General features: G+C 28.9%; 40 protein-coding genes and 1 pseudogene (1 of these 41 running past the window's edge). 36 read left to right on the top strand and 5 right to left on the bottom strand.

What is annotated here, in order from left to right; genetic code table 11:
- The 13 genes and pseudogenes from N4A48_RS02665 to N4A48_RS02725 all read left to right on the top strand — a co-directional run.
- Positions 1-434 (top strand): hypothetical protein (locus tag N4A48_RS02665; protein WP_293664130.1); only part of this gene is annotated, 434 nt, incomplete at its 5' end.
- A 520-nt stretch (positions 435-954) separates the two neighbouring features.
- Entirely contained in the window at positions 955-3,930 is a 2,976-nt protein-coding gene (locus N4A48_RS02670) for an S-layer homology domain-containing protein (protein ID WP_293664131.1), read from the top strand.
- Between the two features lie 283 nt (positions 3,931-4,213).
- On the top strand, positions 4,214-7,495 hold the full coding sequence (gene secA / locus N4A48_RS02675; protein WP_293664132.1) for a preprotein translocase subunit SecA: 3,282 nt from the start codon (positions 4,214-4,216) through the stop codon (positions 7,493-7,495).
- Between the two features lie 26 nt (positions 7,496-7,521).
- On the top strand, positions 7,522-8,196 hold the full coding sequence (locus N4A48_RS02680; protein ID WP_293664133.1) for a DUF6042 family protein: 675 nt from the start codon (positions 7,522-7,524) through the stop codon (positions 8,194-8,196).
- A 717-nt stretch (positions 8,197-8,913) separates the two neighbouring features.
- Positions 8,914-11,379 (top strand): Ig-like domain-containing protein, encoded by a 2,466-nt coding sequence (locus N4A48_RS02685; protein ID WP_293664134.1) that lies wholly within the window; start codon positions 8,914-8,916, stop codon positions 11,377-11,379.
- A gap of 10 nt (positions 11,380-11,389) precedes the next feature.
- A complete protein-coding gene (locus N4A48_RS02690; RefSeq protein WP_293664135.1) occupies positions 11,390-17,698 on the top strand; it encodes an IPT/TIG domain-containing protein in 6,309 nt (2,102 codons plus the stop codon).
- Between the two features lie 3 nt (positions 17,699-17,701).
- Positions 17,702-19,318 carry a hypothetical protein gene (locus N4A48_RS02695; protein ID WP_293664136.1) on the top strand — a complete coding sequence of 539 codons (1,617 nt, stop codon included), beginning with the start codon at positions 17,702-17,704 and terminating at the stop codon, positions 19,316-19,318.
- 440 nt (positions 19,319-19,758) lie between these two features.
- Complete coding sequence (locus N4A48_RS02700; RefSeq protein ID WP_293664137.1) at positions 19,759-21,222, top strand: S-layer homology domain-containing protein; 1,464 nt, start codon at positions 19,759-19,761, stop codon at positions 21,220-21,222.
- Positions 21,223-21,924: 702 nt separating this feature from the next.
- A pseudogene (locus N4A48_RS02705) lies at positions 21,925-22,731 on the top strand (tyrosine-protein phosphatase).
- Positions 22,732-22,741: 10 nt separating this feature from the next.
- Entirely contained in the window at positions 22,742-23,137 is a 396-nt protein-coding gene (locus tag N4A48_RS02710; protein WP_293664138.1) for a YveK family protein, read from the top strand.
- Positions 23,138-23,152: 15 nt separating this feature from the next.
- Positions 23,153-23,401, top strand: coding sequence for a type II toxin-antitoxin system antitoxin SocA domain-containing protein (locus N4A48_RS02715; protein WP_293664139.1), 249 nt, complete (start codon positions 23,153-23,155; stop codon positions 23,399-23,401).
- Positions 23,402-23,518: 117 nt separating this feature from the next.
- Entirely contained in the window at positions 23,519-23,737 is a 219-nt protein-coding gene (locus N4A48_RS02720) for a hypothetical protein (protein WP_293664140.1), read from the top strand.
- A 414-nt stretch (positions 23,738-24,151) separates the two neighbouring features.
- Entirely contained in the window at positions 24,152-24,343 is a 192-nt protein-coding gene (locus N4A48_RS02725) for a hypothetical protein (RefSeq protein WP_293664141.1), read from the top strand.
- A 121-nt stretch (positions 24,344-24,464) separates the two neighbouring features.
- Here the strand turns inward: N4A48_RS02725 and N4A48_RS02730 are convergent, their stop codons facing one another.
- Positions 24,465-25,001 (bottom strand): sigma-70 family RNA polymerase sigma factor, encoded by a 537-nt coding sequence (locus N4A48_RS02730; protein ID WP_293664142.1) that lies wholly within the window; start codon positions 24,999-25,001, stop codon positions 24,465-24,467.
- 256 nt (positions 25,002-25,257) lie between these two features.
- Here N4A48_RS02730 and N4A48_RS02735 point away from each other — a divergent pair, with 256 nt between their 5' ends.
- Both N4A48_RS02735 and N4A48_RS02740 read left to right on the top strand, forming a co-directional pair.
- Complete coding sequence (locus N4A48_RS02735) at positions 25,258-26,439, top strand: M20 metallopeptidase family protein (protein ID WP_293664143.1); 1,182 nt, start codon at positions 25,258-25,260, stop codon at positions 26,437-26,439.
- A gap of 13 nt (positions 26,440-26,452) precedes the next feature.
- Complete coding sequence (locus N4A48_RS02740) at positions 26,453-27,985, top strand: AbgT family transporter (protein WP_293664144.1); 1,533 nt, start codon at positions 26,453-26,455, stop codon at positions 27,983-27,985.
- A gap of 82 nt (positions 27,986-28,067) precedes the next feature.
- Here the strand turns inward: N4A48_RS02740 and N4A48_RS02745 are convergent, their stop codons facing one another.
- From N4A48_RS02745 to N4A48_RS02755, 3 genes are all read right to left on the bottom strand, one after another.
- Positions 28,068-28,229, bottom strand: a complete 162-nt coding sequence (locus tag N4A48_RS02745; RefSeq protein WP_293664145.1) for a YvrJ family protein — start codon at positions 28,227-28,229, stop codon at positions 28,068-28,070.
- Positions 28,230-28,277: 48 nt separating this feature from the next.
- Positions 28,278-28,496, bottom strand: coding sequence for a DUF2922 domain-containing protein (locus N4A48_RS02750; RefSeq protein ID WP_293664146.1), 219 nt, complete (start codon positions 28,494-28,496; stop codon positions 28,278-28,280).
- Positions 28,497-28,752: 256 nt separating this feature from the next.
- Positions 28,753-28,974, bottom strand: a complete 222-nt coding sequence (locus N4A48_RS02755; protein WP_293664147.1) for a DUF1659 domain-containing protein — start codon at positions 28,972-28,974, stop codon at positions 28,753-28,755.
- A gap of 126 nt (positions 28,975-29,100) precedes the next feature.
- Between N4A48_RS02755 and N4A48_RS02760 the strand changes: the two genes are divergently transcribed.
- The 10 genes from N4A48_RS02760 (at position 29,101) to N4A48_RS02805 (ending at position 43,795) form a co-directional block, all read left to right on the top strand.
- Positions 29,101-31,293, top strand: coding sequence for an S-layer homology domain-containing protein (locus N4A48_RS02760; protein WP_293664148.1), 2,193 nt, complete (start codon positions 29,101-29,103; stop codon positions 31,291-31,293).
- Positions 31,294-31,622: 329 nt separating this feature from the next.
- Entirely contained in the window at positions 31,623-33,173 is a 1,551-nt protein-coding gene (locus tag N4A48_RS02765) for a YcdB/YcdC domain-containing protein (protein ID WP_293664149.1), read from the top strand.
- 94 nt (positions 33,174-33,267) lie between these two features.
- Positions 33,268-35,109 (top strand): oligoendopeptidase F, encoded by a 1,842-nt coding sequence (gene pepF, locus N4A48_RS02770; RefSeq protein WP_293664150.1) that lies wholly within the window; start codon positions 33,268-33,270, stop codon positions 35,107-35,109.
- A gap of 87 nt (positions 35,110-35,196) precedes the next feature.
- The gene (locus N4A48_RS02775) at positions 35,197-36,111 is read left to right on the top strand and encodes a DUF4430 domain-containing protein (RefSeq protein WP_293664151.1); all 915 of its coding nucleotides are present in this window, start codon (positions 35,197-35,199) and stop codon (positions 36,109-36,111) included.
- Between the two features lie 68 nt (positions 36,112-36,179).
- Positions 36,180-37,067, top strand: a complete 888-nt coding sequence (galU, locus tag N4A48_RS02780) for a UTP--glucose-1-phosphate uridylyltransferase GalU (protein ID WP_293664152.1) — start codon at positions 36,180-36,182, stop codon at positions 37,065-37,067.
- Positions 37,068-37,352, top strand: coding sequence for a Dabb family protein (locus N4A48_RS02785; protein ID WP_293664153.1), 285 nt, complete (start codon positions 37,068-37,070; stop codon positions 37,350-37,352). It begins immediately after the preceding gene.
- Between the two features lie 470 nt (positions 37,353-37,822).
- Positions 37,823-38,443, top strand: coding sequence for a TetR/AcrR family transcriptional regulator (locus N4A48_RS02790; RefSeq protein WP_293664154.1), 621 nt, complete (start codon positions 37,823-37,825; stop codon positions 38,441-38,443).
- Positions 38,444-38,457: 14 nt separating this feature from the next.
- The gene (locus N4A48_RS02795; RefSeq protein WP_293664155.1) at positions 38,458-39,573 is read left to right on the top strand and encodes an efflux RND transporter periplasmic adaptor subunit; all 1,116 of its coding nucleotides are present in this window, start codon (positions 38,458-38,460) and stop codon (positions 39,571-39,573) included.
- Positions 39,574-39,585: 12 nt separating this feature from the next.
- A complete protein-coding gene (locus N4A48_RS02800) occupies positions 39,586-42,702 on the top strand; it encodes an efflux RND transporter permease subunit (RefSeq protein ID WP_293664156.1) in 3,117 nt (1,038 codons plus the stop codon).
- Positions 42,683-43,795, top strand: coding sequence for a TolC family protein (locus tag N4A48_RS02805; RefSeq protein ID WP_293664157.1), 1,113 nt, complete (start codon positions 42,683-42,685; stop codon positions 43,793-43,795). Before N4A48_RS02800 ends, N4A48_RS02805 begins: the two co-directional genes overlap by 20 nt.
- Positions 43,796-43,836: 41 nt before the next feature.
- On the opposite strand, the gene N4A48_RS02810 is transcribed toward N4A48_RS02805, so the two are convergent.
- The gene (locus N4A48_RS02810) at positions 43,837-46,392 is read right to left on the bottom strand and encodes a bifunctional diguanylate cyclase/phosphodiesterase (RefSeq protein WP_293664158.1); all 2,556 of its coding nucleotides are present in this window, start codon (positions 46,390-46,392) and stop codon (positions 43,837-43,839) included.
- 282 nt (positions 46,393-46,674) lie between these two features.
- On the opposite strand from N4A48_RS02810, the gene N4A48_RS02815 reads away from it, so the two are divergent.
- The 11 genes from N4A48_RS02815 to N4A48_RS02865 all read left to right on the top strand — a co-directional run.
- The gene (locus N4A48_RS02815; RefSeq protein ID WP_293664159.1) at positions 46,675-48,591 is read left to right on the top strand and encodes an S-layer homology domain-containing protein; all 1,917 of its coding nucleotides are present in this window, start codon (positions 46,675-46,677) and stop codon (positions 48,589-48,591) included.
- Between the two features lie 17 nt (positions 48,592-48,608).
- Positions 48,609-48,962, top strand: a complete 354-nt coding sequence (locus N4A48_RS02820; RefSeq protein WP_293664160.1) for a response regulator — start codon at positions 48,609-48,611, stop codon at positions 48,960-48,962.
- Between the two features lie 123 nt (positions 48,963-49,085).
- Positions 49,086-50,108, top strand: a complete 1,023-nt coding sequence (locus N4A48_RS02825; protein WP_293664161.1) for an HlyD family secretion protein — start codon at positions 49,086-49,088, stop codon at positions 50,106-50,108.
- Positions 50,109-50,117: 9 nt separating this feature from the next.
- On the top strand, positions 50,118-51,245 hold the full coding sequence (locus N4A48_RS02830) for an ABC transporter permease (protein ID WP_293664162.1): 1,128 nt from the start codon (positions 50,118-50,120) through the stop codon (positions 51,243-51,245).
- Entirely contained in the window at positions 51,232-52,353 is a 1,122-nt protein-coding gene (locus tag N4A48_RS02835; RefSeq protein ID WP_293664163.1) for an ABC transporter permease, read from the top strand. Before N4A48_RS02830 ends, N4A48_RS02835 begins: the two co-directional genes overlap by 14 nt.
- Positions 52,331-52,822, top strand: coding sequence for a MarR family winged helix-turn-helix transcriptional regulator (locus tag N4A48_RS02840; protein ID WP_293664164.1), 492 nt, complete (start codon positions 52,331-52,333; stop codon positions 52,820-52,822). Before N4A48_RS02835 ends, N4A48_RS02840 begins: the two co-directional genes overlap by 23 nt.
- 2 nt (positions 52,823-52,824) lie before the next feature.
- Positions 52,825-54,318, top strand: coding sequence for a TolC family protein (locus tag N4A48_RS02845; RefSeq protein WP_293664165.1), 1,494 nt, complete (start codon positions 52,825-52,827; stop codon positions 54,316-54,318).
- Positions 54,319-54,590: 272 nt separating this feature from the next.
- Positions 54,591-55,277, top strand: coding sequence for a hypothetical protein (locus N4A48_RS02850; RefSeq protein WP_293664166.1), 687 nt, complete (start codon positions 54,591-54,593; stop codon positions 55,275-55,277).
- A 160-nt stretch (positions 55,278-55,437) separates the two neighbouring features.
- Complete coding sequence (locus N4A48_RS02855; RefSeq protein ID WP_293664167.1) at positions 55,438-57,252, top strand: sigma-54-dependent Fis family transcriptional regulator; 1,815 nt, start codon at positions 55,438-55,440, stop codon at positions 57,250-57,252.
- Complete coding sequence (locus N4A48_RS02860) at positions 57,249-57,401, top strand: helix-turn-helix domain-containing protein (RefSeq protein WP_330665036.1); 153 nt, start codon at positions 57,249-57,251, stop codon at positions 57,399-57,401. The genes N4A48_RS02855 and N4A48_RS02860 overlap by 4 nt, the downstream gene beginning before the upstream one ends.
- Positions 57,402-57,648: 247 nt before the next feature.
- A protein-coding gene (locus tag N4A48_RS02865) for an oxidoreductase (RefSeq protein WP_293664168.1) crosses the window boundary here: on the top strand, positions 57,649-57,671 show its start. 1,900 nt of this gene lie beyond the right edge of the window; the window shows 23 of its 1,923 coding nt (coding positions 1-23); it begins with the start codon at positions 57,649-57,651; the stop codon falls past the right edge of the window.

Consider the following 57,671-nt stretch of genomic DNA (forward strand, 5'->3'; position numbering starts at 1 on the left):
CAGAAATATCATTAAGTGACTTAGAAGAAGCTAAGGATAAAGTAACGTTAGTTAAGGATGAGGGAACAAACTTCATTAAGTATGTATTATTAACAGAGGATGCAAGTGAAAAGGCTACAGCTCCTGTAGTTGACTTAGTACCAGCAACTACATTCACATCAGTTGCTTCTGCAGATAATGCAAATGGAACAGCAACATTAACAGCAACTTATGATGTAAATAAAGATGATGAAGTTACATTTAAGGTTTATGATAATGCTAATAAGGTAGTAGCATTCAAGGATGTAGCGGCAGCTGCTAATGATGCGAAAGCTACAACAACAACTATAGCAGTTGATGATGTAGATGGAACTAGAGTATACACTGTTAAGATACTTGTAAACGGTAAAGAAATTTCAGAAAAACTTGTATCAGTAACAATTTCAGGTAACTAAAATTAGTACTCGCTAACACGGTGACTCACGTCCCCAACAAGTCTTATGACTCGGTTGATTAAAAATAGTTCCAAGCGTAGCTTTCTTAATAGGTAATGAAATATTTGAACCCCTAAATCATATGATTTAGGGGTTTGTTTATCTGTTAAAATATTATAAAGATTATAATTAAATGTAATTATAATAAATATATAGAAATAGTGTAAAAAATAACATTGGAAAACGAGGGAATATTTAGAAAAATGAAAGTAATAAAATGTAAATTTCATAAAGGTTATTTAAAAAAATAATTTGTAACATAATTGTAATTGAAATTAATACCATGTAAGTGTATAATGGTTTTGTAGTTTACATACAAATAAAGGTTTTTGAAGACGTTTAAAGAAATTCGACAATTTAGATCAAGAGCACAAGCCAAAATAAGACAACATGAGGAAAATGACAACTATAATGTTAAGAATTGCAAAAAAAATCCTCGAATGACAAAATGAAAAGACAACTAAATTAGGGAGGAAATAAAATGAAAAACACTAAAAAAGTACTTTCAGTTGCATTAGCTGGTGCTTTAGCATTCGGAACAATGGGTGCAGCATTTGCAGCAGCTCCAACAGATGTTAAAGGAACTGACTACGAGAGCGCAGTAGAAAGATTATCAGCACTTGATATATTAAAAGGTTATGAAGATGGAACATTCAAACCAGGAAAAACAATAACAAGAGCTGAATTTGCAGCGGTAATAGTAAGAGCATTAGGACTTGATGCTTCAGCTAAAGCATCAATGGGAAATACTTCTTTTAATGATGTTCCTGCTAGTCACTGGGCATCAGGATACATAAACATAGCATCAGGACTTAAAGTTATAAATGGAAAAGCTGAAGGAGTATTCGATCCAGAAGCACCAGTTAAGTATGAAGAAGCTGTAACTATGATAGTAAGATCATTAGGATACGAGCCAGCGGCAAAAGCTAAGGGTGGATACCCAAATGGATACTTAGTAGTAGCTGGACAAGAAGATATATCTGATGATGTTAAAGGAACAATAGGTTCATCTGCTCCAAGAGGAATAGTATCCCAATTAATGGACAACTCATTAGAAGTACCTATGATGGTTCAAGTAGGATACGGAGATGATGTAAAATACGTAAAATCTGGAACTGATGGTACTACTAAAGAAACATTATTAACTGATAAATTAGACACTGAAAAAGTTGAAGAAAAAGTTATAGATATACCAAGAACTGATTCTAGCTTAGATGATAATGAAATAAGACTTGAGAAAACAGGTGTTATCGAAGTTCCTGAAGGATTCAACTTCGAAGGAGTATATAATGCTAAAATCAAAGTATTTGTAAATGATGATGATGAGTTAGTATCATATGAAATGGATAGTGATACTGATGTATACTATGATGCTGTAGAATACACTTCATCTGACTCAGATCCAGTAAAATTAGTTGCTAAGGATAAGGAATATGACTTTGCTAAAGGTGCAACTATATATGAAAATGGTAAAAAAGTTAAAGAATCAGATTTAAATGCCAAATATTCATATGCTAAGGTTGTAATTGAAGATAACGAGATATCTTCTTTAGAGGTATATGATTTAGATAATATGATTGTAGTCGATAAAGTAGAAAAAACTCATGTTCTTGGATATGAGGATGATGTTAATTTCAAGGATTATGATTTAATTAAAGAAGGTAAGAACATAGAGCTTTCAGGTTTAGAAAAAGGAGATGTAGTATTCTATAATTCTTCTGCTGAGTATGCTGAGGTATTCAACAAAACTGTAAAAGGTAAATTAGATAAGGTATTTGGAGATGGATTCAGATTAGATGATGAAGATTATGATATAACAAATGATTCTAAGTATGTTGATGATAATGAATTAGAAACAATAGATTCTGATATATTAGATGAAATGAAGGAAGCTGATAAAGAAGTAACTGTTTACTTTGATAGACAAGATGATGTTAGACTTGTATTAGGAGATCGTGGAGAAGTTAAAACAAGCACTACGGGAGCTTTATTAACAGCTGATATAGTTGTAGATACTGATGCTAGGGGAGAGCATACTCTTTTAGTAGATGTAATAAACAAGTCTGGTAAAGAGGTAAAATATAAGGTAGATGCTAACGATGTAGAAATAGATATAGTTAAGAAGTGGGCAACAGCTTCTGCTAATAAAGCTGCAGTAGAAGGTATTTCAGGAGTTACAAGCCAACAAGCGTCTTCTGGTTCAGTAACAGTAGATAAGGCTTGGGATAAGTATACAACTGATGAGAAGGAAGCTATAACTAAGCATTATTTCGATTCTTCTAATGTATATGGAAAAGGTGGAGTAACTGTTGTTACAACTAATGGAACAGGTACTAACACAGTTAAAAAAGGAACTATAATCGAGATTAAGGTTGACGAAGATGGAGATGTAACTGAATTAACTTTAGATCTTGATGATAAGATAGTATCTTCAAATGTTAAAACTGATGCAAAATATGCAGAAGGTAAAAAGCTTGAAAAATCTTCATTAGTATTTGATGCAACAGAAGGAATAGATGAAGATGATACAGAAGTAAGTGCTTGGGAAAAGGTTAAATTTGAAACTGTTAAAGCAGGAACAGTATACTATGACGAAGATGGAAAAATCACTTACATAGCTGTAACGGATTCAGAAAGAGATAGTGATGATGTTGAAGATTACGCAGCTCTTGTAACTAGCGTTAAGAAGTTATCGGGTAATGATGATGAGTGGAGAATAAAGGCTTATGTAGATGGAACTGAAAAAACATTCTATACAGATAGATCTATAACAGCTGCTTCAGTATCAGCTGGAGAAGTTGCTATGATTTATGTTGATTCTGAAACTGGAGAACTAGTAAAAGGAACAACAGCAGGTATAGATAATACTGCAGCAGATATAGATGCAATGGCTAAAGCTGAAACTGAGAAAGTTGTTACAGACGTTAAAGTATCAGATAAGAAGTTAACTGTTTATGGAACTGAATACAGATTAGCAAAAGATGCATATGTATTTGATATAGAAGATACTGATGATATAGATGAGATATCATTAAGCGACTTAGAAGAAGGTAAGGATAAAGTAACTTTAGTTAAGGATGAGGGAACAGACTTTATCAAGTATGTATTATTAACAGAAGATGCAAGTGAGAAGGCTACAGCTCCTGTAGTTGATGCAGTTCCTACAACTGTATTCAAATCAATTGCTTCTTCAGATAATTCAAATGGAACAGCAACTGTAACTGCTACGTATGATGTAAATAAAGGTGATGAAGTTACATTCAAAGCTTATGATAATACTAATAAGATAGTAGCATTTACAGATGTAGCAGCAGCTTCAGATGATACTAAAGCTAAAACAGCTACTTTAACAATAACTGATGGAAATAATGGAACTAAAGTATACACTGTTAAGATAGTTGTAAATGGTAAAGAAGTTTCACAAAGACTTGTATCAGTAACAATTTCTGGTAACTAATAAATATTATAAATGATAAAACAAAAACTCGGAGGATTTAATCCTCTGAGTTTTTTCTTTGAGCATTAAAATTATAGTTATCCACAAGTTAAAGATGAATATAATAAAAAAAAGTATAATAAACTTCTTTAATTCTAATAATAATGATATCTATGGAAAACTATATACATATATAATAAGTTTCACTTTATCCGAAAACTAAAAGTTCTAAGACTGAAGATAAGAACTTAACAGCTTCTGGATTAGTTTAACATTAAGTTTCACTTTATATAGGAGGAATGTTATGGTGAATTTTTTTGAGGGGATAATAAATCCTCATGATAAAAAAATAAAGCAACTAGAAAAAAGAGCAGATAATATACTTGCATTTGAAGAAAAATTTAAAACTTTAACTGATGAAGAATTAAAAAAGAAAACTGAGGAATTCAAAAATAGACTAAAGAATGGTCAAAATTCAGATGATATATTAGAAGAAGCTTTTGCAGTGGTTAGAGAAGCATCTTTTAGAGTGTTTAATATGAAACATTATAAAGTACAATTAATGGGTGGAATATGTCTTCATGAAGGTAATATTGCTCAGATGAAAACAGGTGAAGGTAAAACTCTTGTAGTTACACTGCCTACTTATTTGAATGCATTAACAGGTGAAGGAGTATTTGTGATAACTGCTAATGAATATCTTGCCTTAAGAGATAAGCAGGAAATGGGAAAATTGTATGAGTTCTTAGGATTAACAGTTGGACTTACTAATAGAGAATTAAATGTATACCATAAAAAGGAAGTATATAACTGTGATATAGTGTATGGTACTAATTCTGAGTTTGGGTTTGATTATTTAAAAGATAATATGGTTACTGTTAAACAAAATGTAGTTCAAACAAGAAGAAATTTTGCGATAATAGATGAAGTTGATTCAATACTTATAGATGATGCTAGAACTCCACTTATAATAACAGGAGATGCCGCAAGACCATCTCAATATTATATTACAGTAGATAAATTTATAAAATCTCTTCAAAATAAAGATTATGAAATAGATAATGAAAAGAAAGTAGCTAATCTAACTCAAATAGGAATACAAAAGAGTGAGAGAATATTTGGTATAGATAACATAGCTGATATAAAGAATACGGAGTTATACCATCATATAAGACAGTCTCTTCAAGCTAATTATGTATTTACTAAGGATAAGGACTATTTAGTTGAGGGCAATGAAGTAATGATAATAGATAAGTTTACAGGAAGAGCACTTCCGGGAAGAAGATTTGGAAAAGGTCTTCATCAAGCACTTGAAGCTAAAGAAAATGTAGAAATAAAGAAGGAAACAAAAACTCAAGCTATGATTACATATCAAAACTATTTTAAATTATTTAATAAAATAGCTGGTATGACTGGTACTGCATATAGTCAAAAACAAGAATTTAAAAGTATATATAATGTGGATGTTATATGTATACCTACGAATAAAGAAGTAAAAAGAATAGATAAAGGTGATTTATTATTTAAAACAAAAGAAGCTAAATTTAAAGCATTAATAAATGAAGTTCAGAAAAGACATAAAAAAGGACAACCTATATTAATAGGAACTATATATATAGATGAATCAGAAGTATTAAGTAGAATGTTAACTAAAAATAACATAAAGCACAAAATTTTAAATGCAAAGCAGAACAAGGATGAAGCTGAAATTATATCAAATGCTGGCCAAAGAGAAGCTGTAACTATAGCAACTAATATGGCAGGACGTGGAACTGATATAAAGCTTGGAGATAAAGTTAGTGAACTTGGAGGTCTTTATGTAATAGGTACAGAAAGGCATGATTCAAGAAGAATAGATAATCAGTTAAGAGGGCGTTCTGGTCGTCAGGGAGATCCGGGTGAGAGTCAATTCTTTATATCGCTTGAAGATTCTTTATTTTCTAAGGTAGGGAAAGAGGCATTAGATAGAATTGTAAAGGTAGTAGATAAGATGAATTTAGGTTCAGATGATTTTATACAGGATAAGCTGGTATCTCAAGCTATAGATGGAATACAAAAGACCGTAGAAAATACTAATTATAATGTTAGAAAGAATACTCTTGAATTTGATCAAATATTAAATAAGCAAAGAGAGACTATATATAATGAAAGAAACAAGATATTAAATGGAGAAGATATGAGTGAATTTATCTACGGTATTTTAAAGGATACTATAGATAAAAATATAGATAGTTATACATCTAATAGTGAATATCCTGAAGAATGGGATTTAGATTCTGTACAAAATTATTTGAATAAAACATTTAAATTCAATAATTATATAGATTTCACTAAAATGGAAAGTAGAGAGATTGAAAATTTAGATAAAGATGATATAAAGAAAAAAGCATACGATAAAGCTATTGAGTCATATAAAGAAAAGGTAGAGATAACTGGTAAAGAACAGCTTAGATACTTGGAAAGAGTGACTTTAATGAAGAATATAGATGATAAGTGGACAGATCATTTAGATGTTGTGGATCAAATAAGACAAGGAATAATATTCCAACATATAGGTGGTCAAAATCCTGTTAGAATATTCAATAAAGAAGCTTACGATATGTTTTCAAATATGCTAGAAGAAATAAAAGAGAACTCTATAGAATCTTTATTTATAATAGCTAATATAAATGAAGAATTAGATGAGGTTAAAAAAATTAAAAGAGAGCATGAGCTTAATGAAGAACAGAGAATGAAAAGAGTAGAGGAATTAGAAGATAAATATAGAATTAGCAGATGGTTTTTATCAAAAATCCCATCTAATATTCCTAACATAAAGCTTAATGTAGATATAAATGCTACAGAAGAAGTTGCTGCAACTGTAAGTCTTTATTATATGGACAATGGATATGAAGAAAAATTAGAAGAGTATGATAAGGATGTAAAAATAAAAGGTATATATGTCACTGATTTTGAAAAACCTAAAGATAAGAACTGGAATATGGGATGGTATCAAATAAAAATATTTGTCTCAAAGCAAGAGGTTAAACATATAGATTTTATAGTAGATAAGCCATCTAGAGAATTAGAAGCTCATAATCTTAAGAATATAATATTTTTTGAGAATCAAAAAGAACTATTTATAGATACAGGTATAGATTGTTATGAAGAGAATATAAAAGGCGAACTTGTATATAATAAAAACGAAAAAACTAAGATGAAATTTGAAATTCCTGGTGAAGATAATAAGGTGAAAATTAAAATTAGAAGTTCTAATGATTTATGGAAAAATGGATATTATGAAGTAAGTCTTTATAAAGATAATGAAAAAATAATAATACCATTTATAGTAGCTGATAAATATACGAAAGAACAAGGTGTATTCACTTTAAATTTAAAATCTATTAAGAAAGACAAAAAAGAAGTCATAGGAGAGTTAATAAGTATAGAAAATAATAAAATACTTTCAAGTATTCCTATAAAGCTTGATGAAAATGCTAAAGTATCTATATCGTTTAAATCAGAGTTAATGCAAGAAGGTAGATACGAATTTAGACTTATAGAAAATGAAGATATTCTTTGTAGAGAGATATTTATTATAGGTTAAGTTTCGCAGGAAAAGGAGGATTTAATGTGGAGAATAGAGTAAGAGTACAAGTACCAGAAGAGCTTCAAGAGTATATGTGGTTTAGATATATGCCTCTTTCAACTTACAAGACTTACTTAGTTGTGGGTGCTACTGCTTCTCAGGAATTAAAAGGTCTTGAAGCTACTCAGAATATATTAAATACAAAGCTTGAAGGAGGAGAAGAACATCCTCAGGTTGTAGAAGATAAGAAGAATATTTTAAAAAAAATAGGTCTTGAGTATCCAAAAACAAGACAAGATGATTTAGATCTTTTATTAAAATATAAACTAGTAGAACTTAAAAAAGATGAAGAAGATACTATGTATTACGAGTATACAAAACCAGTTCCAAAACCAGAAGATGTACTAAATATTGATGATGAAGAAAAACAAATTCTTAAGAATATAAAATTCGAAGTAAAACATCAAGATGATTTAAATCAAGTATTAACCCTTATTATAAACAGTAATGGAAATATACTTACAACACTTGATCATATTCATAATATGACTGATGTTAAGCATGCAGATATAAAGACTATTTTAGAGTATTTATTAAATGAAGGATCTATAAAGGTTAAAGCAGATAAAGATATGAAGCATCTTAGAAAGAATGATAAGGTTTATGTAAGTATAGATAAAGAAGTATTTGAGAAAAAGAGATTTGTAATAGGTCAATAAAATATTATTAATATAAAGTAGATACCTAGATTTCATTAAATGAAGTCTGGGTATTTTTTGCTTTTCAAGGATTATGTGCTTAATCCAAAATGAAGGGAATCAAAATACCGCTCATGTATTAAATATTTTTAATAGAACTAAAAATTATATCTTATTGAATATCCTAAAAGTTCTAAACTCCCTAGCGGTCAAACAACGAACTTTCTTAACGGATATTCAAACGATGAATTTAGTTCTATACAAAAATATTTAAATCATTCTCTAATATTTTAATCCCCTTCATTTTGTAAGTTTAGTTATTAATTATGAGGTAAGAGCTATTTTACTTTATAGATATTGATATTAAAAAACTGTATATAAAAATGTTAGTGAATGCTTTTAGATATTTTGACTAATATAACTTAGGTTTTATCGTTTAATAATCCGTTAAGAAATTTGCGTGTCTGAGCGTAGGGAGTTCGTAAATTTTAGGGTTATTAATAAGAGAAAATCTTAGTTATATTCAAAATATTGTTGTATTCACGGTATTTTTATATATAGTTTTGATAACTCACAAAGAAAATATAAATTTAGAACTTCCAAATAAAGATTTTTGTTTTATGCTAATATCATAATAGAAATATTTTCAATAGGACTTGTTTTGAATTTGTACTATAAAAGTTCACACTAGATGCCGACATATAGTGTATAATGTAGACTTATAGGGGGGGAGATAAAATGAGGAAAAGAATAAGCTTAATACTAATATTTGCAATGATATTAACTTTAATTCCTATAGATATATCAAATGCAGTAGGAATAGAAGATACTCTTAGTCTTATAACTAGTAAAGGAAGTATAACCAAAAATCAAGTAGAGGTAGAGTATAATACCAACTATATAGATGTAATATATGGATCTAGTTATACTAAGGATGGATCAAAGGATATAAACACTAATATGGATATATTAGTAAATGGAGTTTCGGAAAAAAGTAGCTATAATTTTGTTTTATATCCAGCAGAGCATAAAATTAGAGTATCTTTAAAGGATTCAGCAAAAACACTAAAACATAGTTCTGTATATAAGGTACATATTGATGCGGGATTATTTAAGGATAGTTCAAATGTTGCAAGCTTAGAAGCAAATTATATTTTTGTTACAAAGAATACTACAAGTCAAAGTGGTATTATAACTAATGCTGATTACACAGGAGGAACTATAACCTATACTTTTATAGATGATATTGTGTTAAAACCTGATGCAATAAATAATAAGCAAAATTATATAACAATAACATCTTCTTTAATAGATAATCTGAAAGATCCTTCATATGTATCAGATAATATATCAAACTATACAGTGAAAATAGATTCTAATGATAATAAAAAGCTTATAGTTGAGAGAACGGATAATGGAGATTTTAAGGAACTTTCAAAATATACAGTTACATTAAAGCCAAATACTGTATACCTTAATAATGGAAATGCTATATATAATGAAGAAAAAATAATAAGCTTTAATACAGATAATAAGGAATATATAGTAGATAGTACAGACCCTAGTGATAATGCAACAAGAATAGGACAACATCAAAATATAAGTATAAAGTTCAAAGAAGAGATAGATATCAATATAGATAAAACAAAGGTAAGTCTTATATCTAGGAGTGGAAGTATACATACTAATATTCAAGATTACGTTTATGCTTATAAATCTACTGGATCTTTAGTAATAGATTCATTAAAAATAGATATGGATAAGCTGTATATGGATACAGCAAAAGAACCTCTTTCAAAAGGGGAGGAGTATACAGTTAAAATAGGAGCTGGAGCTATTATACTAAAGGGGAGAACAGATTTATCTGGGAATTTATATAAGTACAATAAAGATATAACCTTTAAATTCCAGACTCTAAAGGATAGACCAAGTATATCATCTACTTATCCTATTAGTACTTTATCAAATAGATTTGATGAAAATAAGCTACATAAAAAATCAGATGGAACCTATTATTTAACAGTTGTATTTGATGATTTAGATAAGAGTATTCAGCTTTATAATGATAATAAAACCCCTAGTGGATTTACTCTTTATTCTGAAGGGTCGAGTGAAAATCTTATAGATGATACTAAAGAGCTTATTCTAGATAAAGATACATATAGCTCTTCTAAAAAGACCTATATGTATATACCTATAAAAGGTAAGCTTAGTTCAAATACTAAATACAATTGGTATGTTCCAGAAAATGTAGTAGAAAATGGAGCTATAGATGGCAATTCTCAAAAACTTTTAAATGAAGCAAAGTCATTTTCATTTACAACAACTCCAATACCTACAGTATCAAGACTTGTAGATGCAACTATAGGAGAGGATTATGATGAAGATGAACCTATAATATTAGAAGGCGGAATGATTTATTCAAATGGAGTTAGGGTATATTTTGAAAATGAATTTGGACATACTGAATATGCTGAAAAAGTAGTTGTAGATGGTAAAATAATTAAGGTGTATCTCCCGGATAAAAGTGATAGATTAGAGCCTGGAACTTATAAGATAATAGTTGAAAATGATGAAAATCATAAAATTACTGTGGAATTTGACACATTAAGCGTTATTAAAAAAGGAGATTTTGCTCCAGCTGAAAATAAGAAAATAATCAAAGATGATTCTAAGGGAAAGGTTGAACAAGATATGAAGGTAAGTGAGGATACTTTAATACTTAGTTCCTCTTATAAAAATAAAAGTAGCTTGGAATTAGACTTAGATGAGATTATGGGAGAAGATACTTTAGTTAGAAAAATAAAGTACGAGGGAAGCAAAAGTAGTTTATATTCAAATCTTAATACAAAGTCAAAGTATGCAGATATAGATATATATAATCTAAGACCTGTGGATTATGATAGAGATAAAGATTTTGTTGTGTCTCTTGGAAGGGTTGAACCATTAGTTATAGATAGTATAAAGAATAAGTTAAGATCAGCTCATATAGTATCTGACTTTATACAGGTTACTGGAGATAATTTCACCTTTGATAATATAAATATTAAAATCCCATATGAGTATGCAGGTGAGGATACGAAGGTTTTAAGATATGATGAAGAAATGAGAAATTGGTACAGTGTTCCATTTAGTATTGATAGAGCAGATAAAAATGTATATATTAAATCAAGTAGACAAGGAATATTTGTAGTTGTAGATTAGGAGGGGGAGCATGAAAAGAATTAATTGGATTAAAAGGGTTACATCTTTTATTCTTGTATTTATGATGGTGTTTGGAATGATGCCGTGGGATGATATGAGTATATACGCATATGATCCAGATAAATATTATGTAGATAGTATAGAGATTACTAAGATTTATGAGGATGGAGGGTATGAAGTTAAACAAACGAAGCTTTTAATAACTGGTAATTACTTAAAGGATGTAACGGTTGGGACTAATACTGATTTTGGATATCAAGAATTTACAAATCCAAGCCCACATTCAGAATCTGTACTTCAATTTATAGTTCCGGGAGATAAGCTTGGAAGAGATATAAGAGTTGGGAGTATAGTTATACCTATTGACCAAAGTGAAATACCTTCTATTACGGGTATAGATAAAAGAAATGTAAAGACTGGTACTGATACACTTACTATTACTGGATCTAATTTAGATAAAGTAGGTACTTCAGGATATAAAGCATATTATAAAAATGATGATGAGTCAGGTGGACTTGTTAATTTTCCAGTAGCATCTAAGACTTCTAATAAATTGATAACTAATCCTTTAACTGGTACTTTAGGTAATAAAAATATAGTTATAACTAAGGAAGAGGATGCATATATAAATTTTAATAATAATAATTCACTAAAGATTACAGAGTCATCATCTCCTAATCTTGGTAAAAACAAAATAAAAGTGACTATTAGAAATACTTATTCAAAGCAATTTAGGCTTATAGAAGAGATAAACACAACTAATTTGACTATGAACCCAAATAGAGGAGAGGCAGGTACTACATCAAGAAAAGGTGATGAAGTTATATTTACTGCTGATTCTGGACTTGATGATTGTGATGTGTTTTTCCTTAAAGATAAGAGTGATAAGTTCACAAATGATAAAAAGGGCGTTGATACTAACTATAAAGCTGATGTTGATGGAAAGAACTTACTAAAAATACATTTACCTAATTATAAGAAAAATATAATAGAAAATGGAGAATATTATGTTGTAATAACTAACAAAATAGATGCTGATAAAGATCCAGAGGACTATATAACTAAAAGTTATGTTCTTCCAGAAAAATTTACGATAATAGATGCTAAGCAAAAAATGAAGATAGTATCTATATCTCCAGATTCAGGACCAGATACTGGATCAAAAGTTGAAATATCAGGGGTATTCTTTGGAACTCTTAATATACCAGAGTTAATATTAAATTCTGATAAAATAAAGGTTCAATCACATGTTGCAGCAGATCAAGAATTAGATATAGATTATGGAAAAAATGATAGTGGAGTATATCAAGGAGGAACTTACAAGGGAGAAGTAGTTACTTCTATAACTAGAAAGGTAAAGGTAATTGTAGGGGGAATAGCAACTTTTGCTAAAAAAACAGGGGTTTCAGAATATGAGTATAGCTTTACTGATGCAATTGATAAAATAAGTGTAGATACAGCACATATTACTGATGCTGCAGATAATCCAATTAAGGATGTTGTTATAGAGACAATCACAACTATAAATATAGCAGGAAAAGATCCTGTTGTTATAAAAGATAGAGCTGAGCTTCTTCAGTCGTATACATTTATAGCAAGTACAATGACTCCTGAGGTAAATTCTATAACACCAGATAAGATACAAGTGGATAAAGAATCACCAATAAAATATAATTTAGAAGAAGATATGATGGTTTCAATACAAGGAGATAAATTCTTAATTCACAAGTACACAAAAGATGATGGAACAGAGGTTGTAAGATATCCAGTAATTGAAATTGGAAGTGATGTAAGGCTTAATAAGAATATTACTGGGGCAGATTCTAATCCAAATCTATATCTTAAAATATTTGATAAGTATGGAAAAGAGCTAGATGGAAGTAAGGGAAATGAAATAGGTACTAGGATGATAGTTAAAATACCTAAAGGATCATATGTAACTAACATAGGAAAAACATTTGTAAAGGTTATAAATCCAGTAAAGAATCAAGAAACAGAGGGTTTATCTGCAACAAAACCTGATGCTGTAGAGTTTGTAGATGCAGTAGATAATCCTATTATTACTACAATTAGTCCAAATATAGTAACTGTAAGTGGAGGAGAAGATGTAGTAATAGAAGGAAATAACTTTGATAGAGGAGTTAAGGTATTTATAGATGGTAAAGAAGTTAGCGGAATTAACCGTGATGGGGATGGAAGAAAAATAACTTTTAAAGCTCCTCCAGGAAGAGAGGGAAGTACTCAGCTTCAAGTTATGAATCCTAGTGGTGCAGTTGATATATCTGAATTTATATATGTTACAACTTATACAGATCCTAAAATAACTTCTTTTTCTCCTAATAAAGGAAGTAATAATACATTAGTTGTTTTAAAGGGAGACAATTTCTTAAAGCCTCAACCTTCTACAACAGATATAAGTGGCGCAAATATCTTCAAGCTTATTGGAACTAGAATACTTCTTGGAGATAAAGATATAAATAGCTATAATAAAGAATCTAATAAAATATCACTAAAGTCGTATACATCACTGGGTGATAATAAATTGATATATGAGGACAATAATAAACCTTATATTAGAGATTATTATCAATCTATTATATTATCAGAAAATGATAATATAACTACTACAGGAAATTCTTTTTATACATTTGATGTAGATACTAGAGGAGATATAAAGCTATCAAATGGAAAGGATGAAAACTATAAGATTATAGAACATATATCTGGTGACAAATTTAAGGCAACATCAGAGTCTGGAACAGAATTTGAGATAGATGTTTATACAGATAAAATAAAATTAACAGAAACTAAAAATAATTTAAACACAAAAGATTTATACTTAAAAACGCCATACGTTATAGAAAACAATGTTATAACAGGACATAGAGTAAAAGTTATTAATAAAAATGAGATATATTTTAGAATTCCTATTCTAGATGTTGAGAGATGGTATGATGTTACAGTTCAAAATCCAGATACTCAATATGATAAAAGAACAAGTACTCAAGGTTTTTACTACTTTAAAACTCCTAAGAAAAATCCTACTATAACTAGATTAGAACCAGATAGAGGATCAACTGAAGGTGGTTATACATCTGATATATATGGAAGTGATTTTGAATCAAATGGAGATATAAAATCTAGAGTGTTTATAGGTGGAGTAGAAATAGATCCTAAAGATATCATAATAAGTACAGATAAAAATAAAATAACTATTGTAATACCTAAATATCCAGGAAACCTTAAAGATGAAATAGAAGGAGATAGAAAAACTGTACCAGTTGTAGTTACTAATTCAGATGGAGGTAACTATTCAAAGGAAGATGGATTTACTTATGTTATTCCTACAAGTAATCCTCAAATAACTAAGATACTTCCAAATACAGCTAGTGCAGCTGGTGGAGATAAAGTTCAAATATGGGGAACGGATTTTAGATATTTTGAGCCATATGAAGATGCTAATGGAAATGCTAAATATGATTCTGGAGAAAAATATCAAGATCTTAACAATAATAATAAGTGGGACAATCTTGAGAATAAGTCTGAGTATGATGCATTAAAAGCTGATTACGAGAATTTAATAAAAGATCCTAATGTTTCTGATGATGAAAAAAAATCTAAGGATTATAAAAATATACTTCCTAAAATATATTTTGGAAAAAAGTCAGCTAAAATAGTAGATTTTTCTGACGGATATATATCTGTAGAGGTTCCTGTTGGAGAACAGGGGAATGTAGATGTATATGTACTTAATAATGATTTTGGAACATCTAATAAGGTCAGTTTCACTTATAAATCATCATCTCCTACAATAACTAAAGTAGTACCTGATATTGGTAAGAAGATAGGTGGAGACAATATAGAGATACATGGAACTGATTTTAGCAGCTCTAAAATAAAGGTACTTAAACAATTGGATGCATCACAAGCTGAAGAAAGAGAAATGCCTGTAGTTAGATTTGGAGATATAAAGGATCTTAATATCTCAAATTCATCTATAACTGCTGGAAGCTTGAATGCAGGTACAATAATTGGTACTAAAGGAAATACTAAGGTTGGAAATCTCGAAGTAGAATATGATTCATCTGACACAAATGATAAAAAGATAAATTTAAAAGCTAAGATAGGAAACAAGGAATATACAGCTCAAATAACAAATTATAATGATGAAGAACTATACTTATCAATTAAAGACTTGTTAGTGTATAAAGATGATTCAGGAGATGAGCAGTATACAGGTTACGAGGTTGTTAAAATAAAGATAGACACATATGCTAGAAGAATTATAGTTGATAGAGGATATTCTCCAGAGACTAATCTTTTGAATAGTGGACAAGTAGAAGTTAAAACGCCTTCTTATTATACAATAGGAAAAGTTCCTATAACTATAATAAATCCAGATAAGGGTGAGGCAAGTGGAGATTTTGAATATAAAAATCCAGATAGTTTTCCGAGTATTACTGAGGTAACTAGAGATGGTCAACCTTCTGTAGCAGATAATATAGATGGGAAAGATGTTAAGGTAGTTAAGGTTAACTATAAAGGTGGAAGTATAATAAGTGTAATAGGATCTGATTTTAGAGAAAATGCAAAAATATCTATAGGTAATATAAAGGAAATTGATTATGCAAATATTACTCCAACTCTTCCTAATAAGCTTACATTTAAGATAGATGCTGTAGATGAGAAGGAAGTAGGAAAACTTCACAAGGTAGTGGTTCAAAATGAGGATGGAGCATTTGCAAGCTCTGATTCCCTAAATCCTCCTATATATATAATGTTTACAAAAGGAGAAACTAATCCACAGATAACTTCAATAGATCCAGACAGAGGCTTATCAAAAGGAGGAGAACCGGTAACTATAAAAGGTCTTGATTTTAGAGAGACTATGAATGGATATGGAGACAAAAGAATAGCTGTATACTTTGGAGAAATAAGAGTTCCAGATGAGCATGTTAGATTTATAGATTATAGAACTATAGAGGTTACAACACCAAAGAGTGATCCAAAGACTGTTGATGTTAAGATAGAAAATCCAGATGGACAAATTTCAAATTCAGTACAATTTACTTACTTGAGTGATCCTAAGATAACTCAAATAGTAGATGCAAAGGATAATTCTATAAACATATCCACTATATATGTGGATGGAGGACAAGAGATACAGATAAAGGGTAATGATTTTATGAGTGGAGCAAAAGTTGTATTCAACCCTGTACTTAAAGAGGCTACAGCTTCTGATAAGGATACAATAACTATAGATAAAAAATCATATGTCTTAGTATCTGGAACTGAAGGTAGTGCCACATTTATAGATGCTCAAAATTTAAAGGTTACAACTCCAGCTGGAAAACTAGGAGCTAAGGGTGTTATTGTGATCAACCCAGATAAGGCTGGAAGTAATATATATGATGTGGTTTATGTAATAGATCAAATAGATGCACCAACAGGTGTAAAGGCAGAGCTTATATACGATAAGTATATAAAAATAGATTGGAATGAAGTAAAGGGTGCTACGTCTTATGAGATATATGCAGTAGAAGATGATAAGGAAATGTATATTGTTGGAACTACTAATTTAACTACATTCATATATAGAGATGTAAAATCAAAGACAGACTATAGGTTCATAATAAAGGCTATAGGAGAATTTGGATTATCAAAAGGCTCAGCAAAAAGTAATGAAGTTACAACTAAATCAGGATCAGGATATGAAGATAAAGATGGAGAAATAAATGAAAAAACAGTTATAAATAGATCTGGTGATACTGTAAATATACTTATTGGAACAGATGATTATGATGAGAAAGAAACTGTTATAGACCTTACAAAAGGACAGTATGCAGGAGCTAAGGATGTTGTTATAAGTATACCAGCAAGGGTTGCTACGAGTTATTTAGCAAAGGATGTAAAAGTAACTTTAAATGATATGTATATAAAATTTAATCCTACAGCATTTAATGTATCAAAGCTTTATGAAGCTAAAGACAAGGATAAAGCAGGTGTTAAATTAAAAATAGGAATTAATAAAAAGAATGATGTAGCTTCTTTATCTAATGAGTATGAACTAAAGGCTGATGTATTCATTGGAGCAGATAATACAAGTATAGATTATCTAAAAAATAATATGGAAATATCTCTTGACTTTGACTGGGCAAAAGCAGATCTTAGAAGAATGAGAAATATTTCGCTTAGAAGATATGATGAATACAAAAACGAATGGGTTTATGTAAAGCAGAGAATGGACAATTATTCTACTTCTATTAACTCTCCAGTAAATAGACTTGGAAGATATTCAATTATAGGTAGTAGGAGGTAGCTTATGAGAAAAATATTATCTTTAACAATTATATTTGTATTGAGTTTTTGTACATTGATTCATGCAGATCAATTCTCTCCATATATAGATAAGTATATAGAGGGTTATATAAAGGATGTATTAGATGGAACAGTTCAAATTGAAGAGTACGATGGTACTCTTCATACATTGAACTTTACAGATGATGTAGTATATATAATAGATAATAGAGATGCAACTCTTATAGATTTCAAACCTGGAATGGAAATTTATGCTACTCTTAGAGGCAAAAAGATAGATTATATAGAGAGTTATTCAACTCAAAATACAGGATATATAGCTAAAGGATCTAAGGTTAGAAATGGAACTATTAAAAAAATAGATAGAAATCAAATAACTTTAGAGTATGTAACTAAAGATGAAGAAATATTCTATACAACACCAGCAACACAAGTAACTAAGAATGGACAAATTACATCTTTAAATACTTTGTATGTAGGAGATAAGGTCAGATTCTTGTTTGATAAAATAGATTCAAATACAGTAAATAAGATTGAGATAAACGACAAATATACTAGCATAAAGAGCTTATATAGGGCTGTAATGAAATCATCTGATGATGTATCGGAAAATGTAACACTCTTTAATGTAAAAACTTTAAAGAATGGTAAGTGGGAAAAAGCAAACAATTATACTACTATACCTTATAATAATGAAGTTCCTGTGTACTCAAATGGATCCAAGATAGAATATAGTGATTTAAAATATTACGCAGGAAAAACAGTTTATTTAGTAGTAAAAGACTTTTTTGGATCAGAAAAAGTAGAGAGAATGGTTGTAAAGGATTCTTATGAATACAATTTTTCAGATAAAATAGAGGATATAAATTTTTATAGTGATAAATTTGAGCTTGCAAATAAGAAAAATATATCTCTTAATGATGGAACTATAATAATAAAGAATTCAAGACTTGTAGATAAATACTCTATAAATTCAAAATCAGATGCATTCATAGTAGCCGAGGGAAGAAATAATTCCTTATCAGCAGATGTAGTGTATATATACAATGAAGATATCAATAATTCAAGTATTGGTCAAAATTATATATATACATCAAAGCTTGATGAGATAGATACTTATTCAGTAAAAATAGAAGATTTTAATGTTCTTAATGAAAATGAATGGGAATCGTTTGATTCTGAAAAAGATTTATATTATGATGAAGATACGTATATATATGATTTAATAAATAATAAGCAACTTACAATAGATGAATTCTCATCACTAGATGCAGATCATAAAAAATATTATGGATATATATATACTGATGGAGACAGAATAAGTTCTATTTATGTAAAAAATAAGATGGATTCTTTATCTGGACAAAGAACCACTATAGGTATGGTTGAGTCACTTGAAAATAATGCTAAGATAGGATGGTCTATAAAGATTCAAGATGCAAAAGATTGGAGCAAGAGAAAAGAATCTTGGATGTTAAAGAAGGTATCTATAAATGTAAGTATAGATAAGTGTGTAATTATTAAAGATGGAAAACGTATAAGTTATGAGGATATACAAGTTGGAGATAGAATTTATATGGTTAGGGATGATATATACTCTAAGGTTCTTATAGTTAAGTAGCTTTTTATACTTAGAGTAGCAAAAATATTCATATAAAAATACCACTAATGCAAAGATGTTTTGAAAGAAACTAAGCCTTTATCTTATGAATAATCCTAAAGTTTCTAAACTCACTTTGCTCAGACAACGAAACTTATTAACGGATTTTTCAACGATAAAGACTAAGTTTCTTAAATCAAAACATCTGAATGCAGCGTTAACATTTTTATATAAATATTTTTGAATTCTAGCTAAGATAAATTAACGAAATTTAAAATTTATATTAAATTCTCGTAAAGGCAAATTATAGTTTCCTTATTAAAAACATATAAGGAGGAAATGATATATTTGAAACTAGCTCTAATTTAATATAAATCCTAAATTTCTGGGATGGTGTTTAATCAACGAAATTGAAAATTTATGAGGTTAATAGAGAAGATAGATTGAGAGGAGGAGGAAAGATGAGAAGGATTTTGACATTTTTATTTGTTATGAGCATGGTGTTTAGTCCCATTAATATTTGGGCTGCTCCTCCTGAGTTTTCAGGTGGTATAAATAATGAATATGAGTATGAAGAAATTGTGTTTGTAAGTGGAGAGCCTGTTAGATTAAAGGGTGAGATAAAGGTTTCGGAGAGAGCTAAGGATACTGAAGAGAGTATAAGTTATTCTTTTAAGCTTGAGAATAAGGATAAGAATGCTAAGCTTGATAGAAAGATTACGGTTAACACTCTTCTTGATAAGAGAGATGATAAGGGACAGACTATAGCTCAAAGTTCTATATCAAAATACAGTGAGAAGATTGAAATAGCTTCTGATAAGTATGAGCTTGAGGATTTTCAGTTTTCAAAGTCTAATGTTATAGATAATAGACCAGCATCTGATTTTTATAATGGTAATATGCAGGGAAGAAAGTATTATAAGGTTAATAAGGATCAGGGTGAGGTTATAGTAGATATTTCTGGACAAGATGTAGGATATAAAAACTTTTGGGGAAATAGTGAAACTCAGATTATAAATTACTCTATAAGAAATATAAAGCCAGATGATTCAGATGGATCTTGGCAGGCTCATGTTAAAGCGTCTGTATCAGATAGTACAACTAAGGTTTTAAAGTACGCTGAAAATGAAGCTAATTTTTCAAGCTTTAATGGAGGTCATATGAGGGTTACTAATCAACAGATGGTATCAAGGTATGAGTATGATCTTCCAAAAATAGATAATGGAAAAGTTGATGATGATAAAAGAAACAAAGGAAGCATAAAGATGAATAAAAGTATGGTTCCTAAAGTTGAAAGACTTATAGTTCCGAAGTTTAGAGATTTGGGTGGACATTGGGCTCAAAGTTATATAGAAAAATTATATTCTCTTGATGTATTTGATGAAAATGGTGAATTTTTCTCTCCTGATTTACCTATGAATAGAATGGAATTTACAAAGGCTGTAATAAAGTCTTGTGATATAAGATCTTATATAGAAGAACCTAAGAGAAGATCTAGAAGGGCTCCTAAAGAAGAGCCAGTATTTCAGGATTTAGATACTAAAGATGATGATTATAAGTATGTAAAAAGTGGATATGATAAAGGAATAATACATGGTGAGAATAATAAGTTCAATCCAAATAGAAACTTAACTAGAGCACAAGCCATAACTATAATGGTAAGAGCTTTAGGATTTGAAAATAAGGCACCAACACCTGGGTATTATACTAGTTTTTCTGATGATAGAGAAATACCTTATTGGGCAAAGGATAGTATATACATGGCAAAAGAGATTGGCCTTATTCAAGGAGATAAGTTTAATAAAATAAATCCAAATAAGATTATGTCAAGATCAGAAGCATCTGCTATGCTTGTTAGATTCTTAGAGTTTCTTGAGAGGGATTTACAAAGAGATTATAGAGAAAATATAATATATTTCAATTAGATGCTATTTTGGTATGGTGTTTAAGCGAAAAATAAGGAGTACTGAAATACCGCTACTTAATCAATATTTTAATAAAACTATATATTATGTATATATGCACTTAAGATCAAAATAAAGGTTATTAAAATAACGGTCATGTGTTAATGTTTTAATAAAACTAAGTATTACATCTTATTGAATATCCTAAAAGTTCTAAACTCTCTGACGGTCAGACAACGAACTTTCTTAACGGATATTCAAGCGCTGTAATACAAGTTTTATACAAAAACATCTAAATCATGTCCTAACATTTTAATAACCTTTATTTATTTTTTTACTCTATAGAAAACTATATAATTTTTTGCTTTGTGAATAAATGATTGAAAAAGCTACACTTGAGACTGTTTTTGAGAAAAATTAAAGAAATCTTATAGTATTTCCGAGGAAATAATTATTTATTTTACATAAAACTATATTATTTTTATGCTATTAGAACATTAATGCAAAGGCTGTACGTGAAACTATTTTTAAACAACGAGGGCTGTAAGAACGTTAGCGAGTAAACGAATTTTGTTAGTAATAAACAATAAAGTTTGATAAAATATAGCATATGAGAATTAATTAAGTAAATGATTATATACCGCAGTTTAAAAAATTAATAGAAAGTATGAAGTGAAACTTTAGATAATAATCCATGAAAGGAAGGGAGAATATATAATAGATATACATTGCCATATTGTTTCGGGTTTAGATGATGGTTCAAAGTCTATTGAGCAATCTGTACAAATGGCAAAAATAGCATCAAATGATGGGATAAAAAAAATAATAAATACATCGCACTATCACTTAGATTCAAACTCTATAGTTGGAAAATAGATTGAGAAAAAGATTGATGATTTTAACAAGATATTAAAAGAAGAAGGAATAGATCTAGAAATTTTAATTGGAAATGAACTTTACTATACTAATGAATTAATGAATAGAATAGATGAATTAGATTTTTACTCTTTAAATAAATCTAAATATATTCTTATAGAATTTAGTCCGTCCAATTTTCCTAATAATATAGAAGATATAATATACGAATTTAAGATTAGAAATTATATGCCGATACTTGCTCATGTAGAGAGATACGAAAAGATAGTGAACGATATTAATAATATATATGAATATATAAATGCTGGGGCATTAATTCAAATTAATGTAAGTAGTATAACTGGGAAATCTGGTAAACAAATTCAAAATATATGCGATATACTTATTAGAAATAATATGGTTTATTTTGTGGCAACTGATGCCCATTCCTCAAATTCCAGAAATCCTATTTTGAACAAAGCATATGAATATATTAAAGATAAAATAGGAAAAGAAAAATCTAAAGAAATATTTTATGAAAATCCTCAAAAACTAATATTAAATCAAGAGATAATAATTAAACAACCTATAAAATATAAGCAAAGTAAACTAAAAAGAATTATAAAAAATATAATGGAAGAAACTATAGAACTAAGGAGTATTTTGATATTATAAAGAAGAGCTTTTGGGTAATAGCTACTGTTACAAGTGCTATAGTAAGCTTTTTGTATTAGATCCTGTGTATGAAACTAGTAAAATTCTTATGGTAAATAAAGCTAAAAATCAAGAAGGTAATGTTATAAATTATCAAGATGTTATTTTAAACCAAAAACTAGTTGTTGAATATGCAGAAATATCAAAATCAAGATCGGTATTAGATAAGGTAATAGATGATTTAGAGCTAAATATGGAATATGAAGAATTAAGAAAAAATATAACTGTATCTCCCGTTAAGGATACAGAAATTATGAAGATAAAGGTTGAGGATAAAAATCCTAATATAGCTAAAAAAATAGCTAATAAAATACCTCAAGTGTTTACCCAAGAATTAATAAGAATAACTAAGGCAGACAGTATTTAGGTAAATTATCTTTCAATGGTAAAGCTAGTAGAAGAGAGTATATATGATGCTATTAGCTATAAAATTATTCCTAACAAAGAGGTTTGTGTTTCAGATTTTTCGTTAGAGGAGATTAATGTTCTTGAAAAAGTAGCAACTACTTTTAAAGATTATAGGTCAAGAGAAATCATAGATTATATGCATGGGGAAAGAGCATATAAAGAAAGAGAAGAATATCAAATAATTCCTTATAGTTTAGCAATGGAATTAAAAGAATTAAGATAACGTGATTTGCCAGGCTGAAATAGCTTGACATTTTTATATTCTTTTGAAAAAATTAAGCTTTATATGACATAAATAGAATGAATGAATAAGAATTAATGGAGATATCAACAATAATAAGTGCAGTTGGAATTTGGTCATGTGATAGATAAAACTAAAGAACAGAGAGTTAGATTGGATGAGATATTAAAGTCTCTGTTTAATTATGAGAATAACGATGAAACAGTGATTTATATACCAAAGCAGCTAGTTATTTTCATAGAGCAGAATAGAAATATCAAACATGAATTAAAGATGAAGCTTGTATTCCCAGATGGTCAAGAAGTTAAATTAGTTTAGATATCATTATGTATTAAATAGTTTGAGTTATAAAGTCTTGTGCTATAAAAAGCATAGGGCTTTTTGTTTTTAACTAATTTAAAGAGAGGGAATGGTGATGAATAGTGAGCTTTGGGTATATAGAGTATATAATACAAATAGTAAAAATAAAAAATAGAATAAGGTTATGAAGATACATATATGCGTCTACTCGTTGCATATATAAGCTTTTTTTTTCATATATATAATTAGAGTTGATTATAAAGCAATTAAGTGTAAGTTCTGTTAAAAAATGAAACTATATACATTGGAAAAAAATACTATTGTGGTAAAATATAAAAGGTAGGAATCAATAAGATTCATTGTGGGAACAATTTGATATATAGTGAATACTATATATTAAATTGAAATACTACTTAGAAAGGAAGTATATCTATGTCAATAAAGATAAATTTTATTGATGGAAATTCTTTAATAGTACCAAAAGATGAACTAACACAGCCACAAATACAACAAATATTGCAGTGGTTTGAATCGGAAGTTTCTCCAATTATATCCTTCACTGTAGGAGATATAACACATAATTTACCTAGACATGCTATATATAATATACTTCATGATATTTAACTTAGAAATTGCATATTAAATCAAAAAAAGAAGGTTATTAAATATATTTAATAACCTTCTTTTTATACTATGGGAATTTATAACATTTTGATTCGTAGATAATTTGTTAAGAAAGCTAATTTCATATAGAATAGTTTAGTGAGTAATACTTTTGCAGTTTTTTAATGGCTTGTGATTTGACCCTTTTAACCCAGCTATATGATATATTCATTTCTTTTGCTATTTCAAGAAGGCTATGACCTTGTATCAAATTTTTTTCTACAACCTTTATTTCTGTATTATTTAAAATTGATAAAGCTTCTATAGTCTCAATATTTGAGAAATCTTCAGTATAAATTTCTTTACTTTGATTATCATCAAAGTCTATACTTATTTCTTTTGATTTTAACTCGTCCTTTTTTTGATCCCAGTAAAAGCAGCTTATCATAAACTTCATATACCCTAAAAATTTTGTGTTCTTCTTAAAGTCAAAGTTACTTATAAGTTCTATTGATTTTATAACTCCATTTTGATATAGGTCTTCATTTATATATCCAAAGTAGTGCTTACATTTGGATATTAAAAGTGGTTTTAGCATATCTAGTAGTTTTTCAAGTGAGTCGTTATCACCTCTTTGAGACATTTTAACTAATTCATTGATTTCTTCATATGTATTCAATGGTATCCCCCCTAAATTAACCAAACATATGTTCTGAATATATTATATCGAACAATTGTTTGGTGTGCAATAGCATATACAAAATAATATGGAAATTTTGTAAGTATATGGATATATAGTTTTAATAAAATGCATTCTGTAAAGTTAAATTTTTATGTATATAAATATTAATATTCCAACTGTGTACTAAAATAGAATATTGGTGCATAAAAATAAAACACAAGTATATACGGTATATAAACGAGGAGGGATAAAAATGTATACAGATATTATAAATAAAATAGGTGATGATAATTATAGTAAAATGGTAAATTTGAGACATCAGTTTCATATGTATCCAGAGATGGGTTATGAGGAGTTCAAGACAGCAAAAACTATTACTAATGAGCTTAAAAGATTAGGGATTGAATATAAAGATAATATTGCAAAAACTGGGGTTGTAGGCCTTATAAAAGGGAATCATCCTGGGAAGACAGTTCTTCTTCGTGCTGATATGGATGCTCTGCCTATTAGTGAAGAGGCAGATGTAGATTATAAATCTAGGGTTGCCAATTGTATGCATGCATGTGGTCATGATGGGCATATGTCAGGTCTTTTAGGTGCTGCTATGATACTAAATGATATGAAGGATGAGATTTATGGAAATGTAAAGCTTATATTTCAACCAGCAGAGGAAGAACATGGAGGAGCAAAACCTATGATAGATGAAGGGATTATGGAAAATCCTAAAGTAGATGCAGCCTTTGGATGTCATTTATGGGGTGAAATGATTGAAGGAGAAGTTCATGTAAGAAAAGGAGCTATGATGGCTGCTCCTGATATGTTCAGATTTAAAGTAAAGGGAAAAGGTGGACATGGAGCTGTTCCACATCTTAGTGTAGACCCTATTGTTATAGCTTCTCAAGTTATTAATAACATGCAGTCTATTATAAGTAGGAGAATAAGTCCTCTTGAAAGTGCTGTTATATCATTTGGTTCTATTAATGGTGGAAAAAGCCACAATGTTATACCTAATGATGTAGAGGTTGTAGGTACTGTTAGAAGTTTTAGTGAGGAGCATAGAAATTTTATACCAAAGGCTATGGAAGATATATTAAAGGCTGTAACTAATTCTCAAGGAGCAAGTTATGAGTTTGAGTATGAAGAAAAATATCCACCTCTTATAAATGATGAAGAAATGACTGAGCTTGCTAGAAACTCGTTTAAGAAAATAGTTGGAAAAGATAGAGTGTTTGACATGAAGGAGCCTACTATGGGAGGAGAGGATTTTGCATATTTTGGCCAATTAGTTCCATCATCTTTTATATTTGTAGGAATTAGTAAAGATAAGGATAACTTAGTAGTTCATCACCATCCTAAGTTCAAGTGGGATGATAAGAATATACTTACTATTGCTAAAGGGCTTGCTCAGACTGCGATAGATTATTTGAGAGCATAAAGGGGGAAGTGTTATGGAAAAAGCTCAGGTTAAGGATAATAAGTTTTTTAGTAGACTCTTAAATGGAATAGAGATTGTGGGAAATAAGTTGCCTGATCCTGTAACTTTATTTGCTATTCTATGTGGACTAATAGTTATATTATCTAAGGTATTATTTATATTAAATGTATCTGTAGTTCATCCATTAACTCAAGAAACTGTAAGTGTAGTAGATCTTATGAGTAAGAATGGACTTAGAGGAATATTAACAGGTATTGTAGGAAACTTTCAAGGATTTCCGCCACTAGGTCTTGTTTTAGTTGTTATGCTTGGGGCTGGAGTCGCTGAAAAATCAGGACTTATGGAGACGGCTCTTAAGAGCTCTATTAGCAAGGTTCCTAATAATTTGATTACAGGTATGATAGTATTTGTAGGAATACTTGCTAATGCAGCTGGGGATGCTGGATTTATAGTTCTACCTCCTCTTGCAGCTATAGTATTTCTTGGTATAGGAAGACATCCTCTTATAGGTATGTTTGCAGCTTATGCTGGAGTTGCTGGAGGTTTTTCAGCTAATATTATGGTAAGCATGATAGACGTTTTATTAGGAGGTTTTACTATACCAGCTGCCCAGATGATAGATCCTAGCTATCAAGCAACTCCTGCTATGAACTTTTATTTTCTTTTAGCTTCTACTATTATAATTCTCATAGCATCTGTAATTATAACTGAAAAAATAATAGCTCCTAGGTTTGATAAATATGATGGAGATTCTGATTCAGAATTAGTTAGTGAGATTAGTGAAGATGAGAAAAAAGGGATTAAATGGGCAGGTATATCTTTAGTTTTAATGCTAGTTTTAGTAGTTGGTCTTTGTATAGGTGATAATGCATTTATGAAGGACCCAGAAACTAATTCTCTACTTGCATCTAAGGCTGCTCTTATGAAGGGTCTTGTCCCAATAATAACTTTGATGTTCTTTATTCCTGGTTTAATATATGGAAAAATAACTAAAAAGATAAAAAATGATAAAGATGTAGTTGCTATGATGGGGCAATCTATGAGTGAGATGGGTATGTATATAGTTCTTGCATTTGCTGCATCTCAATTCTTAGCACTATTTACAATTAGCAATATAGGAGTAATAATATCTGTCAAAGGGGCAGAATTTTTAAAAAATATGGGTTTCACTGGATTTGGGCTTATAATTGGGTTTATCATATTGTCTGGATTTATAAATTTATTTGTAGGAAGTGCTTCGGCAAAATGGGCTATAATGGCACCTGTATTCGTTCCTATGTTCTTACTTTTAGATTACAATCCAGCTGTAACACAAGTAGCTTATCGTATAGGAGATTCAATAACTAATCCTATAAGTCCACTTTTTCCTTATTTTCCTATAATTTTAGCTTTTGCTAGAAAGTATGATAAAAAAGCTGGAATGGGAACTATAATTGCTAATATGCTTCCGTATTCAATTGTGTATGCTATATTATGGATGATTTTATTGGTTATATTCATGAAGTTTAATATACCTTTAGGACCTGGTGCTGGAATATATATGTAGTTTAAAATTTAAAACTATCTATGAAAATATTAGTGAATGCTTTTAGATATTTTCACAGATAGTTTTGATAACCCACAAATTTTTAAAATGAAGATTTTTTGGATTCTATTTTAGATATCACATTATTTAGCTTATTAATACTCTGAGTTAAATTCTCAAGTTTTTCCTCTATCCTCGTTAAAAGGTATATAGATAAAACTATAGGAAAACCAACATTAGAAACAAGCCCTAAAAGTTCATTCATAATACCACTCCTTATATTTAAAAGGGGCTAAAATTAGCCCCTTTTAGATTAATTAATATGAACATTTTCAGTTTGAGTAGTTACAATCTCAGCTGATTCCTTCTTAACTATACCTTCTCCATTAAACTTAAACAAATCCTTAGATACTATGTAGTCCATTAAAGCATCTATAGCACTAGCCTCAACATCATCCTTTAAGCTATGAACCTTAATAGTAACCTTCTTACCATCAGATTTAACAAACTTCATATCAAGTCTCTTTTCCATAATATTACCCCCTATATTTTATTCTGCAAAACCACACCAACAATTTAGGTTTATTATATTTTTTAATTTAGAATAGATTATGATTTTTATGTGTATATCATAACTAGCAACTCAAATTATTCAATTTTTGAACGACTTTTAAATATTTATTCCTACCTTTAAAATTATTCAAATAGGAATAAAATTTAACTTAAGAGAGAAAATTTAATAATTTGAGTTGCGGAATTAGAACTAAAATATAATAAACTTAATACCTCTACTCACTTAAATCAGTATCAACTACCTTCTTAACATTATTCAAAGAAATACTCTGCATACCCTTCATTAAAGTAGTCATTTTAAATAAGTCTTCATCAGTAGCATCTAGCTTTAAGTTCTTAATAGATGTTGTCTTAAATTTTTCAACCCCCTTCTTATCCTTACCTAAGGAATACTTTAATTTTAGACTTAATCCTGTTTTAACACTTGTTATTGCCATACTATCATCCCCTTTCAACTCTATATATGGATATAAAGATAAAAAACATACACTAAAAAATGTAATTTATTAAAAAAAATGTAGTATAATACTTATAGAGGAAATATCAATGAGGGGGGTAAGAAGATGAATTTAAAAAGAATTGTTTTAACTATTTTTACTGTATTTTTAGTATTAGGAAGTTCTATACTATCCTTTGCTGATTCTAATGTATCAAAGGATGAGGCAAAGAAGACAGCAGAAAATGCTTTAAAAAATTATTTGGGTATTGAATTAGACGATAAGTTTGAATCTAGAATAGAGTTTAGAAATGAAAGATATGATGACAAATCTGTATGGAGTATGAATTGGAATAAATTTAAAGATAATATAGACATAGATATAGATGCAGAAATAGATGCTGATAATGGAAAGATATTAGAACTACGCTATTATAACTGGGATAGCAATAAAGATAATAAATCAATTCCTAGTATGACAAAAGAAGAAGCAAAAAAAATAGCTGATAACTTCTTAAAGAAAATAAATCCTGTTGAGAGCACTAAGGTAAAGCTTAGTGAAAATAAATATTGGTCAAAAAGATTTAGAGGAGAAAATTATAGTTTTAATTATGTAAGATGTGAAAATGAAGTTAACTTTGACCAAAATAATATACATATAGAAGTAAATGGATCTACAGGTAAAGTAGAATCTTATGGAATTAATTGGGATTATGATATGAAATTTAATGATAACAAAGATGTTATAGCTAAAGATAAATCAAAGCAAATATTAAAGGATAATACTGATATGAAGCTTGTATATTCTGATATAGATAAGAATGATGATAATAAGCCTGATAGAATATCATTGTCTTATAGACCATACAATGAAAAAGGATTTTTAGTAGATGCTAAAAAGGCAGAGATACTTAAAAGGGATGGATCTAAAGGCGAGTTAAAGTACAAGGATATAAAAGATGAAGAAAAAGAAAAAATATATAATAAAAGCACTAAGCCTCAAAAAAGAAGTAAGGAATTAACACAAGAAGAAGCAGAAAATAAGATGATATCTATTATAAAAGATTTTATAAAAGATGATTTTGAAATTGATAGATTAAGATATGAAGAAGACGATAATCATCATATGACAAGAGGAAGAAAGACATGGGAAGCTGGATTTGATATTAAAGATAAAGATAGAGATGGGCATATTTGTATAGATGCACTTACAAGTGAAATTATATCTTTTGATACTTATATTTTCAATGATAAAGAAGAAGATTTCACTCCAAAAATAACTTGGAGTCAGGGATATGATAAGGCTATAGAATTTTTAGCAGAGAATTATGGATATAATATAAAGAATATAGATACTAAATTATTAGAACAAAGAGGTTATCACTATATAAATGGTAAAAAAATAAATAAAGATTCATACTATTATGATTTTGGAAGAATTGACAATAAAATAAACTATGAAAATAATAGTATATATATATCTATTGATGCAAAAACAGGTGAGGTATCAGACGTACAATATGTATGGAATAATGATGTTAAATTCCCAGTTATTAATAATGTGATTGATAAAGATAAGGCAAAGGATATATACTTTGATAATCATGATATTGAATTAGGGTATACTACTATTGAGAATGAAAAAGAAACTAGTAAAAGAGCAATTTTAGCTTATACATTAAAAGACAATTATGGGTTTGCTAAAGTTGATGCAATAACTGGAAAAGTATTAGATTATAATGGGAATGAAATTGAAAAGAATGATGATAAAGACTATTCAGATAAAATAAAGGATAGTTGGGCTAAAAAAGAGCTTACAATATTAAGTGATAGTTATATAATAGATTTTAAAACATTTGAGCCAAATAGTGAGATATCAAAAATAGATGCTATAAAGATGCTTGTAAATGCAAGAGGATACAGACCATATAGAGCAAATAATATTAAGGAGCTTAAATTTAAAGATATAAAAAATGATGATGAAGATAGTTCTTATATAAAGCTTGCAGTTGAATATGGATTTGTAGAAAATAAAGAAGAAAACTTCAATAAGGATGCCAAAATAACAAGACAAGAAATGGCTAAAATGGCAGTTAAGCTTATAGAAAAAGAAGATATGGCGAATATGAAAAATATATATTCACTTAAATTTAGTGATGAAGCTAGTATAGATGAAGCTTATAAGGGATATGTAGCTGTATGCAAGGGGCTTGGAATAATAAGTGGAAATAATTCAAGCTTTAGACCTAAGGATAATGCTACAATGACAGAGATGGCAGTGAGTATATATAAAGCTTTATCTCAAGGTGGAATAGAGTAAATTTATTATAGTTTAAACCAAAAATGAAGCTTATTAAAATAACGCAATGTGTTAAATATTTTTAATAAAACTAAGTATCATATCTTATTGAAGATCCTAAAAGTTCTGAACTCGCTATGCTCAGACAACGAACTTTCTTAACGGATATTCAAACGATATAATACAAGTTTTATTTAAAAATATTTAAATCATTTGCTAACATTTTAATAAGCTTCATTTTTTATTGAGTGTATAACATTTAAATAGAATTAAAAAAATATAGCTGTAAAAATAAACTATAATATGGTATTATTTTCTTAGTATATACAAAAAAAGTAGGGGGCGTTTTTATGAAGAACAGATGGATTTTGAGTTTGTTTGTATTAGTTTTTGTAATTAGCAATTGTATATTTGTTTTTGCTGATGAGAATGTAAGTAAGGATGATGCTAAGAAGATAGCTGTTGATACGGTTGAAAAATACTTTGATATAGAAGTTGAGGATGATTTTAGTGTTGAAGCAGAAGAGGCTTATGAAGAAGGGGCTTGGGATGTAAATATATTTAGAGAAGATAAAAATTATCTAGATATAGATGTATATATTGAGGCTGATAAAACTGTATCTAGTATATACATATATACAGATGATGAAAATAACAAAAAAATAACAAAAGATGAAGCTAGAAAGTTAGCAGACAATATAGTAAATAAAATGCATCCTGATAAAGTAAAGAATACTAAATGCATACAAACAGAAAATGAGAATAGCTTTGATTTTAAATATAAAAGAATTTCAAATAAATTAGAATTTGCACATGAAGGAATAGATATAACTGTAGATAAAGAAACTTGCAAAGTATCTGATTATTATTTAGATTGGAGTAATAATATTGATATTCCAGTAGTTGAAGATATAATAGATAAGGACAAGGCTAGAAAGATTATAGAAGATAATCTAGAAATGAAACCGATTTATATAGATTCATATGATAAAGATGGAAATGAAAAAGTAAAGCTTGTATATGAACCTTCTTATAAGATTTCAAATATGGTAAATGCTAAAAAAGGTGAGCTTGAAGATTATATAAAAAATATAGACAAAAATATTATTAGTAAAGAAAATTATAAACAATCTATATCAGTAAAGATGCCAAGCTATAATTTAACTGAGCAAGAAGCTAAAGATATTGCCGTAAAAAAAATAAAAGAATTATCGAACAAGGATATTAATATAAAAAGTATAGAAGAGCTTGGTGATAATAATAAGAAAAAAACATCAAAAGGAGAAGCTTGGGGAGTTAAATTTAGTTATAAAGATGAAGAAAAAGATGAATTAGAGGGTAAATTAGTAATAGACAAAAATAATAAAGAAATAGTATATATGACAACTGATTTTGATAAATGGAAAGAAGCAAGTGCGAAACTAAAGTACACATGGGAAGATGGTTATGAAAAAGCTTTAGAGGTTATAAAAAACAATTGTCAAAGTAAAGCTATAAATATAGATACTGGTAAAAGAGAAATTAATGAATATTATGATGAAGTTGAACAATATTCTTTTGATAGAGTTGTAAATGGGGTAGTTTATGATGAGGATCGTATAAATGTGTATGTAGATCTAAATAACAATACTGTATTAGCTATAGAATCTGAATGGGATAATAGCAAAGTATTTGAAGATAAGAATAAGGCTTTAAATAAAGAAAAATTAAAGCAATCATATCTTGATAAAAATGAAGTGAAACTTTGTTATGTAACTATACTTGATCAAAAAAATAATAAAAAAAGTATAAGATTAATGTATAGAATGAGTGAAAAAGAAGGAATGGAAAATATAGGATATATAGATGCTTTAACTGGAGAATTTTTAGATTATGGTGCAGAAGTAATAAATATGAAATAATTTAAAGATGGCTAAATTAGCCATCTTTTTTTGCTAATAATTTTAAAAAAAATAGACAACCTAATTATACATAAGTATGATTAGGAGGATTTTTATGAAAAAGTTATATAAATTATCTTGTATTATAGTATTGATTATAAGTTTATTTACTTTTTATAGTTTAGAGAGTAAAACTGTATCGGTATTTAGTAATAAAAATACTAATAAGTATAAGTGGAATCTTTCAGATATATACTCTTCTGATTCTGATTGGGATAGGGATTATAAGATACTTGAGAAAAATATAAATAGAATACAATCTTATAAAGGAAAGCTTACTAGGGGTTCTAGATATTTATATGATGCTCTGAATATGAGTGATAATATGAGCAGAATGCTTGAGAAGATGTATGCGTATGCTTATATGAGTAAGGATACAGATACTTCCAATAATAAATATCTTACCATGTGCGATAATATAAGTTATTTGGTTGTTAAGCTTAGCAGTAGTGTATCATTTATAGAGCCTGAGATTTTAAGTGTTCCAAAGGAAACTATAGATAAGTTTGTAAAGAATAACTCTAAGTTAAAGCCATATGAATTTTATTTGAATAACTTGTATAAGTCAAAGGAGCATATGCTATCTGATAAAGAAGAAAGAATTTTGTCTTTATCCAAAGGACTGGCAAGTACTCCAGAGAAGGTTTATACTTCTTTTAAAGATATAGATAGAAAAACTAATTTTACTCCAGGTGAATATTCAAAATTATTACAAGATGATAATCGTGAAACTAGAAAGCAGGCATTTGTAGAAGAATTTGAAAGCTATAAAAAAAATATAAATGTTCTAGCATCTGCTCTATCAGGTCAAGTTAAGAAGGATATATTTTATTCAAAAGCTAGGAATTATAAAACCTCTCTTGAGGCATCTCTTGATAAGGATAACATAGATGTATCATTGTACAACAATTTAATAATAGAGGTGAATAATAAATTAGATGTATTCCATAAGTATGTAGCTCTTAGAAAGAAAATATTAAAGCTTGATGAGATACATTATTATGATATGTATAATCCTTTGATAGAAAGTGATAAAAAAATAGAGTATGATGAGGCAAAAAATATCTTAATGAAGGCATTAGTTCCTCTTGGCAAGCAGTATGTAGAGGATTTGGAATTTGGAATAGATAATAGATGGGTAGATGTATATTCTGATAAAAATAAAAGAGGTGGAGCTTATTCATGGGGGAGTTATGATACACATCCCTATGTTCTTTTAAATTACAATAATACATTAAACAGTGTATCTACATTTGCACATGAAATGGGTCATGCAATGAACAATTATTACTCTGCTAAAAATCAAGAATATGTAAACTATAATTATCCTATATTCACTGCAGAAGTAGCATCTATAACTAATGAAGCTCTATTATTTGAGCATTTGATAAAGAATGCTAAAACTAAAAATGAAAAAATATATTATATACAAGGTTATATAGATCTTATAAGGGGAAGCATATATACCCAAGCTATGTATGCTGAGTTTGAAAAAATTATACATGATAGAGCTGAAAAAGGAGAGGCTCTAACATCTGATAATTTAAATAAGCTTTGGGCAAATCTTATGAAAAAATACTATGGTAAGGATTTTTACCCTGATGATATATGCTCTATATGGTGGAGTAGGATACCTCATTTTTATTCTAATTTTTATGTTTATAAGTATGCTACGGGTTGTTGTGCTGCTATAAGCTTATCTAAGGATATATTGAGTGGTAAAAAGGAAAAGTATTTAGATTTTTTAGCTGCTGGAGGGTCTGATTATCCTATAGAAATACTAAAAAAAGCGGGTGTAGATATGAACGATACAAAATGTATAAAAGATGCACTTAATAAATTTGAAACTTTGGTAGATGAACTTGAAAAACTGACATTTCAAATTACTACAAAATAATATCGAAAAATGGTATAATAGACCTAGTACAGTATATAAATAACCTTATCAAATAGATGAGGTTATTAATTTTTGGAGGATTAAATTATGAAAAAGACATTATTGTTAGTTATCGTTTTGATATTTATGACATCTACGATCGGTTGTAGTAAAGATTTAGAGGCAGAGGAAAGTAACATTATTTTATCTCGAGATTTTGGATATAAGAAATTATATGATCAAAATTTAAATTTCACCAAAGATACTACAGTTATGGAATTAATGAAGAATAATTTAGATATACAAATTGAAAATGGATTTATAGATTCAATAAATGGGATAAAGTCTAAATATAGTGAAGAAAATAAGTTAGGCTGGTTTTATTATATAAATGGTAATTTAGCACAAGTAGGTCCTAAAAATTATTATCTAAATTCAGGAGATGATGTGTTATGGGATTATCATACTTGGGAAAATGAAATTTATATATCTAGTATAATAGGGTCATATCCTAAGAATTTTACTAATGGATATAATGGTAAAAAATTAAAAACAGAACTTGTATATTCCCAAAAGTTTAAAAAAGATACGGACAAATTATACAATTATTTAAAAGATAATGGAGTTGAGAATTTAGTTAAAAAGGATATAAATAATGGGTATGATGATGATGAAAAAATAAATACTGTACTTATTTTAACTTGGAGTGAGCTTTCTAAAATAGATAATATAATGGATATATACAACGATAAAAATGGAGAGTTATTTTTTAAAGTAGATGATAAGGTTCAAGGCCTTGATTGTTGCAAAAACGTAGTTAAAGAATTTGAAAAAGCTTCTGTAATAGCATCATTACCAAAAGGTTATTCTTCATTATCTAATATATGGATTGTAACGGGAAATAACGAAGAAATGATTAAAAAAGCTTTAAATATTCTTTATGAAAACCCAGAAAAAATAAAAGGCAAATTCTCTGCTATAGTTACAGACACAGAAGTGGTAAATATCCCTGTATCTAAATAATTAATTATATAATATAATAATTGAAGAAATATAATTAGACGAATTTTTTTAATAAAGGGGATGTTTATGTGGATAAGGTTAGAAAAGCTATAATACCAGCCGCAGGACTTGGAACAAGGTTTTTGCCTGCGACTAAGGCTCAGCCAAAAGAAATGCTTCCTATAGTTGATAAACCAACGCTTCAATATATAATAGAAGAAGCTGTTGATTCGGGGATAGAAGAGATACTTATAATAACGGGAAGAAATAAACAATCTATAGAAGACCATTTTGATAAATCTGTAGAACTTGAAATACAGCTTGAAAAACAAGGGAAAGAGGAACTATTAGATATAGTAAGAAGTATATCTAACATGATAAATATACATTATATAAGGCAAAAAGAACCTAAAGGACTTGGTCATGCCATACACTGTGCTAAGCATTTTATAGGAAATGAACCTTTTGCAGTTATGCTAGGAGATGATATAGTTGATTCTAAAAAACCTTGCTTAAAGCAGTTAATTGATGCTTATAGTGAGTATAGAACTACTATACTTGGGGTTCAAAATGTTCCTACTGAAGATGTAAAAAAATATGGTATAGTAGAGGGCAAGCATATAGAGGATAGAATATATAAGGTTAAAGATTTAGTTGAAAAGCCAGAAGTAGATAAAGCACCCTCTAATATAGCTATTCTTGGAAGATATATCATAACTCCTAGAATATTTGAGATACTTGAAAATCTTCCAGCTGGAAAAGGTGGAGAAATACAGCTTACAGATGGACTAAAAGAGCTTGCAAAGATAGAAGCTATGTATACGTATAATTTTGAAGGTAAAAGATATGATGTTGGAGACAAGTTAGGATTTTTACAGGCCACTGTAGACTATGCTCTTAAAAGAGATAACTTAAGAGAGGAATTCTTAAATTATTTAAATGATACAGTTGGAAAATATAATATAGAGGTGGTATAGGTGATAAAGCATATAGTATTTTTTAGATTTGATGATAAAAAAGAGGTTGAAGAAGCAAAAAGAAGACTTTTAGATATGGATGGTAAAATAGATGTACTTAAGGACATAGAGGTTGGGGTTAATTTTTTAGAATCTGATAGAAACTATGATTTATGTCTTACAACTTATTTTGATTCAAAAGAAGATTTAAAAATTTATGCAGATTATGAAGTTCATGTTCCTGTTAAAGAATATATAAAATCTGTTGCAAGCTCTATGGCTTGTGTGGATTATGAGCTTATTTAAATATTAGTCAGCTTTAAATACCAAAATAAAGGGTATTAAAATACCGGTCATGTATTGAATATTTTTAATAAAACTAAGAATTACATCTTATTGAATATCCTAAAAGTTCTAAACTCCCTAACGGTCAGACAATGAACTTTTTTAACAGATATTCAAACGTTGTAATTCAAGTTTTATACAAAAATATTCAAATCATGTCCTAACATTTTAATACCCTTTATTTTTAGTTAAGTCTCATATTCTGCTGAATGCATAAATATAGAAATCTTAAATATTATAAATCTGAAAATCATTGTGCGAAATATGAGTTAAGTGGTTAATGTAAATTTACATAATGCTCATTTTTAGGAAAGTTTTTTGACTGGTATTGGAGAAATCTGAAATTTTGTATTGCAAAAATATTCATACATAGTATAATGTTTATATGACAAAAAGTGAGTGAGTGCTCATTCATTGTGGAGGAGGAGTATATGACGACTAAAAAAAAGATTGATACTAAGGAAAAGATATTTAATGCCGCTTTAAAGGTTTTTGCTAAAAAGGGATTCTCAGCTGCAACTACTGCTGAAATAGCAGAGGAGGCTGGGGTTGCACAAGGAACAATATTTAGGTATTATAAAACAAAAAAAGATATATTAAGAGGTGTAATGATTGAATATATAGATAAATTCGATGAATTTGCAGATTTTAATTCAATACAAAAAACTATAGAGGATAATAAAGATAAATCTTTGGATGAAGTTTTAAAGCTTATAGTACTTAATAGATATAAGGTATTTAAAAAGAACTTCCATATATCTAAGGTTATACATTATGAGATGCAGTTTCATGAAGATATAATGGATATGCATTTGGAAAAATGCAAAGAAAAAGAAGGGCTTATAACAAAACATATATTACAAAATATAAATATAGATGGAGATAAATACAAGAAAATAGATCAAAAATCACTATCTATAATATTCACAAGTATGATGTTTGGCATGTTTTTTCAAAGGCTTAATGGGACGAGAGGAAATAATAATATACCGATCGAAAAAGAAGTAGATATAATAATAGATGTATTTTTTAATGGAATATTAAAAAGATAGGGGAGGAAGAAATAATGAAAAAAAGAATAAGCTTATTAGTTGTAATGATTTTAACTTTAACTATGGCTCTTTCTGGATGTGGAAAGAAAGAAGAAACTTCAAGTGTTAAGGAGAAATTTGTAAGTGTTGAGACAGAGGTGTCTAAAAAGCAAAATATAAATGTAAAAACTACTTTATCAGCAAAAGTAAAACCTATAGAAGAGGCAGATATTGTTCCTAAAATGCCTGGAAAGGTTACTAGTGTAAATGTTGAAATAGGTAAAAAAGTTAATAAAGGAGATGTACTTTTTACTATAGATCAAACTGATGTAGTAAATGGAGTTAAAAGTGCTCAAGCAGCATACGATATGGCAATTGCAAATCTTCAAATAAGAAAAGAACAAATACAAAATGCACAAATAAACTATGAGAGAATGAAATCTTTATACCAAGAAGGGGCTATATCAAAGAAAGACTTTGAACAGTATGAGCTTCAAGCATCATCTGCTAATCTAGATGCAGCTCAGGCACAAGTTGATCAAGCTAAAGTTTCGCTTGAAAATGCACAATCAAAGTTAAATGACACAACAGTCTCGTCTCCTATATATGGAATAGTAACTGCTGTTAATATAAATGAAGGAGAGATGGCATCGTCTGCTCAACCAGCTGTTTCTATAGCGAATATGAATAAAGTTGTTATTGATACTGATGTTTCAGAGTATCTTATAAACAAGATTAAGTTAGGAGATGTAGTTGATATATCTATAAAGTCAGCTGGTAAGGAAAACTTCCAAGGTAAAATAAGTGCCATGTCTCCTGCAACAGCATCAAATTCTATGACTTATCCTATAAAAATAGAAATAGAAAACAAAGATAGCATTATAAAGCCTGGTATGTTTGCGAATGTAAACTTAGTAACAGATAAGAAAGAAAATGTTATAACAGTTCCATCAGAATCAGTAGTAATAAAGGATGGAGAAAGTGTAGTATATATAGTTAAAGATAATCTTGCCCATGTTAATAAAATAGAGACTGGAATCGATAATGGAGAAATTGTTGAAATAATAAAAGGAATAAAGCAAGGTGAAGCAGTTGTTAAAAAGGGACAAAATTATTTAGAAGAAGGAAAAAAAGTTAAAATTAATAAATAGGGGGAAGTAAATATGAATATATCAAAAATATCGGTTAAAAGACCTGTTACAACCCTCATGTTCATGTTTATAGCAATACTTATAGGATTTGTATCTCTTGGACTTTTGCCAATAGATCTTTATCCTGAGATGGATATTCCTGTTGCTATAGTTTCGGTTAATTATAGTGGGGTTGGACCTGAAGAAATTGAGACCTTAGTTACTAAGCCAATAGAAAAATCAGTGGCAACTGTTAGTAATTTGAAAAAAGTAACATCGTATTCAAGAGAAGGAAACAGTATAATAGTAGTTGAATTTGAGTATGGAACTGATATGGATTTTGCAACACTTCAAATGAGAGAAAAGGTTGATTTAGTAAAAGGAGCTCTACCTGATGATGCTTCATCACCTATGGTACTTAAGATAGATCCTAATGCTGAAGCAATAGTAGATTTAGGAGTATCATCCAAGATGAATCTTGCAAAGCTCCAGGCTCTAGTAGAGGATGACTTACAATCCAGATTTGAGAGAATAGAAGGAGTAGCATCTGTTGATATATCAGGTGGAGAGGAAAATGAAGTAAGTATAAAAGTAGATCAGGAAAAATTATCAGGATATAAACTCTCACTCAGTCAAATAAAAAATATATTAAGAGCAGAGAATTTAAATTTACCTGGTGGTAATGTAAATAAAGGTTCTAAAGAGATTTTGGTTAGAACTGTTGGGGAATTTGAAAGTATAGATGATATAAAAAATATACTTATATCATTGAGAACTAATCAAACAATAAAATTATCAGATATAGCTCAGGTTGAGCTTGGGTACAAGGATAAGGATACTCTATCAAGAGTTAATGGACAAAATAGTATGGGGATATCTATAACCAAGCAGTCTTCTGCAAATACTGTTAAGGTTGCTCAGAATATATTAGAAGAGGTAGATAAAATAAATAATGAATATCCTCAAATTAATATAATTGTTGGAACAGATCAATCTGAATTTATAAATAATTCTATAAAAAATGTGACGAATAATGCTATAATAGGAGGTATACTAGCTGTTATTATACTTTTCTTATTTCTTAGAAATATAAGATCTACTTTTATAGTTGGGATTGCTATACCGATATCTATAATAGCAACCTTTGCTCTTATGTATTTCGGAGGACTTACAATCAACTTAATATCTCTTGGAGGGTTAGCTCTTGGAATAGGTATGTTGGTTGATAACTCCATAGTTGTTCTTGAGAATATATATAGACATAGAGAAGAAGGAAAATCAAGAATAGATGCTGCTATTATAGGAGCTAAAGAAGTTACAATGGCAGTATTTGCATCTACTATGACTACTATAGCGGTATTCTTACCTATAGTATTCGTAAAAGGATTTACTGCTATAGTATTTAAGCAACTTTCATTTGCTGTAGTATTCTCACTACTTGCATCTTTAATAGTTGCAATAACTGTAGTGCCAATGCTAGCTTCTAAGATACTTAAGGTTTCAGAACCTAAGACGAAAGAATTCAAACTTATAGAGAAAATATTAAATGTATTCACAGAAGCTATAGAAAAAATGAGTAGAGCATATGGAAAGTTGTTAGACTATGTTCTTCATCATAGAAAAACGACAGTATTTATAGCTATACTTATATTCGTATCATCAATAGCATTGGTTGGTGCTGTTGGTGGGGAGTTCTTCCCAGCAGAAGATGAGGGAAGCTTTAATGTAAAGATAGAGACTCCGTTTGGAACAACTCTTGAGGAAAGTGATAAAGTAGTAAAAGAAGTTGAAAAAATAGTAGAGAATATACCTGAAAAGGATAAGATATTTTCAACTGTAGGAGGATCATCTGGATTCTCAAATACTGCAAGTAATTCATCAAATGTAAATGTTGTTTTAGTTAATCAAAAAGAAAGAAAAAGATCAACTGCAGAAATAGTAAATGAAGTTAGAAAAGAAGTAGAGTCAATACCTGGAGCTAAAATAAAAGTATCAGAGGCATCTTCTATGGGTGGCGGAGGAGGAAGTTCAGCCGCTATAGGAATACAGATAAAAGGAGATGATCTCGAAACTTTAAGATCTGTAGGATCTGATATTGAAGGTATATTAAAGAAAATTCCAGGAACTGCAGAAGTTACATCTGATATGGAAGATGGAAACCCAGAAGCAAGAGTTGTTATTAATAGAGAAGTAGCATCTTTTTATAAAGTAACGGCAAGTGATGTTGCAAACACTATAAAATCTTCTATAGATGGATCTAAGGCTACTACATTTAAATTAGATGGAGATGAAATAGATGTAGATGTATCTTTAGGAGATGCAGTCAAAGATTCTATAGAGGATGTTAAGCAAATACACATAACATCTCAAAATGGAGAAATTGTTCCTCTTGGACAAATAGCTCATATAGAATATGGTAATGCACCAACTCAAATAAGTAGAATAAATCAAGTAAGAACAGCTACAATTTCTTCTCAACTTGATGGAAGAGACTTAAAATCTGTAACTGATGATATAAAAAACGAACTTGAAAATTATAACATGCCATCTGGATATACGTATGAATTTACAGGACAGCAACAGGATATGGTAGAAGCATTCTCAAGCTTAGGGCTTGCACTTATTCTATCAGTAATTATAGTTTATATGGTGCTTGCATCTCAGTTTGAATCATTAATACATCCTTTTACTGTAATGCTTTCAGTTCCATTTGCTTTATCTGGAGGATTTATAGGATTATTTGTAACTGGAAGGGCTTTATCAGTACCTGCTTTAATTGGGGTAATAATGCTCTCAGGTATAGTTGTTAATAATGCTATAGTCTTAGTTGATTATATAAACCAATTAAGAGAATCAGGAATGGACAGAAAAGAAGCTATAGTAAAAGCAGGGTTTACTAGATTTAGACCTATACTTATGACTACTTTAACTACTGTTTTAGGTCTTATACCACTAGCACTTGGAATAGGTGAAGGAGCATCTACTCAAGCACCAATGGCTACTGTGGTTATAGGAGGACTTACATTGTCTACTGTATTGACACTGGCATTCATACCAGTTATATATAGCATATTTGATGATTTAGTTACGAAGATAAAAAAGAAATTTAAAAAGAAAGAGGGGACTTTAGATGAAAAAGTTAGTTCTTAGTGTATTGATTGTATGTATGACTCTTATAACATCAATAATAACATATGCAGATACTTCCCAAGTCAATAAAACTAAAAAGTTATCATTGGAGCAAGCTATAAATGAAGCAATAAAAAATTCAACAGAATTAAAGGTAAGTGATTTAGAAATTGAAATAAAAGAGATAGAATTTGATAAAGCAAAGAGAAGTGAAAAAAAACATGAAAATTCAGATGTTTCATTGGGAACAGTACAAAGTTTTCAATTAGATTCTAATATGTATTCAAAGTCTGCTCAGAATGCTTTAGATGAAGAAAAAATAAAAAAAGATTATAAAATAGAAGATTTAAAATACAAAACAACTCAAGCTTATTATGGAGCACTTCAAGCAAAGGATTATTATGATGTTACAAATAATAATTTAACTAATACTCAAAAGAGCAGAGATAATGTTAAGAAAAAACATGACTTAGGGGTTGCATCAAAATCAGATTTATATATGGCTGATATAGCACTTAATGAAGCAAAGTCTAACTTAGAAAAAGCTAAGACTGATTTACAAAGTGCATATAGAGCACTTAATATGATTTTAAATTATAACCTTGACACTAAGATAGAACTTACATCTAAGTTTGATGAGAAAAATTTCAAGGTTGATTTGGAAAAGGATATTTTGACTGCTTATGAGAAAAGATTTGATATGATTCAAATGAACAACCAATATGAAATTGTAAAGCTTGATTTTGAGAGTAACTCTATCAAATATCCATCAAACACTTATGTTTACAAAACAAAAGAAAGAAATGTTGCTAAGGTTGAAAATCTTATGTTAAATTCTAAACAGATGGTTGAATTTGATATAAAGTTAAAGTATGATAAGGTAAATAATAGCAAGAGACAAATAGAGTTAGCAAAGTCGCAAGTGGACAAAGCTAATGAGGTATTTAGACTTAAGAAGCTTTCTTATGATGCTGGAATGAGTACTCTTTTAGAAGTTCAAGAAGCGGCTAATCAATCGTATTCAGCTAATATAGCTTTATCAAAGGCTATATCTGACTATAATTTATCTATTATAGATTATGATAAAGCTGTGAATATAGGTAATGTGAGATAGTTTAATTAGAATTAAAAAAAGAGCTACTTTAAAATGATTCATCATTTTAAAGTAGCTCTTTTTTCTAAGAAAGTAGTATTATATATTTTTTCTACTTCATTAACTTCTACTGGCTTACTAAATAAATATCCTTGAATATAGTTACAACCTCCTACTTTTAGACGGTTATGTTGTTCTATATTTTCTATTCCCTCTGCTAATACTTCTAAATTTAAACTGTGTGCAAGGGAAATAATATTATCCATAACTGCAATATTTTCTATTTCTAAAAATTTATCACATAAGGACTTATCAAGTTTAATTTTATCCACTGGTAAAAATGTTAAATAGCTAAGGGAGGAATATCCTGTACCAAAATCATCTAAAGCAATTTTTATTCCTAATTTTCTTAATTTATCTAAAAATTCGATTGTTTCCTCTTTTTTATCTAAAAATATACTTTCAGTAATTTCTATTTCTATATATTTACTTTCTACATTTTTTTTCTTCAATTCATTTTCTAAGAATGCGATATAATTTGAATCATCTAATTGCTTTGCTGAAAAATTAATGGCTATAGACCCTACATCAATACCTTTATTTTTCCATATTGCTATTTGATTGATCACTTCTTTTGTGACCCATCTACCAATTTGAATAATCATACCATTTTCTTCTACTGCTGGAATGAATACAGCAGGTGAGATAGAATGTTTTTTTAGCCTTAAAAGAGCTTCAAATCCTACAATTTTTCCAGTATAAGTGCAAACTTGAGGCTGATATAGTAGCTTGAATCCTTTTTCTGTTATTGCTTCTCTTAAAATCTTTTCTATCTCAATATGTTTCCTTAATTTTTCTGTCATTTCTTTTTTAAAGAACATATAGTTGTTTTTTCCTATATTCTTAACTTTATACATTGCTAAATCAGCATTTATAATTAGTTGATTTACCTCACTACTATCAAAAGGATACCTAGTGATTCCAATGCTACATCCTATACAGATACCATTATCTTCTATTAAAATATCATTTTTAAATATATTGCTTACTTTTTTTGCATAATTTTCAATTACATTAATATCTTCTTCATCTTCTATTAAAACAAGAAATTCATCTCCACCAAATCTGGATATAAATACCTTCTCATCTGTTATATTTATAAGAGATTGTGCTACTTTAATTAATACTTTATCTCCATATGTATGACCTAATGTATCGTTAATTTCTTTGAAATTATCTAGATCTAATAACATGACTGCTCCAGATTGATTTTTATTAATTGATTCTTCTAATCTTTCTAAAAAACTTCTCCTATTTGGAAGGTTTGTCAAATGATCATTATAAGCAAGGTATTCTATATATGATGTATAGTTTTGTATTTCATCATATTGAGCTCTCAACTGTTCGTCTGATGCAGTTAGCTGTTGATAAGCTGCGGCTATTTCTTGATTAGATATTCTTAAATTCTCCTGATTTTCTTTTAACTGATATAAATAAGCATTTGACTTATCTAATAGATTGTTAATAGAAAGTGTTAATCCTAAAAAAGTATCATTCTCCACAGGGAGTCTATATTCTATATTATTTTCAATATCTATTTGATTAATATTATAATTTAACTGATTTACTGGTTTAATAATATTTTTATTTTGTATCCATAAGAATAATAAAAATATCATGATGGATATAATAGATGAACTCACAAAAATAGTATAAACAGAAGAATAAACACTTTCCATAGAAAGTCCTATAAATAAAGCTCCTGTAACTTCTCCATTAATGAGTATAGGAACTGTTATCTCTAGTAAATTTTCACCTATCTTTTCATAGAACCATTCTTCTGCACCTATACGTCCTTGGGTAGCTTCTTTTAGATTTTTTTCTTCAGAAGCATCGTATACAATTCCAATAGAATTTATATCTGCATTTGCAATTGATTTTAAATTTGTATCTACAATTGTTACATAAATAATATTTTTTTCTTGAGCTAATTCTTCAACTAATACTTGATAGTCGAATTTTTGTGTTAGTTTTTGTATATTTTCTGCTAAAATTCCTACTTGAACAAAATATCCATTTTCATTTTTTAATGATCCATATTTAGTAGGGATACCAAACTCTGAATCGGGTCTTATGTCTTCCATTAATTCTTTATCTTTACTTTGCACAAAATCATATAGTGGATGACCTTTAAAAGGAACCCAGCCTTTATATTCTTTAACACTTGAATATAAAACTGTACCATTTTCATTCATCCAGTTCAGTTCATCTATATGAAGGTCTTTTGCTAGCCTTGCTAAAAAATCATTACTCAGATTTTTTTCATTCTCTATTACCATTTTACATATATCTCTAATCTTTTGCTCTAATATTTCATTAATTATATTTAATGATGTTTCATTTTTTTCTATTTGTTTTGCTACTTGTTTTGAAAGATTAAGCCCATCTTGTTTTACTTGTTCTAACAATAAATTTTTACTTATATAAAGATTGGAAATGCTAACAATAAAAGGAGCTAATAGTGCAATAAATAAAGGTAAGTATATTAATTTATACTTGTTTACTGCATTTTTTCTCAAATCTGCTTTTATTTTTGTTATAAAAATTCCTCCTTTCAATTAATTATTCAATATTTATAGATCAATTTTATTTTTGACATATTTTTTATTTTATATAATAATTATCACATATTCCTTCATTTTTTTCAACTTCACATTGATTCCATATTTGAATTTATAAACTATCTCATATTTGTCAAATAGATTATTCGGGGAGGATATATAGTTTAATGGGTTAAAATGGTTTATGATATAATATGTCATTTATTATCTCTTTTATATTGAATAATTATGTGGTAAAGTTAAAGTATATATCTTAATATATAGGTAGGGGGGTTAGATATGAAAAAAATAAGAATTAAAAAATGGGTTAAAAGTACTCTGGCTATAGTATTAGCTGTATTTTTAATTATGACAAGTGTTATGTATTCTTTTGGAGCTCAGATGTTCACGGATGTAACAGATAAGCATTGGTCTAAAAAATATGTAGAGAGTATGGCTTCTAAAAAAATAATAACTGGATATTCAGATGCAACGTTTAAACCAGATAAATCGGTATCTAGAATAGAGGCTATAGTTCTTATAACGAGATTATTTGATTCAAAAGAAGTACAATCTGTTTATGATGCTAATAAATCCAAATATGAAAAATCTCTTAAGGATTATGGGATATTAACTTATGCAGACTGGTCTAAAGAAGAAATAGTTTTTGCTCTTGAGAAAAAAATATTAAACAATGAAAAATTATTATCTCAATTTATAAAAAATGGAAACTCTCAGAATGCACTTAGGTGGGAAATTGCAGTATATCTTGCAAGAGGGTTGAATCTTGAAAAACAGTTAAATAAAGTTGTTATATTAGGATTTAAAGATGCAAGTCAAATACCATCAGAGGCTAAGCCATACATAGATATACTTATAAAAAAAGGTATATTAAATGGTTCTGGAGATTGGAAGGGAAATTTCAATCCTAAAAATCCTGTAACTAGAGCTGAAATGTCTAAAATGTTATCTGTTGCGTATGATTTAAAGAGTAAGAATACAAATACAAACACAGATACAGAAACAAATACAAATGCAGATAAAAATAAAGAATCAGAAAAACCTAGTCAAGTTCTAACATCTGTGGAAGGTAAGATAGAGGATGTACTTGAATATAATGGAGATTTGACACTAACGATAAAAGATTCAAGAAATAAAAAACTTGTGTTTAGCAACAAAAAAAGTGATATAAGTATTAAGCTTGGAAATCAGACAGCAAAAGTTGAAGACTTAAAAGATGGAAGAGAAGTTAAATTGACTATAAGTGGAAGCAAGCTATATGCTGTTAAGTTAAGTGATGTAGAAGAAGAAAAAGAAGGATATTTCTATACTGTTTCATTTGATGCTAATGGAAATCACACTATAAAATTCAAAATAGGAAATAGTTATGAGGAATATAAAGTGAATTCTAGTACTAAGATAAATCTTGATGGAGAGAAGGCAACTTCTTATAATCTTGATAAAGATGATAAAGTAACTATAAAAATAAAGAACGGTGTTTTAGAGGAAATAGATGCAATGTCTAAGAATTTCAAAGTTGAAGGAATAATTCAAGAAGTATCTTCTTCTAAAATAGATATAGAAACTGATGATAAATATAAAAAGACTTATAGATTTGATATAGACAATGATGTTAAAGTAAAAAGAAATAATGATTCGGCTAAAATATCAGATCTTAGAGTAGGAGATAAGGCAGAGCTTGAAGTTGAATACGATAAGGTTAAGGATATAGATGCAGATACTATTGAAACAACAGTAAAAGGAATTTTAAAAGAAATAAAAATGGCAAAAGTTCCAGAGGTAACTATATTAGATGAAGATAACAAAACTAAGACATATAAATTAGCCTCAAGATTTGAAGTTGAAATAGATGATAGATCTGCAGGTCTTTATGATCTTAGAATAAACCACAAAATAAAGATAACTCTAGAGAGTGGAGAGATAACTGAAATTGAAGCTGATGATAATATCAGCATGAGCACATATACAGGAAAGATAAAAAATATAGACAGAAGCGATAATGAAATAGAACTTGAAAATAATATAGATGGAAAAACTATATATATAAGCTATTCAACTAGTAAGGTAAGTTTTAGAGATATAGATGGACGCTCTTTAGATGAAGGTGATTTTGATGATGACGATATAATATCTGTTGTTGGGGAAGATAAATTTGGTTCTGTTGAAGCAAAGCTAATAACAAGAATAGAGCACTAATATAGGGGGCTATATTTATGAAAAAGATACTTATTGTGGATGATGAGTTAGGATTAAGATCCCTTTTAAACAACTTATTCAGTGAAGAATACGAAGTTTATTTAGCAGAAGATGGGGAGCAAGCCATAGATACAGTAAAGAGTAATAAATTAGATTTAGCTCTTTTGGATATGAGACTTAAGGATATGGATGGGGACCAAATACTTGAAAATATAAGAAAATATGATAAAGAAATGAAGGTTTTCATATTAACAGCATTTACAGACCCAAAGAAGATGAATATACTTAATGAGTTAAAAATAGAGGGTATACTTCAAAAACCTTTTGATATATTTGAGTTAAAACAAAAAGTTGATAGTGTATTAATGTAAAAAAGAATGGATATCATATCCATTCTTTTTTTTGTTAAAATGTATTTACAAAATGATATTGAGGTAATATAATTAATACATAAATTAATAAACATGTTAACTATTTAAGGGGAGGTACATAAAGTGAAAAACAAGAAAAGTATTTTAATTTGTTTAATTATTATGACTACTACATTGTTATTTGGATGTGCATCTAGTCAAAAAATTGAAACTACGGATAAATATCAAGGAATTATAGAAGCTCAAGAGGTAGATATAAATTCTAAAATACCAGGCAAAATAGGAGAGGTAAAAGTAGAAGAAGGGCAAATGGTTAAAGAAGGAGATATAATAGCAACTATAGACTCAAAAGAACTTGCAGCTAAGAAAAATCAGATGGAGGCACTTGTAAGTGCAGCTAAAGGACAGTTAGAGGCCGCTCAATCTCAAGTTGCAGCTGCTAATTCACAACTTACTAAAGCACAAAATGGAGCTAGAAGTCAAGATATAGCAAAAGCTCAAACTTATTATGATCTTATGTTAAAAACTTATGAAAGAGTAGAAAAGTTATATGAAAAAGGGGCTGTATCAGCTCAAAAGAAAGATGAAATAAAAGCTCAGCTTGATATAGCGGAGCAAACACTTAGTATGGCAAAAGAAGGAGCTAGAAGTGAAGATGTATCTGGAGCACAAGCTATGGTTGCAGCAGCTACTAATATGGTAGAAGCGGCAAGGGGCAAGTATGAGCAAGCTAAGGCTGGCCTTGATGAGGTCAATTCTTATATACAAGATACGAGTATAAAAGCTCCTATAAATGGAAATATAACTCTTTTAAATGTAGATAAAGGAGAATTAGTATCTACGGGAATGAGCATAGCTACTGTTTCTGATTTAAGCAATATGTGGATTGAGGTTAATTTAGATGAAACTAAACTAAGTGAGGTTTATGAAGGTCAAGAAGCTAAAATAGCTGTTCCAGCATTTAAAGATAAAATTTTTAAGGGCAAGGTTATAAGAGTTAATAAAAAGCCTGATTTTGCAGTAAAAAAAGCTACTAATGATAATGGAAACTACGACATAGTTTCATATGGAGTAAAAATAAAAATAGAAGATGATAAAAATTTATTAAGACCTGGAATGAGTGCGTTTGTGGATTTTGAAAAGTAGGTGATGTTGTTGAATAAAATAAAAAAGTATATAATGGCATTTAATTTGATATTTATAACGCCGTTATTAGTAAATATAATGCTTTGCTATATGTTTTCTGACCATCAATTAAAAGAAACGCCTACTGCTGTTTATCTTGGAGATAATACTCAGCTTTCTAGAAGTATAGTAAGTTATTTTGATGATAATGAAACATTTGATGTTAAATACTATGTAGATAGTCCATACGATATAGAAAAGTTAATAGCTCAAAATAAGGTTAAGTTTGGACTTGTGATTCCAGATAACTTTTATAAAGATTTAAAGCAGTATAAATCACCCACTATATTAACTGTATATGATGGAAGCCAGCTTGCAACTACTTCATTTGCTAAGGCTCAAGCAGCACAAACGCTTATGACTATAAAAGGGGGGGCTTTAGTAAAGGTGTTGCAGGCAAAGCTTAATCTTCCTTTTGATCAAGCTAAAAAAATAGTGTCGTCTATAAGCATACAGACTAGGATGTTATTTAATCCAACTAGAAATTATACTAATTACTTGATGCCTGGATTTATGGCCGCTATTGTTCAAGCAGGTCTTGTTATAGCCTCTTCTGTTAGTATAGATAGAGAAAAAAGAAGAAGTATGGCAACTTATTTAGGATCTAAAATATTGGTATATACTACTCTTGGATTTATATCACTTATGCTAAATATATATATACAGATAAATGTATTTGATGTTCCTTTTAGAGGAAGTATTAAACAGCTTATGATTCTCAGTTGTGTATTCTCTATGGCTGTATCGACTATTGGAATTTTTATATCATCAGTAGTGTGGGATAAGATAAAGGCATCTCAAGCTGCAGCTGTGCTTTTTTTACCTAATACTATTATGATAGGTTATACTTATCCTTTAATAGGTATGGCTGATGGATATAAATTTGTAGGAAAGTATATACCTCTTTATCATTATGCTGATAATTTAAGAGATTTGATGATTAAAGGATATATTCTAAATTATGCTAAAGATATAAGATATTTATTATTTGTATCGCTTATATTCTTTACAGTAGCTATATTAGTTGAGATATTGAGAGAAAATAGAGTTAAAAAGAAAAAGAGCTTGGGAGAAGGTGAAACTGTTGAAATTAATTAACGAGATAATAAAGTTTTTTAAGCAGCCTAAAAATATAGTTATATTGATTTTAGGACCTTTATTTTTCACCTTACTTCTTGGCGGAGTGTATATGAAGGATTATTTAAATGATATACCTATAGTGGTGCTTGATATGGACAATTCATCTACTTCTAGAATGATAATTAAAGAATTTGAGAATAATGATAGATATTATATATCTTCTAGGGCCGATTCATTTGAAAAACTAAAATATGCTATAGACGGTAAAGAAGCTTATATGGGAATTTATATACCAAAGGATTTTAATAAGGATATAAAGAAGCAAAAATCATCTAGTGTAGCTCTTATAATAGATGAGAGTAATATAACTATAGGGAATACAGCTTTATCATCTGCATCACAGATACTTGCTACTATAAATGCAGGTATAAATATAAAGATACTTCAAGCTAAGGGAATAGACCCTAAGACTTCTTATGATTTGGCTAAGATATTCAATTTTCAATCTAGAGTACTTTATGATGCTAAATATACTTATAAAGGATATGTTATGCCTGGAATGATACTGGTATTTGTTCAGCAGTTATTTTTATCGGCATTTATTCCTGCTATAATGGATGATAGAGAAAATATATTTTCGAAGTCAATCGTATACTCTACTATTGCAAGTTTAACATATGTAATGTGTGCATTAATCCTTAAGTATGTTCTTAATATAAACTTTACTGGATCGTTCTTATATGCATTTTTATATGTTATGTTATTTATATTATCGCTTGTTGGACCAGGTATGCTAATAGCAGTGTTATTTAAAGATAAGCTTAAGGTTACTCAGTTTACCATGCTTTTATCAATGCCTACATTTTTAACTGCTGGATATGTATGGCCTATAGATCAAACTCCTGTTGTTCTTTTATACATAATAAGGATGATATGGCCTTTAATATATGCTGTAGCACCTGTAAGAGATATTTTGGTGAAGAGTACTCCTGTAAGTATATTTACGAAAGATATAATTTGTCTTATATCCTTTGGGTGCATATGGGCCTTTGTTGGATACAATCTATTTAAACGCAGGCTTAATGATAATAGAGGTGATATGAGTGAACAACAAGAAACTATTTGATTTTTTAGATAGTTACAATTTTATTGAAGATGTGTCTGGAAAAACTATAATTAACTTATTAAAAAGTGTTGAGATGATGAGATTCATTTATAATAGCTTATTTGCAGATCATGGTATATCTGAATCAAAATTTTATATTCTATTATTACTTTCATATTCAGAAGAGGGAATGTCTTTATCTGAAATAGGAGATAAGATGTTTGTAACAAGGGCAAATATGACAGGTCTTATAGATAGAATGGGAAAAGAAGGGTTAGTGGAAAAGAAGAGTAATCCTAAAGATAGAAGATCTTCTATAGCTTATCTTACAGATAAGGGAAGAAAATTATTTGAAAATATAAGAGGGAAACATATTGATTTTAGTAGGCAAATGACTAGTGGGTTAAATGTTGAAGAAAAAGAGCAATTAAATAAATTGCTTGAAAAGCTTCAATATGACATAGTAAAGACTTTTAGCGAGGAGGTATAAAAATGAATAAAAGAATTATTTCCGTGGCAATATCTGCAGCACTTGTTTTAACTCCTGTAAATGTAGCATTTAATGTATATGCACAAGATGAAAAAAAACAAGAAGTAAATAAAGATAATGAGAATCTAAATTTGACTTTAAATGATGCTATAAAAATTGCTACTGAGAATAACTATATATTAAAAGGTCTTGAGGTAGACTTAAAAGCGACAGATTTATCTCTAGATAGAGCAAAGCATAATGAAAGAAAGATAAATAAGGGACAGGATAAGCTTGATGATGGAAGAGATATGTTAAGTAAATTAAAAGGTAGTAAAAACCAATTAAATGGAGCATATAATCACATAAAAGGAGCTTTAAATTCAGGTTATACAATAGATCAAATAGCTCAAATGCCTAACGGAAAGCAAGGATTAGAAGCTTTAAAACAGGCTGGGATAAATCCAACATCTTCAGATGATTTTGATACTCAGTATACAAAATCTGTAAAATATGGAGAGACTAAGTTAAGCTCAGGAGAACAATCTTTTAGTTCGGCTATAGGGGATGCTAACTCAGTTATAGCTCAAAAGTTAAATATAGATGTAGAAAGGGTATTAGCTGTTGATTCTACAACTGAGCTTATGACTACTATGGCTGATCTTCAAAATGAGGTTACAAAGGATGGATATTTAATTGCTCAAAAGAAGATAGGACTTCTTACTCGTCAAAAATATTATGAAGTAATAAAGACTGAGAAGATAGAGAATCTTAAAAAAATAGCTCTTGATAGAGCAACTGCTCAATATAATATGGCAAAGGATGCGTATGAGGCTGGAATGAAGGCAAAAGATGATCTTTTATTAGCTCAGGCTCAAGTGAATCTTATGAATGTAGATTATAGAAAATCTTGTATGAATAGAAAGAATGCAGAAATAGAGCTTAAGAAAGTTATGAATGTAGATCTTAATAAAAATATAAATTTAGTTCAAGACTTTACTACTACAAAAGTAGAAGTTAATTTAGAACAGGGATTAAAGCAAGGTAGTGAGAAGAGAATAGAGATAAGAAAAGCTCAAGCTCAGTACTTAGTTGATAAATTAAATCTTGAGCTTACATCTAGTCAGTATCCAGAAAACACTTACCAGTATAAGGAATCTAAAATAAAAATGGAAAAGTCTAAGGTAGCTATAGATAGTGCTGGTAAAGATGTTGAGGCAAGTATAATGCAATCTTATGAGGCTGTAGAGGCTACAGCTGATATGTTAGCTTATACAAAAGGAGTAGTTGAGAATGCTAAGGAATCTCTTGAAATAGCTGAGTATAGATATAAAGAGGGATATGGATTTGAAACTACAGTTATAAAAAATTCTAATCTTCAAGATGTGGCTGGTACTATGGTTGAGGTTATTGCAGCTCAAGAAAGGCTTGCGGATATAGAGGAGAAGGTTATAGAGGTTATATTTAGCTATAATTTGGCTAGGGATAAATACTTAAATGATATAGGTAGTTATTAAAAATATATTTTTTAATATAGCGATTAAGCTCAAAATGCTGATTATTGAAATAACGCTACTTAATTAATGTTTTATAGTAAAACATTAATCAAAAGTAGCTGACATTTAATAATCAGCATTTTTTAGTATGTGACTTAAGAGAAAAGTATATATTAAAACAACCTTGAATTTAATATAAATTTAAGGTTGTTTTAATATAGAATTAAGGGTATTGGTTTATAATTGATAATATGATATATAATCAAAAAATAAATTAAAGTGAGGAGAAGGATATGTTAAAAAGAAAAAGTAATATTATACTTGTTTTATTACTTGTATTTGTATTTGCAGGTTGTAGCTCACAGAAAGATATAGATATAAATAAAGAAGTAGAAGAAAATGTTATAAGTGCACAAAAGGCTGATTATGAAGAAGATATATACGCTTTGTATAATCTTCCGTTAGATATTATGAGTAGCTTTGTAATAGATAATGATAAAGCTTATATGAATGGGATTATAAGTAAAGATACAATTCGTCAGGTTAAAGAACTAATTAGTAATTACCCTCAGGTAAAAACTATTGTAATGCAAAATGTTGATGGTTCGATTGATGATGAAAGTAATCTTATTGCTTCAAGATTGGTTAGAGAAGCAGGACTAAATACATATGTACCAGCTGATGGATCAATAGCTTCTGGTGGAACAGACTTTTTCTGTGCAGGTGTAAAAAGAAATATAGAAGATGGTGCAGAAATAGGAGTTCATTCATGGGGTGGAGATGACATAGAAAACGCAACCTCGTTGCCAAAAGACCATGAAGCACATAAACCATACATAAAGTATTATGAAGAAATGGAACTACCAGATCCAGAAGGTTTTTACTTTTTCACAATATATGCTGCTGATGCTGAAAATATTTACAATATGACTAGAGACGAATTAATAAAATATGGACTTATATCAGAAGATATAAATTAATCAAAATATAACTGAGTTGCTTGTTCAGGCTCAGTTATATTTTTTTTGAGTTAAATTCATTAATTACTTGTAAAGTGATGTATAATATAAAATAAGAAATACATAATTGTGAAAGGTGGTGAAATATCTAGTTCGAGATTTTATTGAACTAGATATTTATATGTTCAATGAAGCAATAGACAATATTTACCATGAATGGGAAGAATTTGTTCATAAAGATATAAAACCTAGTGAGCGAATTAAAGATTTTATTATTAAATCGTGGATAAGAAGTGTTGATAACAATGTAGATCCACAACACAATGAGGCGATATATATATCGGAAGAAAAATTTATAACAAAAATTAAAGAGAGCAGTGATTTTATAAGATCGGCTGTTCCATACATGAGAAATTTATATAATTCATTTAAGGGAGCGGGATGCACTGTAATAGTTGCAGACAAAAGCTGTTGTGTATTAGAGGTTATAGGTGACAAAGAAGATATTAAAAAAATTAAAGCACATAATAAGAGAGCTTTATGTAAAGAAGAATACATAGGTACTAATGCTATAGGTACTACTATATACTTAGATAAAGCAATACAAATTCTTGGACCTGAGCATTTTGCATTAGAAAATCACAATCTTAGTTGTTCGGCTTGTCCAGTTCATGATAGAGAAGGCAATTTGATAGGTTGTTTGAGTATTTCGTGCATTTTAGAAGATGCTAATCCTCATATCTTAAGTATGGTTACTGCAGCTGCTGGAGCCATTGAAAGACAAATTATCATTGAAAAAGAGTTAAAAGAAAAGCAAAATTTAATAATACAAAGAGAAAAAGCATTTCAAAGTATATCAGAGGGGATAATTATACTGGATATTAATGGAAAAATGATGAGTATAAATGAAAAAGCTATAGAACTTTTAGATATTAATATTAGAAATAGTTATATAAAAGATGATATAAGAAATTATATAAAATATGGCATAGATTTAGAACAGATTATTAATTCTAAAAAAGATATAGTAAATAAAGAAAAAAAATTAAGACTTAATTCAGGGAAAATATTAAATTGTATTTTATCTATATCACTTATATGGGATGAAAAAGATATAAATGGATTTGTAGTAATATTAAAAGAAGATCAAGAAGTGCATAATTTAGTTAATAAAATGATAGGGTCAACAGCTCGTTATAAGTTTGAAGATATTATAGCTGAATCAAAGATTATGAAATCAACTATAGATATTGCGAAGATAGCATCAGGTAGTTTTTCGAATGTATTAATATTAGGGGAAAGTGGTACAGGAAAAGAATTAGTGGCACAATCCATTCATAATGCTAGTAAAAGAAAAAATAAACCTTTTATAGCAATTAATTGTGGCTCTATACCGAGAGGGCTTATAGAAAGTGAATTATTTGGTTACGAAGGAGGATCTTTTACAGGATCTAAAAAGGAAGGAAATCCTGGAAAATTTGAACTTGCAAATGGGGGAACTATATTTTTGGATGAAATTGGAGATATGCCACTTGAAGTTCAAGCATCTCTTTTAAGAGTACTTCAAAGTAAAGAAGTTTATAGAGTAGGAGGTAAGCATCCTAAAAAAGTAGATGTAAGAATAATAGCTGCTACTCATAGAAATTTAGAAAACATGGTACTTGAAAATTCTTTTAGATTAGATTTGTATTATAGACTTAATGTATTGACTATTTATATTCCTCCTTTGAGAGAAAGAAGAGAAGATATTGAGATTCTTATTAGATGCTTTATAGAAGATTTCAATAAAAAGCTAAATAAAAGAGTGAAGGGCTTGGATAAGGAGATTCGAAATTTACTAGATTTTTATGAATGGCCGGGGAATGTAAGGGAACTTAGCAATGTTTTAGAAAGAGCTATGAATATATGTCAAGAAGATTATATAAAGAATAAACACCTTTCACAAAAAATTTTATCTAGCATTAATATGAAAAAAATGATTATGAAAGCGTTATAAAAAATAATGAGAGAGAATTTATAACAGATATTTTGGAAAAAAACAATGGAAATATAAAAAAGTCAGCAGAAGAATTAGGCTTTAGTAGAAGTAAAGTCTATAGAAAATTAAAAAACTTAAATATAGATTATAAAAATTATAGAAATTAATGTCTCACAAATGATACATGAACATGAAACATGTATCGTTTGTGAGACGTTTTTAATATAAAAATAAAAACTAATAAATTTAAACAGAATTTATTAATACAAATAAAATATAATCTATACCTTGAGATTACTAAATAAGTGATAAAAAATATGAATAAACACTATTTTAATATAAAAATACAATATCGGCATAGTTATTGCTAATATTCAAGATTGTTAAATATTAAATTATATCGGAGGAATAAATATGCTAAAAAAAGTATTTGAATC

Origin of the sequence: Tepidibacter sp., from assembly GCF_025210165.1 — a bacterium.
In the GTDB taxonomy this organism is placed as follows: domain Bacteria; phylum Bacillota; class Clostridia; order Peptostreptococcales; family Peptostreptococcaceae; genus Tepidibacter_A.

Bases quoted from the DNA above. Each gene is read 5' to 3' on its own strand.
- N4A48_RS02670 (WP_293664131.1), top strand. From the start codon at position 955: ATGAAAAACACTAAAAAAGTACTTTCAGTTGCATTAGCTGGTGCTTTA.
- secA (WP_293664132.1), top strand. From the start codon at position 4,214: ATGGTGAATTTTTTTGAGGGGATAATAAATCCTCATGATAAAAAAATA.
- N4A48_RS02685 (WP_293664134.1), top strand. From the start codon at position 8,914: ATGAGGAAAAGAATAAGCTTAATACTAATATTTGCAATGATATTAACT.
- N4A48_RS02690 (WP_293664135.1), top strand. From the start codon at position 11,390: ATGAAAAGAATTAATTGGATTAAAAGGGTTACATCTTTTATTCTTGTA.
- N4A48_RS02695 (WP_293664136.1), top strand. From the start codon at position 17,702: ATGAGAAAAATATTATCTTTAACAATTATATTTGTATTGAGTTTTTGT.
- N4A48_RS02700 (WP_293664137.1), top strand. From the start codon at position 19,759: ATGAGAAGGATTTTGACATTTTTATTTGTTATGAGCATGGTGTTTAGT.
- N4A48_RS02715 (WP_293664139.1), top strand. From the start codon at position 23,153: ATGGTAAAGCTAGTAGAAGAGAGTATATATGATGCTATTAGCTATAAA.
- N4A48_RS02725 (WP_293664141.1), top strand. From the start codon at position 24,152: ATGTCAATAAAGATAAATTTTATTGATGGAAATTCTTTAATAGTACCA.
- N4A48_RS02735 (WP_293664143.1), top strand. From the start codon at position 25,258: ATGTATACAGATATTATAAATAAAATAGGTGATGATAATTATAGTAAA.
- N4A48_RS02740 (WP_293664144.1), top strand. From the start codon at position 26,453: ATGGAAAAAGCTCAGGTTAAGGATAATAAGTTTTTTAGTAGACTCTTA.
- N4A48_RS02745 (WP_293664145.1), bottom strand. From the start codon at position 28,229: ATGAATGAACTTTTAGGGCTTGTTTCTAATGTTGGTTTTCCTATAGTT.
- N4A48_RS02750 (WP_293664146.1), bottom strand. From the start codon at position 28,496: ATGGAAAAGAGACTTGATATGAAGTTTGTTAAATCTGATGGTAAGAAG.
- N4A48_RS02755 (WP_293664147.1), bottom strand. From the start codon at position 28,974: ATGGCAATAACAAGTGTTAAAACAGGATTAAGTCTAAAATTAAAGTAT.
- N4A48_RS02760 (WP_293664148.1), top strand. From the start codon at position 29,101: ATGAATTTAAAAAGAATTGTTTTAACTATTTTTACTGTATTTTTAGTA.
- N4A48_RS02765 (WP_293664149.1), top strand. From the start codon at position 31,623: ATGAAGAACAGATGGATTTTGAGTTTGTTTGTATTAGTTTTTGTAATT.
- pepF (WP_293664150.1), top strand. From the start codon at position 33,268: ATGAAAAAGTTATATAAATTATCTTGTATTATAGTATTGATTATAAGT.
- N4A48_RS02775 (WP_293664151.1), top strand. From the start codon at position 35,197: ATGAAAAAGACATTATTGTTAGTTATCGTTTTGATATTTATGACATCT.
- N4A48_RS02790 (WP_293664154.1), top strand. From the start codon at position 37,823: ATGACGACTAAAAAAAAGATTGATACTAAGGAAAAGATATTTAATGCC.
- N4A48_RS02795 (WP_293664155.1), top strand. From the start codon at position 38,458: ATGAAAAAAAGAATAAGCTTATTAGTTGTAATGATTTTAACTTTAACT.
- N4A48_RS02800 (WP_293664156.1), top strand. From the start codon at position 39,586: ATGAATATATCAAAAATATCGGTTAAAAGACCTGTTACAACCCTCATG.
- N4A48_RS02805 (WP_293664157.1), top strand. From the start codon at position 42,683: ATGAAAAAGTTAGTTCTTAGTGTATTGATTGTATGTATGACTCTTATA.
- N4A48_RS02815 (WP_293664159.1), top strand. From the start codon at position 46,675: ATGAAAAAAATAAGAATTAAAAAATGGGTTAAAAGTACTCTGGCTATA.
- N4A48_RS02820 (WP_293664160.1), top strand. From the start codon at position 48,609: ATGAAAAAGATACTTATTGTGGATGATGAGTTAGGATTAAGATCCCTT.
- N4A48_RS02845 (WP_293664165.1), top strand. From the start codon at position 52,825: ATGAATAAAAGAATTATTTCCGTGGCAATATCTGCAGCACTTGTTTTA.
- N4A48_RS02850 (WP_293664166.1), top strand. From the start codon at position 54,591: ATGTTAAAAAGAAAAAGTAATATTATACTTGTTTTATTACTTGTATTT.
- N4A48_RS02855 (WP_293664167.1), top strand. From the start codon at position 55,438: ATGTTCAATGAAGCAATAGACAATATTTACCATGAATGGGAAGAATTT.